This window comes from Acinetobacter sp. SM1B, assembly GCF_003289665.1.
In the GTDB taxonomy this organism is placed as follows: Bacteria; Pseudomonadota; Gammaproteobacteria; order Pseudomonadales; family Moraxellaceae; genus Acinetobacter; species Acinetobacter schindleri.
This window is the reverse complement of the sequence record NZ_QMBM01000001.1, coordinates 1,397,204-1,443,335: the sequence shown is the minus strand read 5'-3', so window position 1 is coordinate 1,443,335 and position 46,132 is coordinate 1,397,204. Positions and strand designations below refer to the sequence as shown.

46 protein-coding genes and 2 pseudogenes are annotated in these 46,132 nt (G+C 42.3%); 23 read left to right on the top strand and 25 right to left on the bottom strand.

What is annotated here, in order from left to right; all coding sequences use genetic code 11:
- Window positions 1-297: 297 nt before the first annotated feature.
- Complete coding sequence (locus C8322_RS06905) at window positions 298-528, bottom strand: hypothetical protein (protein WP_004809153.1); 231 nt, start codon at window positions 526-528, stop codon at window positions 298-300.
- 252 nt (window positions 529-780) lie between these two features.
- Here C8322_RS06905 and C8322_RS06900 point away from each other — a divergent pair, with 252 nt between their 5' ends.
- Both C8322_RS06900 and C8322_RS06895 read left to right on the top strand, forming a co-directional pair.
- The gene (locus C8322_RS06900; protein ID WP_005221849.1) at window positions 781-1,263 is read left to right on the top strand and encodes a CinA family protein; all 483 of its coding nucleotides are present in this window, start codon (window positions 781-783) and stop codon (window positions 1,261-1,263) included.
- A 39-nt stretch (window positions 1,264-1,302) separates the two neighbouring features.
- On the top strand, window positions 1,303-1,917 hold the full coding sequence (locus C8322_RS06895) for a hypothetical protein (protein ID WP_005221848.1): 615 nt from the start codon (window positions 1,303-1,305) through the stop codon (window positions 1,915-1,917).
- A gap of 80 nt (window positions 1,918-1,997) precedes the next feature.
- Here C8322_RS06895 and prpC read toward each other — a convergent pair whose 3' ends face one another.
- Both prpC and prpB read right to left on the bottom strand, forming a co-directional pair.
- On the bottom strand, window positions 1,998-3,140 hold the full coding sequence (prpC, locus tag C8322_RS06890; RefSeq protein WP_111810478.1) for a 2-methylcitrate synthase: 1,143 nt from the start codon (window positions 3,138-3,140) through the stop codon (window positions 1,998-2,000).
- Window positions 3,141-3,144: 4 nt separating this feature from the next.
- Window positions 3,145-4,029 (bottom strand): methylisocitrate lyase, encoded by an 885-nt coding sequence (gene prpB / locus C8322_RS06885; protein WP_004810717.1) that lies wholly within the window; start codon window positions 4,027-4,029, stop codon window positions 3,145-3,147.
- A gap of 232 nt (window positions 4,030-4,261) precedes the next feature.
- Here prpB and C8322_RS06880 point away from each other — a divergent pair.
- Together C8322_RS06880 and argF are read left to right on the top strand one after the other, a co-directional pair.
- Window positions 4,262-4,915: pseudogene (locus C8322_RS06880) on the top strand (TetR/AcrR family transcriptional regulator).
- Between the two features lie 110 nt (window positions 4,916-5,025).
- Window positions 5,026-5,946, top strand: a complete 921-nt coding sequence (argF, locus tag C8322_RS06875) for an ornithine carbamoyltransferase (protein WP_004812788.1) — start codon at window positions 5,026-5,028, stop codon at window positions 5,944-5,946.
- Window positions 5,947-5,999: 53 nt separating this feature from the next.
- On the opposite strand, the gene C8322_RS06870 is transcribed toward argF, so the two are convergent.
- Entirely contained in the window at window positions 6,000-7,292 is a 1,293-nt protein-coding gene (locus C8322_RS06870; protein ID WP_004812786.1) for an MFS transporter, read from the bottom strand.
- A 339-nt stretch (window positions 7,293-7,631) separates the two neighbouring features.
- Between C8322_RS06870 and C8322_RS06865 the strand changes: the two genes are divergently transcribed.
- Complete coding sequence (locus C8322_RS06865; RefSeq protein ID WP_005221845.1) at window positions 7,632-8,108, top strand: hypothetical protein; 477 nt, start codon at window positions 7,632-7,634, stop codon at window positions 8,106-8,108.
- A gap of 18 nt (window positions 8,109-8,126) precedes the next feature.
- Here C8322_RS06865 and C8322_RS06860 read toward each other — a convergent pair whose 3' ends face one another.
- The 6 genes from C8322_RS06860 to C8322_RS06835 form a co-directional block, all read right to left on the bottom strand.
- On the bottom strand, window positions 8,127-8,480 hold the full coding sequence (locus tag C8322_RS06860) for a YnfA family protein (RefSeq protein WP_111810477.1): 354 nt from the start codon (window positions 8,478-8,480) through the stop codon (window positions 8,127-8,129).
- A 102-nt stretch (window positions 8,481-8,582) separates the two neighbouring features.
- Complete coding sequence (clpA, locus tag C8322_RS06855) at window positions 8,583-10,859, bottom strand: ATP-dependent Clp protease ATP-binding subunit ClpA (RefSeq protein WP_111810476.1); 2,277 nt, start codon at window positions 10,857-10,859, stop codon at window positions 8,583-8,585.
- Between the two features lie 9 nt (window positions 10,860-10,868).
- Window positions 10,869-11,282 (bottom strand): ATP-dependent Clp protease adapter ClpS, encoded by a 414-nt coding sequence (clpS, locus tag C8322_RS06850; RefSeq protein ID WP_008304704.1) that lies wholly within the window; start codon window positions 11,280-11,282, stop codon window positions 10,869-10,871.
- Window positions 11,283-11,301: 19 nt separating this feature from the next.
- Entirely contained in the window at window positions 11,302-12,051 is a 750-nt protein-coding gene (locus C8322_RS06845) for a DUF6776 family protein (RefSeq protein WP_008304705.1), read from the bottom strand.
- Window positions 12,052-12,126: 75 nt separating this feature from the next.
- Window positions 12,127-13,182 carry an N-acetyl-gamma-glutamyl-phosphate reductase gene (gene argC / locus C8322_RS06840; RefSeq protein ID WP_171334356.1) on the bottom strand — a complete coding sequence of 352 codons (1,056 nt, stop codon included), beginning with the start codon at window positions 13,180-13,182 and terminating at the stop codon, window positions 12,127-12,129.
- A gap of 133 nt (window positions 13,183-13,315) precedes the next feature.
- Window positions 13,316-13,513: a hypothetical protein gene (locus C8322_RS06835; protein ID WP_227590964.1), complete on the bottom strand. Its 198-nt coding sequence runs from the start codon at window positions 13,511-13,513 to the stop codon at window positions 13,316-13,318.
- A gap of 284 nt (window positions 13,514-13,797) precedes the next feature.
- Between C8322_RS06835 and C8322_RS06830 the strand changes: the two genes are divergently transcribed.
- From C8322_RS06830 to C8322_RS14720, 3 genes are read left to right on the top strand one after another with little or no spacing between them, the layout of a single operon-like run.
- Window positions 13,798-14,112 carry a helix-turn-helix domain-containing protein gene (locus C8322_RS06830; RefSeq protein ID WP_171334346.1) on the top strand — a complete coding sequence of 105 codons (315 nt, stop codon included), beginning with the start codon at window positions 13,798-13,800 and terminating at the stop codon, window positions 14,110-14,112.
- Window positions 14,113-14,141: 29 nt separating this feature from the next.
- The gene (locus C8322_RS06825; RefSeq protein WP_111810473.1) at window positions 14,142-14,468 is read left to right on the top strand and encodes a transposase; all 327 of its coding nucleotides are present in this window, start codon (window positions 14,142-14,144) and stop codon (window positions 14,466-14,468) included.
- Window positions 14,461-14,613 (top strand): transposase, encoded by a 153-nt coding sequence (locus C8322_RS14720; protein ID WP_108619318.1) that lies wholly within the window; start codon window positions 14,461-14,463, stop codon window positions 14,611-14,613. The genes C8322_RS06825 and C8322_RS14720 overlap by 8 nt, the downstream gene beginning before the upstream one ends.
- Window positions 14,614-14,642: 29 nt before the next feature.
- On the opposite strand, the gene C8322_RS06815 is transcribed toward C8322_RS14720, so the two are convergent.
- Together C8322_RS06815 and rpiA are read right to left on the bottom strand one after the other, a co-directional pair.
- The gene (locus C8322_RS06815; protein WP_111810472.1) at window positions 14,643-15,329 is read right to left on the bottom strand and encodes a M48 family metallopeptidase; all 687 of its coding nucleotides are present in this window, start codon (window positions 15,327-15,329) and stop codon (window positions 14,643-14,645) included.
- Between the two features lie 140 nt (window positions 15,330-15,469).
- Window positions 15,470-16,141, bottom strand: a complete 672-nt coding sequence (gene rpiA / locus C8322_RS06810) for a ribose-5-phosphate isomerase RpiA (RefSeq protein ID WP_005221821.1) — start codon at window positions 16,139-16,141, stop codon at window positions 15,470-15,472.
- 104 nt (window positions 16,142-16,245) lie between these two features.
- Between rpiA and ilvA the strand changes: the two genes are divergently transcribed.
- The 3 genes from ilvA (at window position 16,246) to C8322_RS06795 (ending at window position 19,964) form a co-directional block, all read left to right on the top strand.
- Window positions 16,246-17,784 (top strand): threonine ammonia-lyase, biosynthetic, encoded by a 1,539-nt coding sequence (gene ilvA / locus C8322_RS06805; RefSeq protein ID WP_004812768.1) that lies wholly within the window; start codon window positions 16,246-16,248, stop codon window positions 17,782-17,784.
- Between the two features lie 189 nt (window positions 17,785-17,973).
- The gene (locus tag C8322_RS06800; RefSeq protein ID WP_004812766.1) at window positions 17,974-18,630 is read left to right on the top strand and encodes a potassium channel family protein; all 657 of its coding nucleotides are present in this window, start codon (window positions 17,974-17,976) and stop codon (window positions 18,628-18,630) included.
- Window positions 18,627-19,964, top strand: coding sequence for a TrkH family potassium uptake protein (locus tag C8322_RS06795; protein ID WP_076753471.1), 1,338 nt, complete (start codon window positions 18,627-18,629; stop codon window positions 19,962-19,964). The genes C8322_RS06800 and C8322_RS06795 overlap by 4 nt, the downstream gene beginning before the upstream one ends.
- Window positions 19,965-20,022: 58 nt before the next feature.
- Here the strand turns inward: C8322_RS06795 and C8322_RS06790 are convergent, their stop codons facing one another.
- The 3 genes from C8322_RS06790 to C8322_RS06780 all read right to left on the bottom strand — a co-directional run bounded on the left by C8322_RS06790 (window position 20,023) and on the right by C8322_RS06780 (window position 24,745).
- Window positions 20,023-21,171 (bottom strand): phospholipase A, encoded by a 1,149-nt coding sequence (locus C8322_RS06790; RefSeq protein ID WP_111810471.1) that lies wholly within the window; start codon window positions 21,169-21,171, stop codon window positions 20,023-20,025.
- A gap of 19 nt (window positions 21,172-21,190) precedes the next feature.
- Window positions 21,191-24,130: an insulinase family protein gene (locus C8322_RS06785; protein ID WP_111810470.1), complete on the bottom strand. Its 2,940-nt coding sequence runs from the start codon at window positions 24,128-24,130 to the stop codon at window positions 21,191-21,193.
- 165 nt (window positions 24,131-24,295) lie between these two features.
- Complete coding sequence (locus tag C8322_RS06780; protein ID WP_004812759.1) at window positions 24,296-24,745, bottom strand: GNAT family N-acetyltransferase; 450 nt, start codon at window positions 24,743-24,745, stop codon at window positions 24,296-24,298.
- Between the two features lie 275 nt (window positions 24,746-25,020).
- Between C8322_RS06780 and C8322_RS06775 the strand changes: the two genes are divergently transcribed.
- The 3 genes from C8322_RS06775 to C8322_RS06765 are packed head-to-tail and all read left to right on the top strand — an operon-like array spanning window position 25,021 to window position 26,989.
- The gene (locus C8322_RS06775) at window positions 25,021-26,025 is read left to right on the top strand and encodes an adenosine kinase (RefSeq protein WP_111810469.1); all 1,005 of its coding nucleotides are present in this window, start codon (window positions 25,021-25,023) and stop codon (window positions 26,023-26,025) included.
- A gap of 14 nt (window positions 26,026-26,039) precedes the next feature.
- Complete coding sequence (locus C8322_RS06770; RefSeq protein WP_008305220.1) at window positions 26,040-26,348, top strand: Rieske (2Fe-2S) protein; 309 nt, start codon at window positions 26,040-26,042, stop codon at window positions 26,346-26,348.
- Between the two features lie 20 nt (window positions 26,349-26,368).
- A complete protein-coding gene (locus tag C8322_RS06765; protein WP_008305221.1) occupies window positions 26,369-26,989 on the top strand; it encodes an OB-fold-containig protein in 621 nt (206 codons plus the stop codon).
- A gap of 60 nt (window positions 26,990-27,049) precedes the next feature.
- On the opposite strand, the gene C8322_RS06760 is transcribed toward C8322_RS06765, so the two are convergent.
- Together C8322_RS06760 and C8322_RS06755 are read right to left on the bottom strand one after the other, a co-directional pair.
- Window positions 27,050-27,742: a YidB family protein gene (locus C8322_RS06760; RefSeq protein WP_008305223.1), complete on the bottom strand. Its 693-nt coding sequence runs from the start codon at window positions 27,740-27,742 to the stop codon at window positions 27,050-27,052.
- A 102-nt stretch (window positions 27,743-27,844) separates the two neighbouring features.
- Window positions 27,845-28,315, bottom strand: coding sequence for a DUF6231 family protein (locus C8322_RS06755; protein ID WP_004894508.1), 471 nt, complete (start codon window positions 28,313-28,315; stop codon window positions 27,845-27,847).
- 34 nt (window positions 28,316-28,349) lie between these two features.
- On the opposite strand from C8322_RS06755, the gene C8322_RS06750 reads away from it, so the two are divergent.
- Window positions 28,350-29,222 carry a DUF2797 domain-containing protein gene (locus C8322_RS06750; RefSeq protein WP_004894506.1) on the top strand — a complete coding sequence of 291 codons (873 nt, stop codon included), beginning with the start codon at window positions 28,350-28,352 and terminating at the stop codon, window positions 29,220-29,222.
- Between the two features lie 199 nt (window positions 29,223-29,421).
- Here the strand turns inward: C8322_RS06750 and C8322_RS06745 are convergent, their stop codons facing one another.
- The 3 genes from C8322_RS06745 to C8322_RS06735 all read right to left on the bottom strand — a co-directional run bounded on the left by C8322_RS06745 (window position 29,422) and on the right by C8322_RS06735 (window position 32,329).
- Entirely contained in the window at window positions 29,422-31,287 is a 1,866-nt protein-coding gene (locus tag C8322_RS06745) for a SurA N-terminal domain-containing protein (protein ID WP_111810468.1), read from the bottom strand.
- Between the two features lie 132 nt (window positions 31,288-31,419).
- Window positions 31,420-31,692, bottom strand: a complete 273-nt coding sequence (locus tag C8322_RS06740; protein ID WP_004279807.1) for an HU family DNA-binding protein — start codon at window positions 31,690-31,692, stop codon at window positions 31,420-31,422.
- 157 nt (window positions 31,693-31,849) lie between these two features.
- Entirely contained in the window at window positions 31,850-32,329 is a 480-nt protein-coding gene (locus tag C8322_RS06735) for a phasin family protein (protein ID WP_004812748.1), read from the bottom strand.
- A 203-nt stretch (window positions 32,330-32,532) separates the two neighbouring features.
- On the opposite strand from C8322_RS06735, the gene C8322_RS06730 reads away from it, so the two are divergent.
- The 8 genes from C8322_RS06730 (at window position 32,533) to fdx (ending at window position 38,742) form a co-directional block, all read left to right on the top strand.
- Entirely contained in the window at window positions 32,533-33,177 is a 645-nt protein-coding gene (locus tag C8322_RS06730) for a hypothetical protein (RefSeq protein ID WP_111810467.1), read from the top strand.
- Between the two features lie 115 nt (window positions 33,178-33,292).
- On the top strand, window positions 33,293-33,766 hold the full coding sequence (locus tag C8322_RS06725) for an Rrf2 family transcriptional regulator (RefSeq protein WP_004812744.1): 474 nt from the start codon (window positions 33,293-33,295) through the stop codon (window positions 33,764-33,766).
- Window position 33,767: 1 nt separating this feature from the next.
- Window positions 33,768-34,985 (top strand): IscS subfamily cysteine desulfurase, encoded by a 1,218-nt coding sequence (locus C8322_RS06720; protein ID WP_004812743.1) that lies wholly within the window; start codon window positions 33,768-33,770, stop codon window positions 34,983-34,985.
- 103 nt (window positions 34,986-35,088) lie between these two features.
- Window positions 35,089-35,475: a Fe-S cluster assembly scaffold IscU gene (iscU, locus tag C8322_RS06715; protein ID WP_004812740.1), complete on the top strand. Its 387-nt coding sequence runs from the start codon at window positions 35,089-35,091 to the stop codon at window positions 35,473-35,475.
- A gap of 41 nt (window positions 35,476-35,516) precedes the next feature.
- Window positions 35,517-35,837, top strand: a complete 321-nt coding sequence (gene iscA, locus C8322_RS06710) for an iron-sulfur cluster assembly protein IscA (protein WP_004812739.1) — start codon at window positions 35,517-35,519, stop codon at window positions 35,835-35,837.
- Between the two features lie 135 nt (window positions 35,838-35,972).
- Window positions 35,973-36,488 (top strand): Fe-S protein assembly co-chaperone HscB, encoded by a 516-nt coding sequence (gene hscB, locus C8322_RS06705; RefSeq protein WP_004812736.1) that lies wholly within the window; start codon window positions 35,973-35,975, stop codon window positions 36,486-36,488.
- Between the two features lie 40 nt (window positions 36,489-36,528).
- Complete coding sequence (gene hscA, locus C8322_RS06700; RefSeq protein WP_111810466.1) at window positions 36,529-38,388, top strand: Fe-S protein assembly chaperone HscA; 1,860 nt, start codon at window positions 36,529-36,531, stop codon at window positions 38,386-38,388.
- A 15-nt stretch (window positions 38,389-38,403) separates the two neighbouring features.
- Window positions 38,404-38,742, top strand: coding sequence for an ISC system 2Fe-2S type ferredoxin (fdx, locus tag C8322_RS06695; protein ID WP_004812732.1), 339 nt, complete (start codon window positions 38,404-38,406; stop codon window positions 38,740-38,742).
- 73 nt (window positions 38,743-38,815) lie between these two features.
- Here the strand turns inward: fdx and C8322_RS06690 are convergent, their stop codons facing one another.
- The 5 genes and pseudogenes from C8322_RS06690 to C8322_RS06670 form a co-directional block, all read right to left on the bottom strand.
- Window positions 38,816-40,363 carry an adenylate/guanylate cyclase domain-containing protein gene (locus C8322_RS06690; protein ID WP_008305239.1) on the bottom strand — a complete coding sequence of 516 codons (1,548 nt, stop codon included), beginning with the start codon at window positions 40,361-40,363 and terminating at the stop codon, window positions 38,816-38,818.
- Window positions 40,364-40,421: 58 nt separating this feature from the next.
- Window positions 40,422-40,856, bottom strand: coding sequence for an HIT domain-containing protein (locus C8322_RS06685; RefSeq protein WP_004894486.1), 435 nt, complete (start codon window positions 40,854-40,856; stop codon window positions 40,422-40,424).
- A gap of 243 nt (window positions 40,857-41,099) precedes the next feature.
- Entirely contained in the window at window positions 41,100-44,558 is a 3,459-nt protein-coding gene (gene mfd, locus C8322_RS06680) for a transcription-repair coupling factor (protein WP_111810465.1), read from the bottom strand.
- 122 nt (window positions 44,559-44,680) lie between these two features.
- Window positions 44,681-45,040: a hypothetical protein gene (locus C8322_RS06675; RefSeq protein ID WP_071320532.1), complete on the bottom strand. Its 360-nt coding sequence runs from the start codon at window positions 45,038-45,040 to the stop codon at window positions 44,681-44,683.
- A 130-nt stretch (window positions 45,041-45,170) separates the two neighbouring features.
- Window positions 45,171-46,088: pseudogene (locus tag C8322_RS06670) on the bottom strand (lyase family protein); the annotation flags it as partial.
- Between the last annotated feature and the right edge of the window lie 44 nt (window positions 46,089-46,132).

Here is a 46,132-nt window from a genome sequence, read left to right as displayed (position 1 = left end):
TAAATTAATTAGGTGGTTTATGTCGCACTTCAAGTTTTACTCTGCCAAGTTTTTCATGATATTCCCCTAAAAATGAAGGGAAATTTTATTTTTAATTATTAATATATGATTAAAACGAGAAACAAAAACAAAAAAAGTAACCCTTTTAAGATATTAATTACTGCATTATAAACACTTTAATTAAACATAATAATAAATAAAAATAAGTAAGCAAACATTTTATAATATATTGTTATCTAATAGTTTATTAAAAAACCTCTAAAAAAGAGGTTTTTTCAATCTTATTCAAATTATTAATTAAATCGCGACCATTTTTACAATAATCGTTTGAGTATCTTCTTTTTCATCGGGTAATTGCAAACGTTTTAACTCCTTGCTTTTCACCTTTAGTTTTAAATTCTGGTAGGTAATAATCGCAGGAATCTGATCAAAATACTGTGCATCCGCATCAATTTCTTCCTGAAATAAAGGGGTACCCAACTGATAGTCCAGACTTTTCAGGACTACATATTTAACTGTAGTTTTCATTGTAACAACCTACTTTCATCAAGCACTTTATTTTTATTTTTACCACTGTTTAAGCTTAGATGATACCGTTAAATGCAAATTTTGCTTAACTCTTGGTCAAACACACTCATTCGCTGAATTTTGAACATGTGTATCTCATATTTAGCTTTTAACAGCATGTTTTGTATAAATGTATACAATCGTAAGGGTGATTGAAGAATCCGCATTTCGTCTATACATTGAATACATCACCCTCAAATAAAAATGATAGCCATGTTAAAAGAATGTTGTGATTTACTCGAACAAAAAAAACTGAAAGTTGCTTTTGTAGAAAGTGCAAGCTCAGGCTATTTAAGCAGCCAGTTTTCGCTTTATAAAGAATGTGGTGCACAAATTTTACTCGTTGGACTGGTTTGTTATGATGCCAATCTGAAAATGTCAATCTTAGGGGTACCTCAGGATTTAATTGATAAATATTCACCTGAATCCCCGGAAGTGACGAATGCGCTTGCGATTACCGGCCAGAAGCTGTTTCAAGAAGCCGATTTGATCGTAGCGTGTACCGGCTTGCTCAAACCTGGTGGTAGTGAATGTAAAGAAAAGCCGGTAGGAACGTTTTTTGTTTCGGTTTTCTATGAAGGTCAAACTTATGATTATCGCTATCTGATTGATGGTACACCTGAGGAACGCCTGGATATATTGACGGAACAGATTGCTGATCAAATGATGGATTTAATTGATAGCAAAACTGCTTAATTTCGCGTCTTTATAAAAAATTAGTGGATGAGGATAATGATGAAAGTCAATATTAGTTTGTTTTTACTTGGTATTTGTCTTAGTCCATTGAGCCTTGCGACGGTGGGTGGCCCACAAAACCTTGAAGTTTTGGGTTATGAAGCCAAGGACCAAAAACTATATCTGTTGCGCCATTATCTGGATGGGCGTGGACGTCTGCCTCAACTGTATTATTATAATTTTAAATCCAAGATGCCAAACCAGCTGATTCAGGTCAATTCCCTATATATCAATCCTAAAACCAAGAAAATTGACTATGATCAGAATAGCAAGAAGTTTGATCAGGAAATTGCCAAAATCAAGAAACGTTTGACTCCGGTAGTTCCTCTTCCGAAGCAGAATATTCAGCTCAAGTTACTAAAGACCAGAAAAGGCACTGCACCTGCATGGCATGATCCGAAACAAAGCGTACCTAAATGGACCTATCAATATCGGATTGAATCAGGTCACTATAAGAGTCCAATACAACAGGCTATCAGCTATAAACCCGATTTAAGGTTAAATCAGATCTATAAAATTCCGAAACAGGATAAATTACTGGTCACTGTAAAATATTTAGGCATTCAATTTGAAACTGGGTATCACATTGAAGATCCCGCCCTGCTCAGCCATTAAATGAAGATTAAATAAATATAACCTATAAAAAAATAAGGTCTGACGAGAGACCTTATTTTTTTATTTACAATAGCTGTAACTTAAACTGCTACAGCGCCGCGCTCAGCAATTGGAATCACTTTACGTAGTTCCGGACCCGTATAGTCTGCGCTTGGACGGATAATACGGTTATCTGCACGCTGTTCCATCACATGCGCTGCCCAACCGGTAACGCGTGACATCACAAAGATCGGTGTAAACAGTTTGGTTGGAATACCCATGAAGTGATAAGCAGATGCATGGAAGAAATCAGCATTACAGAATAATTTCTTCTCACGCCACATGACTTCTTCACAACGGACTGAGACTGGATAAAGTACGGTGTCGCCTACATCTTTCGCCAGCTTCTCTGACCACTGCTTGATAATACCGTTACGCGGATCATTGTCTTTGTAGATTGCATGACCGAAGCCCATGATCTTTTCTTTACGTTCCAGCATACCCAGCATTTCACGCTCAGCTTCTTCTGGCGACGTCCAGTTTTCAATCATATCCATCGCGGCTTCATTGGCACCACCATGCAGGGGACCACGTAGTGAGCCAATCGCACCGGTAATACAAGAATGCAAATCAGACAATGTCGATGCACATACGCGTGCGGTGAAAGTTGAAGCATTGAATTCATGCTCTGCATATAGAATCAGTGATACATTCATCACCTGCTCATGCAGCGCATTTGGCTTTTCACCACGCAGTAAGTGCAGGAATTGAGCACCGATTGAATCATCATCGGTATTTTCATCAATACGGATGCCTTCATGGCTATAGCGATACCAGTAACAGATAATCGCGGGTAGCGTTGCCAGAATACGATCCGCTACATCCTGCTGTTCAGCAAAAGACTTTTCTGTTTCCAGATTACCCAGCATGGAGACGCCGGTACGCATCACATCCATTGGATGCGAGTCCGCCGGAATGCGTTCCAGCACTTCTTTCAGTGCTTGCGGAAGGCGACGTAATGACTTAAGTTTTGCCTTATAAGCTGCAAGCTGCTCGGCAGTTGGCAATTCACCAAAGAAAATCAGATAGGCTACTTCTTCAAACTGGCAGTGTTCTGCCAGATCCTGCACATCGTAACCACGATATGTCAGTCCTGCACCGCTTTTGCCTACTGTTGAAAGTGCCGTTTTCCCTGCGACTTGTCCACGCAATCCTGCGCCAGTGAGTACTTTTCCTTCAGCCATTGTTTTAATTCTCCTGCTTAAACAGTTTATCTAATGTGTCTTCGAAGCTGTGATAATCTAAAAATTCGTAGAGTTCTTTTCGTTGTTGCATTTTGTCCAGTACATTTACCTGAGTACCGTTTTGACGGATCGACTGCATCACTTCTAAAGCCGCCTTTTGCATTGCACGGGTAGCTGACAGTGGATATAGCACCATACGAATGCCCTGCTCAGCCAGTTCTTCGGTGGTGTAATACGGTGTATCACCAAATTCAGTGATATTTGCCAAAACAGGTACACCCACCGCATCGCAGACTGTTCTATACATGGTGATGTCCGTCATTGCCTCAGCAAAGATCGCATCCGCACCCGCTTCTACACAGGCGCAAGCACGATCAATCACAGCCTGTAAGCCTTCTTTTTGCAAGGCATCGGTACGTGCCATGACCACAAAGTTAGAATCCGTTTTGGCATCCACTGCCGCCTTGATCCGGTCTACCATTTCCTGTTGCGATACGATTTCTTTATTTGGACGGTGGCCGCAACGCTTTTGTGCTACCTGGTCTTCAATATGTACTGCTGCTGCGCCAGCTGCAATCATCTGCTTAATGCTACGAGCAATATTAAATGCACCACCCCAGCCTGTATCAATATCTACCAGTAATGGCGTATCCACACGTTCAGTAATACGGCGTACATCTTCAAGGACATTATCAAGACTGGTCATACCCAGGTCAGGCAATCCATAAGAATAATTGGCCACACCGGCACCAGAGACATAAAGGGCTTTATAACCGACCTGTTTCGCCATCATGGCTGCATAGGCATTTACGGTTCCAATGATTTGTAGTGGTTTCTCAGTTTCTAATGCTTCTCTAAACTTTAAACCTGCAGACATTTGTTGTGTCATCTTCCCTTTCCACAGTGTTGGCTATAATTATTGAAGTTCGAGTATACCTATTCAAAACGCTCAATCCATGGCCTGATAGAATAAAAACTCTAAAACTTTAGTCAAATAATGCGGATAGATTTAGCATAAATCTTAGTCGAGATAATAGATACAGCAGTCTCCATGAAATGTGCGCACAACTTTGTTATGATGGCAACTGAAATAATCGAAAAGTGCTGATTTAGTCGTCAATATGCAGGATCTCGTTCAACTGGAACCCTTAGCCAAAGATGTGCCACAGACCAAGCGTGGTCATGAGCGCTGTCTCGCCCTTTTGATCAGTGCAACAGAGCTGTTCCTGGAACATGGTTATGATGCTGTATCACTGGATGATATTGTCAATCATGCCGGTGGCTCCAAGGCATCTATTTATAAATACTTTGGCAATAAAGAAGGCCTGTTTAAGTCGATTTGTGATTATCGCCGTACCCAGTTCTTTAAAGATATTTGTCTCCCCTTTTCTTTAAACAGTTCTAAAGACTTTAGAAGCTATTTGATTCAGACCTTGCTGAACTTCTACCAACATATCAAACAGCCGGAAAATGCCGCATTTATGCGGCTGGTGCTGGAACAAAGTGGACGCAATCTGGATATTGCTCGACATATTCATGAACAGGGGCCAAAACATATCCAGCACTCTATTGCTGAAGTTTTGTCACAGGCACATGCCAAAGGTCTGCTCAGCTGTCCAAATCCATTATTTTCTGCACAATTATATTTCGGTATTTTAAGAAATATGTAATGGCGCATTTTAATGGGTTTGCCAAGCGATGAAACTGATCAGGAAACTGTCGAATATGTGAATTATTGTGTCGATCGTTTCCTGGACGGTCATCAAAAAGTCTAGTTTTTTTGCAATTTCCTATTCATATAGTATATTAGCCGATTCCGTATTTTTTTAACTAACCAACAACTAATTGTTGAACCAGTTTTTCAGCAATTATTGTGGAGTAACGAATGGCTCTCCGTCACTTTCTGACTTTACGCGATCTATCGACTTTAGAACTTAACCAGATACTGCAACGCGCCATCGAGCTCAAGCGCAAACAGCATAACAATGAAGTTTTCCAACCGTTTGTTGGTAAAGTTATGGGAATGATTTTTGAGAAATCCAGTACCCGCACGCGTGTTTCGTTTGAAGCTGGCATGACCCAATTCGGCGGCAGCGCAATTTTCCTGTCTTCACGTGATACTCAATTGGGCCGTGGCGAACCTATCGAAGATTCTGCACGTGTTATTTCAAGCATGCTTGATGTAGTGATGATCCGTACTTTTGGTCATGACATCGTTGAACGTTTTGCTTCTTATTCAAAAGTACCCGTGATTAACGCTCTGACTGATGACCACCATCCTTGCCAGCTGCTTGCTGACATGCAGACTTACCTGGAACATCGTGGTCCAATCGAAGGTAAAACTGTGGCGTGGATCGGTGATGGCAACAATATGTGTAATTCATATATTGAAGCTGCGCATATGTGGGGCTTTAAGCTGAAAATTGCTGCGCCTAAAGGTTATGAGCCACAAGAAAAATTCCTGTCTGAATTTGCACACTGTGTAGAGCTGGTTGACTCAGCTGAAGATGCAGCAGTCAATGCTGACCTGATCGTGACTGACGTTTGGGCAAGTATGGGACAGGAAGAAGAACAGAAAATCCGTGAAAAAGCATTTGCTGATTATCAGGTCAATGAGCGCTTGATGGATCTGGCTCACCCCGACTGCCTGTTTATGCACTGTTTGCCAGCACACCGTGGCGAAGAAATTTCAGAAAATATGCTGGATCACAAAAATGCCGTGGTTTGGGATGAAGCTGAAAACCGTCTACATGCTCAGAAAGCATTGGTTGAATTTCTGATTAATGAAAATCTGAAAAAAGACTAAATTTTCTTTCAATAAAAAAGCACCGAATTTGGTGCTTTTTTATTGCTCAAAGATTAATGATCATCTTTTAAATATTTTGGTTCTTTCGGTAATTGCCAGCTACAGAAGAAACATATAATCAGCATTACAATGACATACACGAAGAAGGTATTTTCAATACCTGCTGATTTAAACTGTAATGCGACCGAAGGTGCTGAACCACCAAAGACGGCATTACCCACTGCATAAGAGAAACCTACTCCTAAAGCTCGTACATGTGGCGGGAACATTTCTGCTTTTACGATACCGCCAATCGAGGTATAGAGGCTCAGTAACATCATCAGGAAAATCAGCAATAATGCAACGATCACTGGGGTATCACTGAAGACCCGCATACCGACCGCCATGACCGGATAAATCGCAATCGCCATCAACCCACTAAACAGCAGCATACAGGTACGACGACCAATTCGATCCGATAAAGCACCAAAAAATGGCTGTGCAATCATCAATATAAAGATACAGGCCGTCATAATAAATCCGACAGTCTTTGGATCAATACCGATATTGGTTAAATAGGTTTTTGAATAAACCGTAATCACATAGAAGCTTAGTGAACCCGCTGAAGTATAGCCAACCACCAGCAAGAATGTTTTCCAATGGTTCTTGAACAATTCTTTAAGTGTACCTGAATCTTCCTTATCGCTATCTTCCGTAGATAGCGTTTCTTCAAGACGGCTACGTGCCAATAAAGAAACAATTGCCGCAATACCACCAATCACAAACGGGATACGCCAGCCACCATCAAGTAACTGTTGTTCGCTCATAAAGCCCAGGAAAATAACCCCGAGTAAACTTGCCAGCAACTGACCACCGGTCAAGGTCACATATTGGAAAGATGAGAAAAATCCACGCTGACCTTTTAAACCCAGCTCACTCATATAGGTCGCAACAGCGCCATATTCACCACCGACTGATAAGCCCTGTAACAGACGCACCAGCAGCAGCAAGAATGGTGCTGCCATACCCACCTGCTCATAAGTTGGTAAAGCTGCGAATAGGAATGAACTGATGGCCATTAAACAGATCGAAATGACCATGGATTTTTTACGGCCATGTTTATCGGCAATACGGCCAAATAGCCAGCTACCTATCGGACGCATAAAGAAGCTGGCAGCAAATACACCCCAGACATAAATTGCCTGAGTTGAACTGTCCATATTTGGTGCAGTGAGTGCCTTGGTAAAATAAACCGCAAATACAGCATAGATATAAAAATCGAACCATTCGACCAGGTTACCGGAGGCTGCCCCGACGATTCCTTTAATACGACTGTTTTTTTCCTGCTTGGAATAAGCTTGACTCAAAATATGACATCCTTATTTTTAAATCATTGAAGTTTCTTGTTTATAGGTCAATATTTTATGCCTTTAAACTTAGATATTTTTTTGCATGCACCCTACGTACTTACCGGTATGCTGCGTGGGGAGGTGTAAGACTATAAACCTAGATGAAATCCAACACAAAAAATAAAGTGTAATTATTAATAGATTTTTCACATAAAAAGTCTTTTAAACTTCAATGTTTAAGAATAAGTAAAAAGAAGGAATCTGAGGAAACAGATAAATTAACCATGGTGGAGTTGCGTACAGATCTTATTCATGCTCTTATAATCCGCAAAACACAGTAATAATTTGTGGCCTTACATGAAATATAAAATAAATCTATTCACTGCTTTAACCCTTGGCATTAGTTTTCTTAGTAGTCAGGTTTATGCTTCCGAATTTGATCAATACCTGCAACAGCAACAGATCATTGATTCAAAATTTAAAATCAAGAAAATAGCAGAACTGAATGAAATGCTGGCTGTATTAAGTGCGGAAGATTCTAAAACTTTGCCCCTGCAAATTGATCACAACACGATTATTGAACAACTGAAACTCACTGCTAATAAAACCGAATTAAAAGGTTTAATTATTACTCCAGACTTTGCCCAGTTTGAAAAAGATCTAGGTCCTAAGGAAGTGACTCAGCTTATCCGCAAAAACTTATTACAGAACTGCGGTATTTTCTTTGAGCACCGTTATCAGTTAGAAAATCCCTATAAAGTGATGCTAGAACTGAGTTCCACTACTCGATCTTATGACGTTGAAATATCGCAGAAGGACTGTAAAGGGAACTAAGTTTCTACAGGAAGTAAATCAACGGATTAAACCTTGGGGTTGCATGATAATAATCAGCGCCCCAAATATCACCACTGCACCACCAAGCAAATCCCATCGAGACAGGCTGATCTGATCCACAAAACGCAACCACATCAAAGCAGTAAAGATATAGATACCACCATAAGCTGCATAGATCCGGCCTGAAGCAGCGGGATGTAAAGTTAATACCCAGACAAAAGCTGCCAAAGCCAGAGCTGTCGGAATCCATAACCAGTGACTACTTCCCTGATTCAAAATCAGATAGGGAAAATAACAGCCTAGAATTTCCATCACCGCCGTGACCAGGAACAGACAAAAAGTCGTAATAAGTTTAGTGAACTGAAATTCCATATCTTGTTAAATCTTTGCCAAACAATAAATCTTGATCAGATCATAGCAATAAAGAAATAAAATAACCCGTGCAAGCACGGGTTATTTTACGATGAGTAGAATTTAGGCTGGTTCAGCAGTCTGATCTTCAAACACTTCAAGTTTCAAGCCTACAGCTTTGCCATTTTTTTTCTTCACAGATACAGCAACATTACCGCCATTATCTGCCAGCTCACCAAACAGAATCATTTCTGCCAATGGTTTTTTCAGATGCTCCTGAATCAGACGCTGCATTGGACGAGCACCCATTAAACGGTCATAACCATTTTCAGCCATCCATTCACGTGCACTCTGATCCACTTCCAGAATAACTTTCTTCTCATCTAGCTGTGCCTGCAATTCGGTTAAGAACTTGTCGACTACATTTTCAATGATCGTACTTGGCAAGGCCTTGAACTGGATCACACCATCGAGACGGTTACGGAATTCAGGTGAGAATGCTTTTTTCATCGCTTCTTGGTTATCATTGCTGTTGTCTTGTTCCATGAAACCGATACTGACACGTGAAATGCTTTCGGCGCCAATATTGGTGGTCAGTACAAGCACCACATTACGGAAGTCTGACTTGCGACCGTTGTTATCGGTCAAGGAGCCATGATCCATAATTTGCAGCAACAGGTTAAATACATCCGGATGTGCCTTTTCGATTTCATCGAGTAGTAATACACAATGCGGATTCTTATGAATCGCATCGGTCAACAAACCACCTTGGTCAAAACCAACATAGCCTGGAGGTGCACCAATCAGACGGGATACCGCATGACGTTCCATATATTCAGACATATCGAAACGAACCAGCTCCACGCCCATCAGTTTTGCTAATTGCTTGGTGACTTCAGTTTTACCGACACCCGTTGGACCAGCAAAGACAAAACTACCGACTGGCTTGTCAGGAGATTTCAGACCTGCCCGAGACAGCTTGATTGCGGAACCGAGTGCTTCAATGGCTTCATCCTGACCGAAGACCACACGTTTCAAATCACGCTCAAGATTTTCTAATACAGTCTTGTCATCTTTAGAAACTGTTTTTGGTGGAATACGGGCAATTTTCGACACGATGTCTTCGATATTTTCTACCGTAATCAGGCTATCGTCTTGCTCGGCTTTTAAACGACGTTGCGCACCCGCTTCATCGATCACATCAATGGCTTTATCTGGCAAGAAACGGTCATTAATAAACTTCGCTGACAGTTCTACCGCTGATACCAAAGCCTGATCTTCATATTGAACATGGTGGAAATCTTCAAACTTAGATTTCAGACCACGTAAAATATCAATAGTTTCAGAGATGGAAGGCTCATTCACATCAATTTTCTGGAAACGACGCGATAAAGCATGATCTTTTTCAAAGACCTGACGGTATTCCTGGAATGTGGTCGAACCTATGCAACGCAATGAACCATTTGCCAGTGCTGGCTTAATCAGGTTCGAAGCATCCATGGTGCTGCCCATACTAGAACCTGCACCGATGATCATATGAATCTCATCAATGAACAGCACTACATCCGGTTTTTTCTTCAAGGCATTGAGAAGTTGTTTCAGACGTTTTTCGAAGTCACCACGGTATTTGGTTCCTGCCACCAGTGCACCGATATCCAGACTATAGATTTCAGCGTTTTCTAATGGTTTAGGTGCTTTACCATTGACAATCAGCCAAGCCAGACCTTCAGCAATCGATGTTTTACCCACACCCGGATCACCGACCAGCAACGGATTATTTTTACGACGGCGACAAAGAATTTGTGCAGCACGCTCAATTTCTTTTTCACGACCAATTAATGGATCAGTTTTACCTTTTTGCGCTTCGTGATTCAGGTTAGTGGTATAAAGATCCAGTGGACCTGAAGCATTCGATGATCCAGTTTCGCCATCCAGTTCCTCAATTTCTTCTTCGTTCTGCACTTCTTCCTTGCGGGTTCCATGCGACAGATATTGAGTCAAGGTTAAACGGTTAATCTGATGACGTTTCAGCAGATACACTGCAAACGAATCACGTTCTGAGTACATCGCAACTAGAATGTCCGCACCTTCTACCGTACGGTCTCCACCACTTGACTGTACATGGAAAATGGCACGTTGCAGGATCCGGTCAAAACTTTCAGTCGGATGAGGTGCCTGATCGTTATTTTCGCCGAGTTTTGGAGTGTGTTGTTCTACGTATTCTTCAAGTTCTTTACGCAGTACAATAATGTCTGCACCGCATGCTTTAAGGGCATTCACGGCAGAATCGTTGTCGAGTAAAGCCAATAATAAATGTTCTACTGTCAGAAACTCATGTCTCTTTTGACGAGCCATGCTAACAGCCAAACGTAGTGATACTTCTAATTGACGACTGAGCATGCAACCCCCTTAATCTTTAGGCTCTATCTGGCAAAGTAAAGGATGACCTTGTGATCGAGCGTAATTATTGACCTGGTTCGCTTTCGTTTCCGCAATGTCTCTTGGATAGACGCCAGCAACACCTTTTCCTTCATAATGTACAGTTAGCATTACTTGCGTAGCTTGGTCAAGATTCATTGCAAAGTATTGTTGTAAAATTTCAATTACAAACTCCATGGGGGTGTAATCGTCATTCATCAATACCACTGCATACATCGGTGGACGCTTCAACTCTGGCGGTGCTGTTTGTACTGCAATATCAGCATCTTCATCATGAAAAGGGTCATTTGCCAAGCGTGGGCTTATGTGCCAGTCAACCACACCGGACTGATTAAAAGAGTTCTTGATTTCACTTAAACAAATATGACGCTTGTTGCTAGGCATAAGATTTACATTTCACACTTTAGTTTGCATTGGCTTCTGTCTGAGGAATCTCTGACAGGAATGCAGATTGATTTTCAATTGCCTCGCCCTTACTCCAGCTAAAACGGCGGGTAACAGGCTTGCTTGTACCAGTCAGGCGAACTTCTATAAATTCTGGTACAAAACCTTTCGGCATCGTCCAACGACCAGTCAGACGTTCATAATTTTCGAAATTGAAGTTTTTATCTGCCAAAGGCACAACTAAAATTTCAGTTCCCCGAATCAGGCGCAATTCAACCGAACCGGAAACACGCCCTTTGCTTGGACTTACCTGAATCAGATCAAGCTGATATTCAAAGGCATTTTCAGGTAGAGGCTTTACTGCCAGATGCTGAACAGATAAAGGCATACCACCACGCTGACGCAGTACTTCACGATATAAGGTCGCCAGGCTTTCTGCCTGCGTATATTCATCACGGGTTTTATTCATCGCAAGATACAGGTCATTGGCATTACTTACTGCCAGATCACGTTCCTGCGTTGCTGTATTCAGGGTTTTATTCAGTGTTTCCAGACTGGCTTTCTGCTTTTGTACGACTTCAACCAGCTGTTCAGCATCCGCCTCAAAACCTACAACAGTCAGACCTTGACGATGACCTATCGAATAGCCAAGTAAACCACTACTCAGTACCAGAATTGCAGCACCTATCGCAAGTGGCGTGTTCCCTTTCAGAAATGGCATTTTCTTCTTATCATCTGTGGTCAGATCGTGAGGTTCATTATTCGGCATTGTCATCTCTTATATCTTTTTCAAGACACACATTTAAATCGAAATTCAAATGTGTGTGAAGTTGTAATACGTTTTTTATGGTAATAAAGCAATGTTTTGCAAGCCAGCATTTTCAGCAAAGCCAAACATCAGATTCATATTCTGTACCGCCTGACCTGCTGCACCTTTCACCAGGTTATCTTGTGCTACCAGAATAACCAGTTTCGTTGGTTGAGGCTTGTACAGTGCAATACGGAGTTCATTGGCACCACGTACTGAACGGGTTTCTGGTGAACTGCCTGATGGCATGACATCAACGAACTGTTCATTGGCATAGAACTGTTCATAGAGTGCCTGCAAATCTGCTGTCTGGCCTGCTTCAGTCAAGTCAATGTAAATGGTTGACAGCATACCGCGAATCATTGGCACCAGATGCGGTACAAATAAAATATGGTCAAATACACCTTTTTGACCTGAGATATTTTCTAACGCTTCTACAATCTCAGGATGATGACGGTGACCTGCTACGCCATAAGCTTTAAAGTTATCTGCATTTTCAGAATAGATCATGCCTAGGCTGGCTTTACGACCTGCACCTGAAACTCCTGATTTAGCATCAATAATAATACTTTCAGGTTTCACTAAGGCTTCCGCAGATTTTAATACTGGTGCAAGGCCCAGCTGCACGGTTGTTGGATAACAACCCGGGTTACCCATCACACTCGCCTGTTTGATCTTGTCACGATTCAGTTCAGACAGACCATATACAGAATCTTGTAATACAGATGGACAAGCATGTTCCATGCCATACCATTTTTCAAACTGTGCCAAATTCTGTAAACGGAAATCTGCGGCAAGGTCAATTACCTTGGTATTTGCAGCTAGCAGTTCTTCTGCATGTTTCATAGCAACGCCATGTGGTGTCGCAAAAAATACGACATCACAAGATTTTAATAAATCAAGGCTGAGATCAGAAAATTCAAGATCAGTATGACCACGCAGGCTTGGGAACATATCGTCTACACGGCGGCCTGCTTCGGTACGTGATGTCAGTGCTTTGACGCTAACGTTTGGATGTCGCAGTAATAGACGTAAAAGTTCAACGCCTGTATAACCTGTGCCACCCACAATACCCACTGAAATCACGATAATTACCTCTAACTAGATGTTTCCTTTATGCCAGGTAGTATGACAGGAAGTTCACGTTTTCTAAACTCTTTCACTGAGGAATGCTGATTTTTTATCTATTTTGAAATGCATGTTTAAAGATAAGATTGAAACACCTTTATGTGTGTTTGGTCGTTACTGGAGTAGACCAACTATAATGACAAAGATAAATTACAAATAAGAAAGCAGGTAATGCCAAAAAGATAATGGCGTCTAGTCGAATCATAAATGGAATTAACCCTAAAATGGCCAATAGTGTTGCACTGGCTGAAAATTTTTTAGGTATTTGACGATGTTTAATCCATAAAATAGCCATATAAAATAGCATTCCCCACGCGAGCACTCCTGTCAGCATAAAAAATTTGACGGTTAAAGGATAATCCATGGGTAAACTTGGGAAAAAAATACTGTATAAAAATAGTCCGTAAAAAAACAGCGCAGGAAGCGAGACTATAAAAATTAAAATTATGAGGATTAACCGCATCATGAGGAGTTCTAATTTATCGTTATCATTAGATGTCTTTCATAAATCAAAAAATGATCTACTTTTTGCTGCTTATTTGTACCGAAGAATTTTCAATATTCATGCATAATCTGCGGATGAAATACATCGATTCAAAGAAGCTTTCTGAAACACAGTTTAAGCGATACACCTGCATCTCATGGTCAACCTTTGATTTAATGGTTGAACAACTGAAAATGCATGTCCCTGCTAAAGGTAGACCATCTAAGTTAAGTGTAGAAGATCAGGTTTTACTCTGTCTGAGCTATTGGCGTGAATACCGGACATTATTTCACGTTGCTACGAGTTATGGGGTTTCAGAACCGACTGCCTCAAGAATCGTCCGTCATGTTGAAGACTGCCTGATTCAGTCTAAACTATTTAATTTACCGAAAAAACTTGCCCGAAGGTGAAGGCATCGACTGGAATGTAGTGATCGTAGATGCCACAGAAATTCCAATACAAAGGCCTAAAAAAACAGAAAAAAAGCTATAGTGGCAAAAAGAAAACACATACCTTCAAAGTTCAAGCCATCATTCATTATAGAACTCAGAAAATTCTGAGTTTACGCACCAGTCGTGGTGCTGTACATGATTTCGAGCTTTTCAAACGCAACTTGAATCAGATTCCTGCAGGCGCCTTTATCCTTGCAGATAAGGGTTATCAAGGGATCTATACAGTGTATCCAAATAGCTTATTGCCATTAAAAACAAAAAAAACGCTGCAAACTAGATCCCGAGCTAAAACCTTACAATCAGGAAATCAATAAAAGAAGAATTGGGATTGAGCATGTATTTGGCAGTTTGAAAACCTTCAAAATCCTTGCCGAGCGATATCGTAACAGAGGCAAAAGACTAGGATTAAGATTTAGTTTAATCGCGGGAATCTATAATTTGGAGCTGAGTAAAAAATGACTTATGAAAGAAGTCTAATGATTCTTGCATTAATTCTGACTGACCCACCACCATGGCATTGCAGTGTTTTTCAATATTTTTCGATGGATTAGATAGTCTGAATCATGCCGGGCCACTTCAGTCCAAAAATGCGGGCTATGATCAAAATGCCGGGTATGTGCCAGTTCATGCACGCAGAGATAACGAACGATATTTTCAGGAAACAGAATAATACCGCTATTCAGCATAATGTCATGTCTGGCAGAACAGCTGCCCCAACGGGTTTTCGGCTGGCGGATATTACAGACATTGAAAGATAATCCTGTTTCCCGACTAACCTGTTCGAGATAAACCGGTAACTGTTTTTTGGCATAGGCAATTACAAAAGCTTTTAAGTAGCTTTCAGGATTTCGATCACTGATATAGAGCGTATAGTTTCCATGATCCAGAATAAAATTATGCTTCTGGGCCTGGTATTGAACTGATATTGGCTGATTCAGATTAAATAGCTGCAAGCTAGCAGGTAAACTACGATCAACACTTTGTATTTTTTCCTGTTGGGATTGCCAGGTTTTGAGTAACCAGCTTTCGGCATCATTAATAAAATTCTGGATTTGTTTTTTTGTGCAAAATACGGGTGCAGTCAGGCGAATTTGAGTACCATCCACACGAAGCTTTAAACGTGTTGAGCGAATATTTCGGACAATTTGAATTTCAGGTAAGTCGGATAAAGTCATTTTTATTCTTTTTTTAATTTCCCCAAACCCCTCTTTCTCAAAGAGGGGCTTTCAAAAGTCTCCCTTCTTGCGCTTGTTTTAAAGCAGTGCTTTAAAACTTCACTCAGGGAGATTTAGGGGGATTTTTTTAGAAAGTTTAATTAAACCGCAGTACGCTCTTCAATACCGTTATCAGTAGCAACCACAGCAATATCAGCTTTATTTAAGGCAAAGATACCGTTACAAACAACACCTGGAATGTCATTCAAAGTTTTTTCTAACTCTAATGCATTCAAAATGTTTAAGTTATAAACATCCAAAATTACATTACCGTTATCAGTGATTACGCCTTCACGGTATGCAGGGTCCCCCCCTAAAGCAACAATTTTACGTGCGACTGCAGAACGTGCCATTGGAATCACTTCTACAGGAAGCGGGAATTCACGACCTAACTGTTCCACCCACTTAGAATCATCGACGATACAAACGAATTTTTTCGCAATAGATGCAACAATTTTTTCACGTGTCAGCGCAGCACCGCCACCTTTGATCATGTGCATATGGCGGTCGATTTCATCCGCACCATCGACATAGGCATCCAGACCGCCTACGCTATTCATATCAACAACCTCAATGCCTAATTTTTTAAGGCGTTGTGCAGTGGCTTCAGAACTTGCAACTGCTGCTTCCAATTGAAGTTCAGGCAAAAGTTCGATTAAGAAGTTGACAGTACTCCCAGTACCGACGCCTAAAATGCCCCCTTTTGGTAAGTGCTTTAACGCTGCTTTGGCTGCAGCTTGCTTTTTCTCATCTTGGGTTGCATATAGACTCATGACATCACTCAACTAATTTGGACTTTTGCAGTAATTTTAAACCGCAAAGCCGCGTGGTTTGTTACAATAAGTGCTTATTTTAAACTGTTAGATGGAAAATTAACATGCTGTCTCGTTTGGTTCGACAAATTTTACAAGCAACTGTATACGATGTTGCAATCGAAACCCCACTCGAAGCAGCGCCACGAATTAGCGAGCGCTTAAATAATAACATTCGCTTTAAACGTGAAGATTTACAACCGGTTTTTTCATTCAAGCTACGCGGTGCTTATAACCGTATTAGTCAATTACCGAAATCACAACTCGAACGTGGCGTTATCACAGCTTCAGCAGGCAACCATGCCCAAGGTGTGGCGCTGTCAGGGAAAAAGCTGGGGATTCGCGCGATTATCGTGATGCCAAAAACTACGCCTGATATCAAGGTTCAGGCGGTAAAACGCTTAGGTGGCGAAGTCGTATTGCACGGTGATTCATTCGACGTTGCCAATAAATATGCGATTCAACGTGCCGAAGAAGATGGCATGACCTTTATTCCACCTTATGACGATGAACTGGTGATGGCCGGTCAAGGCACCATTGCCAATGAAATTTTGCGTCAATGGCGTGATGTAGAATATGTCTTCGTTGCTGTTGGTGGTGGTGGTCTGATTGCCGGTGTTGCAGCGTACTTGGGAGATGTTGCTCCGCATGTCAAAGTTATTCCTGTGGAATATGATGAATCCGCGTGCTTAAAAGCGGCCTTAGAAGCCAATGAACGTGTGATTCTTCCATCTGTCGGTTTATTTGCCGATGGTACTGCAGTGGCACAAATTGGTGAAAAACCTTTTGAGGTCATCCGCCTGCAAAAATCAGATAATTCTGGTCCAATTGTTGAACCTGATGTGGTACTGGTCAATACTGATGAAGTCTGTGCAGCAATTAAAGATACCTATGACGAATGCCGTAGTATTGTAGAACCATCTGGTGCAATGGCGTTGGCAGGGATTAAAAAATACGTGGCTGAACACGGCATTCAAGGTAAAAATATCGTGTCCATTGTTTGTGGTGCCAACATGAACTTTGACCGTTTACGCTATATCGCGGAACGTACTGAACTCGGTGAGCGTAAAGAAGCAATCTTTGCCGTGACTATTCCTGAACAGAAAGGCGCTTTCTTGAGTTTCTGTCGTGCCCTGCAAGGCCGCAACATCACCGAGTTTAACTACCGTGCCAGCGATGCAACTGCAGCTCAGGTCTTCGTGGGTATTAGCCTGAAAAATGGCGAAAAAGAACGTCAGGAAATTTATGAAAACCTGAAATTCCAGTATGACGTTGATGATCTGTCTGACGACGAAGTAGCAAAACTGCACATCCGTTATTTAATTGGTGGTCATGCAGACATTGAAAATGAACGTCTGTTCCGTGTCGAATTCCCGGAGCGCCCAGGTGCATTATTGACTTTCCTTGAACGTCTAGGCCCAACTCATAACATCACCCTGTTCCACTACCGCAACCACGGTGCGGCTGAAGGTCGCGTACTGGTCGGCTTGGAAGCGGAAGATGCAAAACAGAATCCAGACGGTTTGATAGAAACTCTGGAGAGTATCACCTATCCATATGACGAGATTACCAATAACCTGGGTTATCAACGCTTCCTGAAATAATTTCTGATTCTGATATCCAAACAATCAAAACCGTCTTTCGAGGCGGTTTTTTGATATAAGCAAATAAGAACGCAGGTCTTTGATAATATTTATGTAAAGCAAATAGCTGAAAAATTAATTAAGCACTAAGATAAGCACGTAAATTAATAGAAAGCGCATGTATAAGCGCAGCAACTTTAGGAAAAATACATGGCACTGTTTGCTGTGATCGGTTTAGGAAGTTTCGGTGCCACTGTTGCCACACAACTGATGTCACTCAAACATGAAGTAATTGGCATCGACCTGAATAAAAAATATGTCGAAAGCATTTCAGATGAACTCACCCATGCCGTGATTGCAGATGCCACGGATGAACATGTGCTGGACGAACTAAATGTTCAAAACTGTGAAGCGGTGGTGGTGGCGATTGGTGAAGATATTGAAGCCAGTATTCTCTGCGTCCTACACCTCAAAAATATGGGAGTTAAAAAAATCTGGGCCAAATCCAAGTCCAAAGCCCATCATATGATCCTGACTCATCTTGGGGTGGATAAGATTATTCATCCCGAGGAAGATATGGGCGTTCGGATCGCGCAATCCTTAAGTTATCCGATGGTCAGCCGCTATATGGCGCTTGAGGATAATCGTTATCTGGTAAAAATTGAGATTCATACCGAACAAAGTGGTATCAAACTCAATCAGCTGATGGATCATGCATCAGAAATTAAAACCATTCTGCACAAGCGTGGCCCCGTGGTTCAATATATCCTCGACCCGCATCTTATTCTTAAAGAAGGTGATATTCTGCTTGTTGAGGGCTTGCTGGAACCTTTACGTCGCCTGTCCAAACATTTTAAAAATCTATGAAAATAACTGCTCATAAAAACCGGACTATTAACCTCAGTCCACCCAGCATTATCGCATTGGGATTTCTGGCATTGATTCTGGTTGGTTCAATCTTGTTAATACTGCCAGTTTCTCATCATGGTGATGTCACTTGGTTTCAGGCTGTTTTTACTGCAACTTCTGCGGTGACCATTACTGGTTTGTCTGTGGTCAATGTCGGAGAAGCTTATACGGTCTTCGGCAAGATCGTAATCATGATTCTCCTGCAATGTGGCGGACTCGGCTTTATGACCTTTGCCATTCTGGCTGCCATGAGTCTGGCGCCTAAAATGGGACTAAGGCAACAGGTCATGGCTCAGGAGTCCATCGGTCAGACCAGCCTGAAAAAGATCAGTACTACCATTAAAGGTGTGTTTCTATATTCGCTGTTCTTTGAAGCAATTGGCACAGTAATTCTGACTATTGCCTGGCTACAGGACTATAACTTTGCCCAGGCTTTTTTCTACGCTTCCTTTTATAGTATTTCTGCCTTTAACAATGGTGGCTTTTCCCTGTTCCCGAATAGTCTAATGAGCTTTGCCGATCAGTATTTTATTACCTTCACCATTAGCATGCTGTATATCATTGGCGGCATTGGCTTTCTGGTGTTGATGGATGTACGACAGCATAAACGCTGGCGCAAACTGAGTACCAACAGTAAGCTGATTTTGAGTACCATTGCTGCACTGAATCTTTCTGCCTTTATCCTGATCTGGATTCTGGAAGCTTCTAATCCTCAAACACTGGCATTGATGAGTATGGGCGATCAGGCGGTCAATGCCTGGTTCCATGCCACAGTACCGCGTTCTTCAGGTTTTAACAGCCTGCCGATGGATCAGCTGACCAATGCATCCACCTTAGTTACCATGTTCCTGATGTTTATTGGTGGTGGTTCTTTAAGTACCGCAGGTGGCATTAAGGTCGGAACTTTTATCATTGTAGTGATTAGTGTAATTAGCTTCCTACGGCGTGAAGATGAAATTCGTTTATTCAAGCATTCGATTCCAGAGAAAACCACCTTTAAAGCATTGGCAGTGGTCTGTATTACTGCTCTCCTGATTGCAACCGGATTTATGAGTCTGCTTATTCTGGAGCCAGATCAGGACTTTCTGGATCTGCTGTTTGAAACGGTTTCTGCCGCATGTACAGTTGGGTTGTCTCGTGGCATCACTTCTGAATTACAGCCAGCCAGTCTGTTGATTCTGATGCTGTTAATGTTTGCAGGTCGTTTAGGCCCTTTGACCTTGGCCTATTTTATTGCCACACCGAAAAAGAGCCGCCTTAAACATCCACCTTCAGAAATTCAGGTTGGGTAATTTCGATATAAAACAAAAAATCCATGTCAGCACGTGGATTTTTTGATGATAATGCTTGTTAGAACCAGTTCATCAACGAAACACCCAAGCCGACATACGTCGCCTTATGGTTATAGTCGATCAGGCTTTCACCGTAGCCATCAAACAGCTGAAAATGTCCACGCAGACGACCACTGATCGGGAATGACCAGTCAAATTGCGCTGCACCACGACTGTCATCACCGCCTTTTAAGGTATGTCGCAACATAAGTGAAAAGTCATGATCTTTCCAGCGATAAAATGCAGTCAAATCGCCACGACCGACATAGTCGACGATATCCGGATTATTATCATCTGGCAAGTCTTCTTCAAAACGATACCAAGGACGTAGCATCAGGGCAAAGTTATTACGCTCAAAGCCCAGATTCAGCATCACCCGGTTCCAGCTACGTGATAGTGGATCGGAACGGCCATTGGACTGATGATTAATGGTCAGACCTAGCATACGCCAGTCCAGACCAAATAAATCGTAATTGGTTCGGAATACAATACTGGCTTCTGGTTCATAATTGGTTTCACGGAATGGACGTGATTCTTCAGAGTTATATACTTGCCAGCGTGAAGACTGGGTATACGCCAGCCAGATATCACCATTATTACCAAAAATATTTTCTACTGCTTTGGTTTTTAGTGAAAGCTGAAACTTGGCTTCCATGGATTTCAGGTTCTGATCTTCTGTTACCGTATTACGTTCATTCGGACTTTCAGGAAACTCATTTTTCTCAGAGGTCCAAAATCCTGGTAATACATACACCGGCTGATAAGAACGGATATTCCAAGTACCCAGTTTACTTTCCGGTGAAAGTTCCCAACGGCTGTCCAATAAAGACAGGTTTGGTTTCAGTGGCGAGCCTTCACTGATCGTTACCGTAGAAACAGTTTTATCAATTCTAGCTTTCAGGTTATCGGGTTCAGGCGCAAGTTCAGCAGCTGCGCGACGTTCAGATACCAGTACCACTCTTTCAGCTTCTGGTACTTTGAACAAAGCATCATAACACGCTAGACGTTCTGCACTGGTTTCTACCGCGGCACAGGCCTCAGCCGTTGCTGGCATCGGACTGCTGGGAATAGTTGTTTGATTTTCTTCTGCATACCCCTGCGCCCCACCCATACAGCCCAGCAAAATGCTCAGCTGCAAAGTTGGGCGCTTAAACGAATTAAGCGCCATTCAATTTTCCTTTTTTCTTTTATTGAACTTGTTGGATCACAAATCCGAGCTGTTCCAGTGCTTCACGTTTTGCTACTGGTGCAACCACAGCACGCGACGGCTGTTGTTCTACCAGATATTGCTGAGCCACACGTTTCAGGTCGTCCAGCGTCACATTGAGCAGACGTTCACGTAACTGCTTACGGAATGCTGGAGTACGCTGATGCAGGTAAGCATAACAAGCTGTAATTGCCTCACCTGCTGGTGAACCCGGCTTATCCATGCTGGCAATCAGACCCAGAATCGCTTCTTCCAGTTGATGTGGCTGTTGTTCCGCATTTAATAGCCACTGAACACTTGCATCAAAGTCCTTGAAAGTCTCTGCTAAACGTGGATCACGGTAGCTGTAGAAACGGAATGAACAGGCATTACCGTCATAGCTGGCACCGCCACCATAAGCACCGCCTTTTTCACGGATCGCACTATGCAGGTATCCATTACGCAAATAGCCTGCCAAGACCATCAATGGTGCTGCATCAGGATGAGATACTTCCACTGCCGGATAAGCTGCTGCACAGAACTGAACATTGGCCTGAATCAGCCATGCCTCATCTGCTTCATTCAATACTTTTTCAGTTTGAGCAAGTTGTACCGGATTACGGTCCACAGCAACTTTATCCCAAACATTCTGAACTTCTTCTACCAGATGGTCCGCTTGCGGTTCTTCACAAACCAGTAAGAACTGTTTTGGAGCTTGCAGTAAAATACGATGAATGCGTTTCAGCTCTTCAATCATGGCATCGTAAGCAGCTTCATCTTTCTCAATCTGAGCAACCAGATTCATCAGCCAGTTCAATGCACCAAGACCAGTGTTATGATAATCACGGGTCGCTAAAGCACTGTGCTGACGTGAAGCTACCTGCATCGCATAGCTATGTCCTGAACCCGAAATACGTGAATGCCAACGTGTTTTACGCTGTTGCAGTAATTCGATAATACGGCCTTTTTCATCAAAACGAAGCTGCTCAAAACCGGTTTTCAGCAACTGAATCGCTTGCAGGTTATTTACCAGAGATTTAGTTGTGAGCGTTAACCAGGCAGAAATCTTATTCTTGTCATCTACTTTTGAACGTAATGAAGCTCCCATACCCAATCCGCCGCTAACAGCAGTCTGGATTTGCTGGAATTCAAGATAATCATATTCGCCCGCACCCACTTCACCAACCAGAATCGACAGCAGGTTAAAATATGGCGATTGCACCACTTCATCAGGAATCTGTACCAAGACTTGTTGGTAATAAATACCATTGGTACCAGCATAATAAAGGTTTAATGGCGTATCGATGCCATTGGAAATCACTTCACGCAACTGACCTTGTACGATCTGCATTTCAGCAGGCACATCTTCCAGGCCAACCTTAGGTAACAGGTTCAGGTCATCCGGTGTATCTTGACGAACTTTTAAAGCTTCAGTCTGCGCAACGATTTCAGCTTTTTGTTCTTCAGTCAGTGTCTTGCCAATTTCTGCCAGTCGTGCTTTTTCCGCTTCGGCCTCTTTGACAGATTTGGTCGCATCTGGAACCAGTGTCAGTTGCACACGGTGCGGGTTATCAATCAGATGTTCTTTGATCAGATTAGACAGCCACATCGGGTCTTTCAGTTCTTCTTTAACTGCGGCAATTGCAGAATCCACATCCCAGACTTCAACCGGATCACGGTGATGAATTGCGCTACCTAAACCGTTCAGGATCAGGCTTAAGCCATATGGCGTACCATCACCATTGATTTCACGCTGATGCAATTCAATCTGATGCAGAATCGCATCTACTGCTTGTTGATCTACCGGTTTCGTAGCAACATCTTCCAGAATCTTGAATACGCCATTTTTAAATTCTTCAGCATGTTCTGGATTTGAGCCTTGAACTGCGCAATAGAAAGTCATTTCAAAGTTAGAGTCATCCACCCCCATAAATGGGCCTGTTGCATCTGCATAACCACAGGTTTCCAGATAATGACGTAGTGGAGATGCCGAATCTTCTAACAGGATACCTTCTACCAAACGCATACCCAGACGAAGTTTGATTTCGCTTGCTTCCGGTAGTAACCAGGAAATAACGTGATAGGTTTTATCACGTAAATCCTCTGCATCAACTGCATAAGTATCAGTCACTGATACCGGTGCAGACAAACGGGTTTCAGGTGTGGAGTATAAAGTCTCACCCTGTTCAAATTTAGACAGTGCCAAGTTTTCAAACTGTTCTTGCAGTTCATAAGCTGACTTCTTGCCAAAGGTCATGAATACCGCATTACTTGGGTGGTAATGTGACTTATAGAAATCAACTAATTCCTGGTAAGTCAGATCTGGAATATCTTTAGGATCACCACCTGAGTTGTAGTGATAGGTGGTATCCGGGAACAGGTAATGCGCCAGCGTATGATAGAGCTGATCTGAAGGTGAACTCATTGCACCTTTCATTTCATTAAACACAACACCTTTGTAAACCGGTTCACCATTTTCCAGCTCAATACGGATCCCTTCCTGGGCAAAATCCAGCGGATTCAGGTTCGCTGCAAAAGCAGCATCCATATATACTTCTAACAGGTTCTGGAAGTCTTTATCATTCTGGGTGGCAAACGGATAAGCTGTCCAGTCCGCCGCAGTAAAGGCATTCATGAACGTGTTCAGGGAACGTCGAATCATGAGGAAGAATGGATCACGTACCGGAAATTTTTCTGAACCGCAAAGCGCGGTATGTTCAAGAATATGCGCTTCGCCTTTAGAGTCCATTGGCTGCGTACGGAAAGCCACTAAAAAGACATTTTCATCGTGATTGGTCGCCAGGTGATAATGAATGGCGCCGGTCACATTATGTTTATATTCAGACACTAAAATGTCTAAAGCTTCAACATGGTGTTGACGTACCAACTGAAACGCAGGATGTACAGTTTGTGAAATGGTTTCAGTGACATCTACAGTCATGCGATCTCCTAATTTTTAGATAAAAAACAACTGATCGCATTATAGCTGTAGTTTTTGTTATTATTCACGCTGAAAACCGATCATTTTGATCGAATTAAGTAAACTTGGTCATTCAGAAATTGAATCACCAAGTTTATGAACCGTATTTGTAAAATTGAAAATCGGCTAGATCAGATATTTAAAGTAATTGTAATTCGGATGGTTTTCGACAAACACATAATTTTGCTTCTGGTAAAAGCTCGCCGCCAGTTTGGTTTCAGTATGCAGGCAAAGTGCAGAATAATGCGGACGTGCTAACTGTTCCAGATAAGCCAGTAATTGCTTGCCTACTCCATGCTGGCGATATTTCGGATGTACATAGAAACGACGTACACGGCCAATACGCTCTTCCACACCATCTGGTCCCCATTGCTGGTTCAAACCGCCACAAGCAATCAGCTTGTTTCCATCATAAGCCACAGCAAGATATTCATTATCTTTACTGAAGGAGTTTTTTCCTGTGCGATATTCTTCAACTAATTTCTCAATTAAATCATAGCCTTCCTTTTTTGCCAGAGCAGCAAAAGTTTCGATTTGATCTGGTAATTGCTCGGCTTTTACGATTTTAATATCCATATATACACACTGTCAGAAATTGTAGTCTCGGCTCAACCTGCATTTGCATGAATATGCAGTTACAGGTGATATAACACTTATAAATAAAATCCGCTATTTAAATCAATGGCACGACCGCAGGATTACGAAATTTATCTGCTTTAATTCGACCAAAGTGCGAAATGAATGCCTTACAGCATACCCTAAAACTTTTTGAAAATGATTTAACACCCTATAGCAAACCTGAGCATTCGTGTAAACTTATGACTTTCGTTTTTTGAATGTGACTCTCTGACATGGCAAATGTTGATCTTTTTGCAATTGGTAATGCGCTAATTGACCAGGAATTTAAAGTATCTGACGACTTTTTAACTGCACACAACCTGCAAAAAGGCACCATGCAACTGACTGATGGTGAAACACAAGCTGCGCTGTATGAGAACCTGAAAGCCACGCAAAACTATAAAGGCCAGGCATCTGGTGGTTCAGCTGCAAACACGACTGTGGCTTTTGCTGCGCTCGGTGGTTCAGCTTTCTATGCCTGCCGTGTCGGGAATGATGATCTGGGTCAAATCTACCTGGATGGTTTAAATGAAGCCGGCATACAAACCACAACCCGTTCAATCAGTGAAGGTGTTACTGGTACCTGTATGGTACTGGTAAGTCCAGATTCAGAACGTACCATGCATACTTATTTGGGTATCACTGCGGAACTGACTGACGTTCAAATTGATTTCACACCTCTCAAAACTGCAAAATGGCTATATCTTGAAGGTTATCTGTCGACTTCAGAAACTGCCCGTCATGCTGTAGAACAGGCACGTACCATTGCCCGTGCCAGTGATGCGAAAATTGCTTTAACCTTGTCTGATCCAGCCATGGTGCAATATGCACGTGCCGGCCTGGACGAAATGATTGCAGATGGCGTAGATCTATTGTTCTGCAATGAACAGGAAGCTTTGATGTACACTGAGACTGAAACGATTGAAGCCGCTTTAGTTAAATTGCAAGAAATCAGCCAACACATTGTCATTACATTGTCAGCCACAGGCGCGTTGATCTGCAATGAAGGTCAAAGCTTTACTGTACCGGGTCGTGCTGTAACTGCAGTTGATACCAATGGTGCTGGTGATGCCTTTGCCGGTGCTTTCCTGTATGCACTGAATGCAGGCCTAGGCTGGAAAGTTGCAGCTGAATTGGCAATTCTGATTTCAAGTCAGGTGGTTTCACAATTTGGCCCACGTCTGGCCATTGCTGACTATGCTGCGTTATTGGAAAACTTCCAAAAGGAATGCGCTTAATGTTTAAAATTTGCATGACCGAAGACATCCCGGAACGTGAAGCACGTTCTTTTGAAACGCCAAATGGCGACACCATTTTCATTACTCAACGCGATGGTATGTTCTATGCTTACCAGAACCTGTGTCCACACTTGCAGGTTGAACTGGAGTTTCTGGAAAACCAGTTTCTAGATCGTGATCAGGAATTTATTGAGTGTTCAACCCATGGTGCTTTATTCCTGGTTGAAACCGGAGAATGTATTTCTGGTCCATGTCAAGGTCAAGCACTTGAAAAAGTAGAGATTAACGTGCATTCTGATGGTGGGATTTACCTCACAGAATAACTCTGAAATTGGACGCTACCATGCCGGCATTTTTCCTAGACTATAACTTGATGCCTTTTCATTTAAGTTTATTCGCTGTGATTTTGCTGGGCGTGGTAGAAACCTTAGGTTATTTATTCAAAATTCGCCCGACGAAATTTTTGAAACAGATTTCCCCTTTCTACTTCCGCAATCTCGACCTGCTTAATGTTAAATTTTCGAAAATCTTAATTGTATTTTTCCTGCTGATGAATTTCAGTGTTGCCGGTTATGTGCTGCAACTGCTGATCTATTCTCAGGAACAGGAATTTCTACCGGCGTATTACCTGATTATTCCTGCGTTGATTATTGCAATTTTTTTTACAGTATTTATGATTCACTGTCTGGATCAGGTGATTCCACCTAAATACAAAAAGCACCATGTCAATCTGATTGGTCGTCTGGCAACCATTTCCAGTGGCAATGCTCGTCCCGGATTTTCAGCTCAAGCCCGTGTAAGGGATGAATTTGGTCAGCTACATTATGTGCAGGTGGAGCCGGAATTTGGTGAGCTAGAATTCCAATCTCAGATTATTTTAATACGTCTGCGCAAATCACATTATGTTGCCAAAAAAATCAGCAAATCTAATCGTCTGTTTAGCTTGGATTTGGAACACTCATAATTTATAAAAATACAAAAAAACCCGGCATTTATAGCCGGGCTTTTTTTAAAGAAATTTCAGTTAACGCTTTAAGAAACCTGACACCATATTCAGGACATTCTGAATATCATTATTGGCTTCCTGCTTGCTGGTTTGCTCACCCTGCGGAGTTAATGAATCAATTATCTGCGGTAAGACTTTGGAAATGGCGCTATATACATCCTGCTTTGGGGCATGCACCTGCTCCGCCACCTGTTCCACCTCCTGATCATCAAATAACAGCTGTAACTGCTGGTTATCCACGGGCGCATTCTCACCAGGACCTGTAGACACCCAGTCATCAACCTGACTGTTTAAGCCTTGACCTTTCAGCTTATCCAATGCTCCCTGTAAACCACCCTGCTTTTGAATCCAAGCAAGTACCAATGGCAATACGGCAATAAGCAAGGTCTTGGTTCCACCTGCACCCAATCCTGATGATCGAGGTTGCTGATGCGTCTGCTGATTTGGCTGCTGCTGTGACTGACCAGCACCACCCAGTTGACTCAATACAGAACCTAAAATCCCGCCCAAGCCGCCTTGCTGGGATTGACCAGTTTGATGCGTATTACCCGGATTTAACTGTCCAAGTACGGCACCAAGAATTCCACCCAACCCACCTTGTGACTGTTGCGACTGGTTTTGGGATTGATGCTGATTGGTATTCTGCTGTTGCTGACTACCGCCCAAGGCCTGCTTGGCCAGCATCTCTACAATATTACTGAGGTTTGTCATACTGCTTATCCTGTCAATCTTTCTTACAGCATACGTGCTGAACAGAAGGTTGAAATGGATGAATATGTTAATATTTGCAATGAAATTTAGTAGATTTTTTCCTTACCAGCGGAACTTATTCCAATTTTCCGGATTGGCCCAGAATTTGGAATTAAACCAGTCTGGTACATGCTTATAAGTCAGAATATTAAATTGCCATAGAGCAAAGTCGGCCTTATGTGTTGTTTTATCAATAAGTTGGGTTAGTCCTAAAGAACGGAGTAGTTTCTCATCCTGCAAACGGCTTACTACGACCAGACGTTTTGCAAATAAGTCACGCAGCTTGACTAATATCTGACTGATCAATTGATCTGATAACTCACTCGTTTCAGGTGTATCTAGCATCACTACTCCCAGATCATAACGTTGCTGAAAAGGCAGACTTAAAAAGTCAGATACGCTAAAATAATGCCATTGAATGGACTGATTAAACTTGATCTGGGTCAAATCCTGACCAATACAAATCGCAGTTTTTATGGGCTGTTCCTGCGCAAAATCGTCTAGCATCGAAGTGATGACATTCTGTTCAGCCATAACAGCATCCTTATGATTTAAGTGAGTAATTTATATGGAACTTCAAGGCATTTGCCATAAAATGCATGCCGGTCTCAAGAACCTTAGTGTAACTGATCAAGATATACACAGGGCAAATGTTGAATATAAATTCATATTAGATCGTTCAGAAATTGATCTTCCATTTAGTCTGGGTCAAGAAATCGAGATCGACTGGACCGGTAATATCTACTGCGTGTCTTGTGGTACCAAAACATCAAAATCATTTTCTCAAGGTCACTGCTTCAAATGCTTTAAAACCAAAGCGTCTTGTGACATGTGTATTATGAAGCCCGAGAGCTGCCACTATCATTTAGGTACCTGCCGTGAAGACACCTTTGCGCATGAAGTATGTTTCCAGCCTCATATTGTATATTTAGCTAACTCTAGTGGACTTAAAGTCGGAATTACCCGTGTCAACCATATGCCAGGACGCTGGCTGGATCAGGGTGCAACGCAAGCCTTACCCATCATGAAAGTAGGTTCTCGTCGTCTTTCAGGTCAAATGGAAGTCATGTTCGGCACCCAGGTTGCCGATAAAACCGATTGGCGCAAACTGCTCAAAGGTGAGGCTGAGCCCCTTAACCTGATTGATATCCGTGACCAGCTGCTGGATGAATTCGAACCACAAATTACCAGTATTCGTGATGAATTCAGCATGAGTCTGGACTTTAATGAAAATGTCGAGATTCTGGAACAAGAACGCCCACGCGAGTTTATTTATCCGGTAGAAAGCTATCCTGAAAAGATCAAATCACATAATCTGGATAAAACCCCAGTGATCCGTGGCAAATTACAAGGTATCAAAGGCCAGTACCTGATCCTGGATACCGGTGTTATTAATATCCGTAAATATACCGGCTATGAAATTAAGGTTCGTGCTGAGTAAATCGAACTATTTAAAAAAGCGGGATAAAATGTCCCTCTTTTTTTATTTACTCATCAGGGAATTTACTACCAAAATTTAGAACACATTTCAGTATTTCAATGCCTCCTTGACTCTAAAGATGGCGCTCTTATAGAGCAAAAACTTTCCCAGAAAATAAAAAAACCGGCTCGAAAGCCGGTTTTTTTTAAAGGAAAATCTGTTATTTGATTTTCGCTTGCGATTTCAGATAACGAGTATAATCATCAAATTCTTGCTGACCACGTAACTGGGCATAAAGTTTTGCCAGTTCAGTACGCTGTTCTTCACTTAAGACATCAATCGGATTCTTCTTCACTTCAGATACAGCAACTACTACCAGCTCATTAGGCAAGCTTGCAGTCGTCACAGACCAGAATCCAGCTTTAGGTGCTTTCAGGCTAAATGCTGCACGCTGTACATCACGCTTTAGCAAGCCTTCAGCACGGGTATAGATACCCGCATCTTCAAACACCAGATTACCTTTTGCTACAGAAGCAGCAGGTTTGGTCTTAAACTCATCCAATGATTTCTGAATCTGGGCTTTTGCAAGAGCTCGCGCTTTTTCTTCAATCAGTTCTGCTTTAACACGTGGTTTCGCTTCCGCCAGTGATTGCTCACCTGCTGTATGGTAATCACGCACTTTCACCCAGGCCACATCACCGTTTGCCAACTGTATGCTAGATGATACATTACGGTCACCATTCTTCACATCGTCATTGAACAGCTTCACTTTCACATTGGCATCACTGAGTAATGGATCCCGTGTAGACAATGTCACGCCTTTGGCTGATTGTACGCGAACACCTTTAACTTCTTGTGTTACCACATCCAGTGAGTCACTGCTGACCACCATATCATTCAGGCTATTCACAGTATCAGAGAATGCATTTGATTTTTTAGAAGCCAGCACCTCTTCAGTCAGACGTGCTTTTTGTGATTCAAATGATGGCACAGCTACATCAGGTGCCTGTACAGCAATGATGTGATAACCATAATCTGTTTTCACGGGTGCAGAAACCTGACCAGATTGTAATGAAGCAACAGCTTTATCAAAAGCATCACCGAACACACCCGCTTCATAAACTGCGATTGCACCGCCTTTGGCCTTAGATTCAGGATCTTCTGAATACTGAGCTGCAGCCTGAGCAAATGTTGTACCCGCTTTGATCTTAGCTGCTACATCTGTTGCGAGTTTTTGCGCTTCAGCTTCAGAACGGTTATCCGCAGTGATCAGGATATGTTTCACTTCTGGCTTGGCAGTCGATTTTTGTGCCGCAACAAAACTGTTATAGGCATCTTGTAGTTCGGCATCGGTTACCGTAACAGCAGCGGTATTAATATCACCCGCTTTTAAAACTACGTAATCTACATCCACACTCGTTGGCTGCTTGAATACAGTCTTATGCTTTTCATAATAAGCTGCAATTTCTGCATCAGTCACCTTAACGTTTTTCTTGTAGTTCTCAAGATTGACACTGGCAATATGCACATGACGCTGTTCAGTCTGCAAGTCAGCAATCTGCTGAATTTCCAGTTTACTAACCAATGGATAGTCAATAAATGTAGATGACAACATTTTAAGAGCATGGTCAGTGCGCAGGCTTGCAATCAGCTGCTGGCTGTTCATGCCTACAGAGCGCAAATAGTTTTCATAGAGCGCATTTGAAAATTGACCATTTTGCTGGAAACTCGGTTGCTGAGCAATCATTTGCTCAATTTGCTGATCACTGAGGCTGATGCCCAGGTTTTCAGCTTGTTGCAGCAAAACTGTACGTGCAACCAGCGTATCCATTGCTTTTTGATCAATGAATGCCTGATTTAATAATGTTTCATCGCCATTGGCATAACTGAGATATTGTTCTTTGAATGATTTTGTCAGAGATTCCAGTTCTTTTTTAGAGATATCTGTGCCATTTACCGTCTTGGCTGTATCTTTGTTCCCACCACTAAAATATCCTTCAATACCTACAAGCGCTAAAGGGGTTAAAAACAGAACGAGCAAGACCTTGCCCAGCCAACCCTTAATAACTTTACGAAAAGATTCCATAAGTATTCCAATATTTTATTTGCATGGGATTTTACCCGAAAAAACCCACTGAATGAATGTGTTAATCCTGACTATTTAATTAATCAATAAAAAAAACGCGCCTAGTGAGGCGCGTTTGGTTGCTGTTGGCGATTAAGCTACAGCGTCTTTCAAGCCTTTACCAGCTTTGAAGCTAGGTACTTTGCTTGCTTTGATTTCTAGCGTAGCACCAGTTTGTGGGTTACGGCCAGTACGTGCAGCACGTTCTTTAACGCCGAAAGTACCAAAACCAACGAGAGTAACTGTATCACCTGATTTAAGCGCTTCAGTAACAGAAGCAATTGTAGCATCTAAAGCCTTACCAGCGTCAGCCTTAGATAATCCCCCTTTCTCTGCAATTGCATCAATTAATTCTGATTTATTCATGAAAATTACGTCCTCTTAATATCGTTTATTTAAGGTCCAAGAATTTGTTTAAATTGCCATAGCGACTTTATAACAATGGTTTAGGGCTAAACGCAATACTCTTCGACCTCTTTTTTTTTAAAAAATAAGCGAAAAAAACATTGAATAATGAATAAAGTCACTTTCGTTGTGATTTTTTAGACAATTCATCCTGTATTTTCCCCTGTTCTTCCATCAACTGATCGACTTTAGCATGCAGCTGCAGGATCAGTTTTTCTAGATGCTGTACGTCCTTCAGCGTCACTAATCCTATACGATTCAAGGAATGATGAACAGAGTGATCAATTAATTTTTCAACTTTATCTTTGGTATCTGTGACAGACTCTTTGGCCTTTTCTGAGACTTTTTCGACAGTTTGGTCGGCAATGTCAGTCGTTTTGGATTCTAACTCTTCTCCCACCTTGACCAAAGAGTCGAATAATTTATTGCCTTCTTCTTCGGCACGAGAGAATGCACCCAGTCCAGCCAGCCAGATTTGTTTGGTATATTTTCGAAAGTCGAGGACCGACTTACGCTCTGATCCTAATCTCGACTTAGCTTTTGATGTTTTTCGTTCTGTTTCCGGAATTGCATCCAGTGCCGCTTCAGATTTGTCCATGTGCACGCCTCCTGATTATTTTCTATGCAAATTTTATATAGAAATCTACAAAATTACAGCATATTAGCAAATTTAATACTTGCCAGTTTTGCTAAACTGTTCTACAAAGCAATTTATTTCATGTTTTAAGTTTAATCCCTGAAATATCAATTAGGCAGGATGTTTTATATTTCAAATTTTTCAGGAAAGGATTGGTTGTATCTATGAGCGAATCGCAGCAAAGTCAAAAGCAGCCGCACTTATTGCTGACAATGACTTTAATTGTTTTAGAAACGATTTTCACTTTTATTCTAAAACATGATCGCGTTGTTGCATTACAAGCTAAAAAGTTTATTGATGAAAATATCGCTATTAAGATTAATAGTTATATTCCTTATTTCGACTTTTATGTGCAGTTTACCGATAAGGGTCTGCTATTTGACCATAAAGCGCCAAATAAGATCATTGATCTTGATGTGCGTATTAATCTGTCCGATCTGATCAAAATCTTTATTTTTGGCAATCGTCGCAGTATTAAGGCTATGCGTATTGATGGCAATCAGATCCTGAAAGATGAATTCCGAGATCTGCTGACCCTGTTTGCCCTGCCGAAACTGCTTGCTGACTGGAAACAGTGGCTGTATGAACCAAGAGACGAGTCTGAAGTCGTTACTTCACGTAATCGTCTGGCCCCACTTCTAGATAAAATTGACCAGCAACGTTCTAAAATTAATACCCTGCAAGTGGAAGTTAAGCAGTATGAAAACCGGATTCGACGCATGCAACGTCGTCAGAAGCAAATTAATATAATCTTTGGTCTTATTACCGTAGGTTTAATTACGTTATTAGTATATAATTGGCTTGCTTAATAAAGCCTTCTTTTTGGTACGATTTAACGTTTCACTTTGCATAATAAAAAAACTTGACTATTTTAGTCAGGATTCTTAAAATCGACACATCTAGTCTAACCATGTGTATCGAATCATGCGCTTAACCACTCGCGGTCGCTACGCAGTGACTGCTCTTCTTGATCTAGCTTTGCAGCCAACTGAACAAACGATCACGCTTGCTGAAATTGCAGCTCGTCAAACTATTTCCGTTGCCTATCTTGAGCAGTTATTTGCGAAACTAAAACGTCATGGCTTAGTTTCAAGTGTTCGTGGTGCCAATGGTGGTTATCATCTGGCGCGTAATGCTCAGGACATCACTGTGTTAGAAATCATTGAAGCTGTAAACGAAACTGTTGATGCTACTCGCTGCGACCATAAAGGCAACTGCCAGAATGGTGCGATGTGCTTGACTCACGATTTATGGCAGGAACTCTCCCACCACATTGCCGATTATCTCGCAAAAATCTCGCTTGCTGACCTCGTAGCACGTGACAACGTTCAAACCGTTTCACTTCGCCAAAATTCAGCATCTTTTGATTCAGCTCTTTTATCGGTTACAGGTATTTGACATGAAACGTCCGATTTATCTTGACTATGCAGCAACCACTCCTGTAGACCCTCAAGTTGCAGAACGCATGATGGAATGCTTAACTTTCGAAGGTACCTTCGGTAATGCTGCATCTCGTTCACATGCATACGGCTGGCAAGCGGAAGAAAAAGTTGAATACGCACGTGAACAGGTCGCTAACCTTATCAAAGCTGACCCACGTGAAATCGTATGGACTTCTGGTGCGACTGAATCTGACAACCTTGCCCTAAAAGGTGTAGCTCAGTTCTATGCATCTAAAGGTAAGCACATCATTACGTCTAAAATTGAACATAAAGCAATTTTGGATACATGCCGTGAGCTGGAGTCTGAAGGCTTTGAAATTACTTACCTGGAACCACAACCAAAAACTGGTTTAATTACACCAGACATGGTTGAAGCTGCAATTCGTCCAGATACCATTCTTGTTTCCCTGATGATGGTAAACAACGAAATTGGTACCGTAACGGATGTTGCTGCAATTGGTGAAATCACTCGTGCCAAGAAAATTTTCTTCCACGTAGATGCTGCACAGGCTGCAGGTAAAGTTGAAATTGACCTTTCTCAACTGAAAGTCGACCTGATGAGCTTCTCTGCACACAAAATCTATGGTCCTAAAGGCATCGGTGCTCTGTTCGTACGTCGTAGCCCACGTGTACGCCTGAAAGCACAAATGCATGGTGGCGGTCACGAACGTGGCATGCGTTCTGGTACGCTTGCGACTCACCAGATCGTAGGTATGGGTGAAGCATTCGAACTTGCAGGTAAAAACTTGCATTCTGAACAAGCGCGTTTACGTGTACTTCGTGACAAACTTTGGAATGGTTTACGTGACCTTGAACAGGTATTCCTGAATGGCCACGAAACTTATAACGTTGCGAACTACCTGAACGTGAGCTTCAACTTTGTTGAAGGTGAATCACTAATGATGGCTCTAAAAGATGCAGCAGTATCTTCAGGTTCAGCATGTACCTCTGCAACACTAGAACCGTCTTATGTTCTACGTGCATTGGGCCTATCAGACGAACTTGCACACAGCTCAATCCGCTTTAGCTTTGGTAAATACACCACTGAAGAAGATATTGATCATGTACTTGAAGTCACTAAAGCTGCTGTTGAGAAGTTACGTGAACTTTCTCCGCTTTGGGATATGTACAAAGAAGGTATCGACCTTTCTACAGTTGAATGGGCTGAACACTAATCTTGCATCAAAGATAACAGCATTTATGTTGTTATCTCATTGATAAAAGTTTTTTAATCCCCATATTTAATATTAGGCTGACCCCGAGGTTTGGAGAAGCAACATGGCTTATAGCGAAAAAGTAATCGACCATTACGAAAACCCACGTAACGTTGGTGTTTTAGACAAAAATGCAGAAAACGTAGGTACAGGCATGGTGGGTGCACCAGCATGTGGCGACGTGATGCGTCTTCAGATTCAAGTGAATGATGAAGGTGTAATCGAAGAAGCACGTTTTAAAACTTACGGCTGTGGTTCAGCAATTGCATCTAGCTCACTGGTAACCGAGTGGCTAAAAGGCAAAACTCTGGACGAAGCTCAAGCGATCAAGAATATTGATATTGCAACTGAACTTGCTCTTCCTCCAGTAAAAGTACACTGTTCTGTACTTGCTGAAGATGCCATTAAAGCTGCTGTAGAAGATTATCGTAGCAAAAAAGTGAAAGCTTAATTGCTGACGTGTATTTTTGAAGAAAGATTAACGGAGTTTTCATGATCCATTTAACTGAAAATGCTGCAACTCATATCAGCAATTACCTGAAAAATCGTGGTAAGGGTGAAGGCATTCGCGTTGGTGTGAAAACTTCAGGCTGTTCTGGTCTGGCTTATGTGCTTGAATTCGTCGATGACGCTGATACACATGATGAAGTATTTGAACAGTTTGGTGTTAAAGTTTTCGTTGACCCGAAAAGCCTGGTTTATCTCGAAGGTATGGAGATGGACTACGTAAAAAATGGTCTGAATGAAGGCTTCGAATTTAACAACCCGAACAAAAAAGGTGAATGTGGCTGCGGTGAATCCTTCACTGTATAAGGCTTAATCATTAGCGTACATTTATCCTTGCAGCATTAAAACAGTGTCATCTACACTGTTTTAATTGCATTTAGGCAGTAGTTTTTAGCTGTACATTGCAGTTAATTTGCATATTAATCGTGGATCCAATCTCCCATGAATCATTTTGAGTTGTTCAACCTCCCTGTCGCACTTGATATTGATTCAGCTGCTTTAAAAGCTGAATTTTTAAAGTTACAGCAACAATATCATCCAGATAAAGCTGCAGACAAAGACCAGGCCCTGATCAAATCAAGTGAAATCAATCAGGCATATAAGGTGTTGTCGGCCGTGGATAGTCGCGCTGCTTACTTACTTTCATTGAAAAAACAGGATTATCATCTGGATCAGTCCATCAGTGATTTTGAGTTTCTGCAAGATGCGCTTGAAATTCGTGAGCAGCTTGATGATGCAGCTTCGGCAGAAGACTTATCTTCCCTAAAAGTTGAAGTTCAACAGTGGATTGATGGTCTGGTGCGTGAATTCAAAATAGATTATGAAGAGGAAGACTGGGCTGAGGCTCGCGATACTGTGCGTAAACTGCGCTTCTTTGTCAAAGTCATGGCCGATATCGATAAAGCGGAAGACCGTTTCCTCGATGACGATAGCTTTGACCTCGATGACGATTTTTAATTTTTCTCTTTAATATTTAACGTGCAAAGGATGTAACACTATGGCTCTCTTGCAGATTGCAGAACCAGGTCAATCAAGTGCACCGCATGAACACCGCATTGCGATTGGTATCGATTTAGGCACCACCCATTCTTTGGTCGCCACGGTTCTTTCAGGTAAAGCCAAAGTACTTAATGATGAACAAGGACGTGTGTTACTTCCTTCTATCGTTCATTATGCAGAGCAAAGCACTCAGTACGGCTATGAAGCTGCACCATTCATAATGACCGACCCAAAGAATACCATCATTTCTGTAAAACGTTTTATGGGTCGTTCTCAAGCAGATATTAAATTCCAGCACCCGTATACCTTAGTGGGTGAAGCGAATGAAATGCCAGCATTTGAAACTGCTCAAGGTCGTAAAACACCCGTCGAAATTTCAGCACAAATCTTAAAACAGCTGAAAGACCGTGCAGAAGCAAGCTTGAAAAATGAGATTAATGGCGCTGTCATCACAGTTCCTGCATATTTTGATGAAGCACAACGTCAGGCAACTCGTGATGCGGCACAACTGGCCGGTTTAAATGTACTTCGTTTACTGAATGAACCTACTGCTGCTGCTGTAGCTTATGGTCTGGATCAGGAAACCAACCTCAGTACAGATCGCAACTATGTGATCTATGACCTAGGTGGTGGTACTTTTGACGTATCTATCCTGCGTTTCTCGCAAGGCGTATTCGAAGTATTAGCGACTGGTGGCCATACTGCTCTGGGTGGTGATGACCTGGATCGTCTAATTCTAAAATGGGCCAAGAAACAGCTGAATATTGAAACCCTCAATGATGCTGAATATGCACATTTCATTACAGCTGCACGCAAGGCCAAAGAAGCACTCTCTGATGCTGAATCTGTAGAAGTAAAACTGCTGGACCATGTCTTAACATTAGATCGTCCAACGTTTGAAGAAATCATTAAAGTTGCACTGGATAAAACGATTAGCGTTTGTAAACGTGTAATGCGTGATGCCAAACTGGAACTGGATGATATTCAAAACGTAGTTCTGGTAGGTGGTTCTACCCGCTCCTATGCCGTTCAGAAAGCAGTGCGTGAAGTGTTCAATCAAGAACCTCTATGTACCATCAATCCGGATGAAGTAGTTGCAATTGGTGCCTCGATTACTGCGAATCAATTGATTGGTAATTCAACCGACGGTTCATTGTTATTAGACGTAACACCATTGTCTCTGGGTCTTGAAACCATGGGTGGTCTGGTAGAGCGTCTGATTTCACGTAATACCGCGATTCCTGTGGCACGCCGTCAAGAATTCACCACCTATCAAGATGGTCAGACCGCGATGTTGATCCATGTAGTTCAGGGTGAACGTGATCTGGTGGAGCATTGCCGTAGCTTGGGTCGCTTCGTGCTCCACGGTATTCCCCCAATGACTGCAGGTCAGGCACGTATTGAAGTGACTTTCCAGGTGGATGCTGATGGTCTATTAACCGTAGCTGCGCAAGAAACCACATCTGGTGTTAAAGCACAGATTGATATCAAGCCATCTTATGGTTTATCGAGCGAAGATACAGAGCGTTTACTGCTTGAAGGTTATAAATTTGCTGAAGAAGACAAGAACCTGCGTCATCTTCAGGAAACCAAAGTTGAAGCACAACGTGAACTTGAAGCACTTACTCAGGCCCTGAAAATGGATGCGGCGTTGTTAAGTGAACAGCAGCTTACTGATCTGCAAGCTGCTCAAGCCAAGCTTGAACAGGAGCTGCAAGGTACAGATATCAAAGCGATTGAATCTGCCGTAGAACAGCTTAAAATACATAGTGATGCATTTGCAGCTGCTCGTATGAACCAGCATATCGATGCAGCACTGAAAGGTACTAAACTCGACGACTGGTCAAACTCAAACTAATTTAAGGTAAAGACTATGCCACGTATTAAAGTTCTTCCACATGCGCAAATTTGCCCTGAAGGTGCTGAGTTTGAAGTTGAACAAGATGCCAATTTATGTGAAAGCCTGCTAAATAACGGGATCAAGATTGAACATGCTTGCGATATGTCATGTGCATGTACCACATGTCACGTGATTGTGCGTCGTGGCTTTGACAGCCTGGAAGAAATGAATGATGTTGAAGCAGATCTGTTAGATCGTGCATGGGGCCTTGAGCCTGATTCACGTTTGTCTTGTCAGGTCAAAGTGGTGGACGAAGATCTGGAAGTTGAAATTCCGAAATACACCATCAACCATGCTTCAGAAAATCACTAAGCGATTTTCATAAAAAACCACGCTTGAGCGTGGTTTTTTTTACATCTCGTCTTTATGGCGATTGATTTTTGTCTTAACTCGCGCGACTGGTCTTTTTTTCTGATTGATCTGACCTGATTTCATGTTCCTGCTTCTCAGCCTCTTTTTCTAATACCACAGGTTCTGCTGTACTCGCTGGTAGATGTTCAATGACTTCATCTTCAAGTTTTAACTTTACAATACCTTGTGAATTGGTCATCTTCTGCTGGGTCTGAATCCGCTTGATCATATTTTCAAGCACATTGACCAGTTTAGGATATTCGTAGTTCTGTACTTCATCCAGATTAAGTAACAGATGGAAACCTTTATATTCGTAATCAAACCAGCGTTGATAATCAATTTTCTCTGAAGTAAATCGCTCCATTACCTGCCAAGTACGTACTGGCTCTTTAATCCCCTTCAGGAATACTGGTTTTTTTCCTGCACAAAGATAGTCATTCTTGATAAGTGTATGGGTATCTTCAGAAATCAGGATTTCATCTACTTCAGCAGCACATTGTAATCGTGCTGCCAGGTTGGCATCCCGTCCCACAATCGTATAAGCCATACGGTGATTAGCGCCATAATTGCCAACGTGGCAATACCCCGTCGAAATACCCATACGGATATGTAGCGGTGGATAGCCCATTTTCACCCAGCGTTCACGCAGGATTTTCATCTGCTGACGCATGGCAATCGCCATATCCAGACAGTTTTTGGCATCCTGCTCAACACCATCAGAATGCGGATCACCGAAAAAGATCAGGATCGCATCACCCATGAATTTATCTACCGTGCCTTCATAATGCTTGGCAATTTCTGTCATGTGACTGAGATAGTCATTCAGCAGGAAGGCCAAGTCATCTGGAATGAGCGTTTCAGAGAGTTCCGTAAAACCCTGAATATCGGAAAAAAATACGGTAAGTTTCTTACGTTTATATTCAATCTTGGCTTCAGACTCACCTTTCATAATTGATTGCCATAGCTGCAAGGGTGCATAACGGCTCAGCTGGTTGGCAAATTCCATATAGCGGTTCATCTGATCATAATAATGATTCTTTTTCTGCGCCATATAACGTGCACGCGTGGTTTGATAGTAATTCCCTACACCAAAATAGGTCACCAGACAAAGGAAGCCCAGAACCGTCAACTCATTGCTGGTTGGCTGAAAATATTCACCAAAACCAAAGATAAAAATATTGCAGAAATAAAAAATGGCAATACCGATCAGGCTTGCCAATGAAAACGTCAAAAATGAAATTTTGTTACTGATTGCGGTATACAGCAATGCGACCAGTCCCAATAAAGATAGTACCAGACTCATATGCATTGCAGAAAGAATGACTGCAATTACAGCAATGTCGAGCACAAAGAAGACATTACGCTTGATACTAGTATTGTAGCGATAGATGAGCCAGCGCGACAGCTTCGGCAGAGCCAGTATAATCGCAAGAAAGAAAAACGGGATAAAAATCTGGTACTGCGTATCAGGCTCTGTATAGTGAAAAACGACGATGACCAGCGACAGCATGATATATCCCATCAGTCGATGGAAATATTCAAACTGTTTCGGCTCTTTATGTACCCAATCGTCTATTTGCACTCAGTTGCTCCTTGCAGCACTGTATAATTTACAGGCCTGATTGCAGCATGGGATCAGATTAATCCATACGCCAGTCGAATGGCATATCTCCCTGACCACGTAGAGCCAGCATTAACGTCTGACGCATATGAGCAAGAACTTCACTGCTATAAGGAACCGCAGGAGTTCCCCACACTGGTTTTGGCCAAGCCACATCATTCTGGTAACGAACCACATGATGAAAATGCAGCTGTGGAACCATATTACCTAATGCAGCCACATTCATTTTGTCTGCACGGAATACACGCGCAAGCTGACTAGACAACCAGCTTGATTCACGCAGGAACTGTTCCTGGTCGGCCTGGCTAAGTTCATATAATTCTGTAATGCCCGGCACACGTGGAATCAGGATTAACCACGGAAATTGCATATCATTCATCAAACGACATGTTGATAAAGGAAAGTCGCCTACAAAAAACGTATCTTGAGCAAGTTGAGGATGCAAACTAAACATATCTTTATAAATGATGCAAAATTAGAATGATGGCTAATACTAACATATCCAGTGCTAGCTGAATATTGTGAGCAATGTGTTTAAATACAAATTTGGAGGATTTGTCATGAACTCGGTCACAACTCAGACTTTACCGAATCACACAAATTAATCAAGACTTTCTTTCCATTGAGGGGTGACTTCGCCATCGATTTAAACGAATGGTCAGAATTCCTTTTCTGAACCATTTTTTTTAAAAACTTTTTAATGCAGCTCTTTCAGCAGGCTATCCAGCAAATCGTTTAAAAACTGAATACGTTTCTGATAGTCTTCGAGCATGACCATGACTTTCAGACGTTGCCCGCCATTCATCCGGAAATAGGTCGGATGTTTCTGCATCATCTGGATAATACTCATGGCCTGCACTGGCGTATCCGGAGCAAATTCGATATGCCCGCCCTGACCGCCAATGTCGATTTTGGTAATGCCCAGCTGTTCTGCTTTTAGACGAAGCTGATGTACTGCAAATAGCTGCTTCACTGGTTGTGGTGGAATACCAAAACGGTCAATCAGCTCCATACGGATATTGTCGAGTTTGTCTTGGGTATTGGTATTACTGATACGTTTATAGAACAGCAGACGCTGATGTACATCCCCCAGATAGTCATCCGGAATCAAGGCTGGCATATGCAGATTAATTTCTGCCGTTAAAGATAATGGTGCATCAAAGTTCGGTGTCTTGCCCTTTTGAATGGCTTTGGTGGCTTTTTCCAGCATTTCCATATATAGGCTATAACCTATCGCCTGCATCGAACCACTTTGCTGTTCACCCAAGAGTTCACCTGCACCCCGGATTTCCAGATCTTCGGTTGCCAGCATAAAACCCGCGCCCAGATTTGAAGCCCGTTGAATCGCATCCAGGCGTTTTTCAGCATCGCCTTTTAAACCTTTTATCGATGGAACCAAGAGATAAGCATACGCCTGGTGATGGGAACGACCAACACGCCCCCGCAACTGGTGCAACTGGGCCAGACCGAGCTTATCCGCACGTTCAATAATGATGGTATTGGCACTCGGCACATCGATTCCGGTTTCAATAATAGTCGAGCACACCAGAACATTGTATTCCTTGTGATAGAACTGCTGCATGACCTGCTCCAGCTCACGTTCACGCATCTGCCCATGGGCAACAATGACACGCGCTTCTGGTACCAGTTCACGTAGGCTTTCTGCAGCACGGTCAATGGTATCCACTTCGTTATGCAGGAAATAAACTTGACCGCCACGCAGCAATTCACGCAAAATCGCCTCTTTAATGGTGTCATTGGTCTGTTCCTGAACGAAGGTTTTTACTGCCAAACGACGTGCTGGTGGTGTCGCGATGATTGAAAGATCACGCATACCACTAAAAGCCATATTTAGGGTACGGGGAATTGGTGTTGCGGTCAGGGTCAACATATCCACATCAGCACGTAAAGCCTTAATACGCTCTTTGTCCCGCACCCCGAAACGGTGTTCTTCATCGACAATCATCAGACCGAGATTCTTGAACTGCACATTTTCCTGCAAAATTTTATGCGTACCAATCACAATATCCACTTTGCCTTCTGCCAGGTCGTCAATCGTTTTAGTATGTGCCTTAGAAGAACCGAAACGTGACAACACTTCAATGCGTACTGGCCAGTCCGCAAAGCGGTCTTTAAAGGATTCATAGTGCTGTTGTGCTAACAAAGTGGTTGGGACCAGAACTGCGACTTGACGGTTATTCTGCACCGCCACAAAAGCAGCGCGCATTGCGACCTCAGTTTTCCCAAAGCCCACATCACCACAAACCAGACGATCCATTGGTTTGGTCTGCTGCATGTCATATAAAGTCGCTTCAATGGCATTGGCTTGATCTAACGTTTCTTCATAGGCAAAGCCACTGGCAAACTGCATATACAGGCTTTGATCCAGTTCAAAACTAATCCCGGGCTTGGATGAACGTCGTGCCTGTATATCCAGTAATTCGGCTGCGACATCGTGAATCTGTTCCAGTGCCTTACGTTTTGCTTTGCTCCAGGCATCTGTTCCGAGCTTATGTAGTGGTGCCAGATCAGGATCACCACCACTATAACGGCTGATCAGATGCAGATTGGTGACTGGTACATAAACCTTGGCATCAACGGCATAATCCAGTTGCAGGAATTCATGGTCCTGATCGTCAATGCTCAAAGTAATCAGGCCGGCATAACGCCCTACACCATAATCAATATGTACAACTGGGGCACCAATGGTCAGCTCGGTCAGACTGCGAATCAGGAATTCTTCGGATACTTCCTGTTGACGCTTGCGACGGCGCTGTACCACCCGATGTTCATAGAGCTGGTTTTCCGAAATCACAGTGATACGATCAGTCAAAACCAGACCACGTTCTAAGGGTGCACTAGTAATGGCAATCGCATGTAATGATGCGACAAAGGCATCAAAGTTCTCGACAGTCGGGATATCACCCAGACTTGGACGCAGTGCATCTTTTAGAGTTTCTCGGCGACCTGCACTTTCAGCCACGAGTAGAACAGGATGATTAGCTGCATCGATATATTTTTTAACTTCGATGAATGGCTTTTCCCGTTTCGGATCGACCGGCAGTCGTGGCGGTGTCTGAGTATCCAGATTTATCACGCCAGCTTTTTCATCAAAAACATCTTGAGAGGCAATAATGCGACCAAACTGGTTCAATTGTTCCAGCACAAGATTAGTCTGGGTAAACAGCATTTCCGGAGGTAGAATTGGCTGATCCACATTATGACGGCGATCCTCATAACGACGTACCACCTCAGCCCAAAACTGGTTTAATGACTCTTCCAGACTGCGATCTGTAATGACAATGCCATTCTTTGGTAAGTATGAAGCCAAGGTGCTGTGAGCTTGCATCGCTTCTGCACTAAAGAAAAGCGGCATGTAAAACTCAATACCCGGCGAAGCAATACCATCCATGACATCTTGATACATCGGGTTTTTCTTGGGGTTTGCTGTCGGGAACAGCTCACCATAACGGTCCCGGAAAGTGGCGCGCCCTTTTTTCAGTGGAAATTCTTGTGCCGGTAATACGGTAAATTGTTCTAAAGTTTGCGTAGTGCGCTGGGTTTCCGGATCAAAAAATTTCAGCGTTTCAATTTCATCATCGAACAGGTCAATCCGGATCGGTGCATCCTGACCAGAGGCATAAATGTCCATGATGCTGCCGCGGACTGCAAATTCACCATGGTCATATACCGTATCAACCAGATGGTAACCCGCCTGAATCAGTTTTTTCTTTTGCTGTTCCAGATCAAGCTTTTGCCCGACACGAATATCAAAGTGTTCACCCAATACCCATGAGCTTGGTGCTACACGCTGTGCCAGCGTAGAAGCAGATAACAGCAACACCCCGGTTTGCGGCATATTGGAAAGAATTGCCAGACGTTCAGAGACAATGTCCTGATGCGGAGACAGACGGTCATAAGGCAAAATTTCCCAGTCTGGAAATATAGTCGGCTTGATGCCATAAAATTCCAGTTCACTTTCCAGCTGACCAAGGTGCTGATTATTGCGGGCCACAATCACAAATAACTGTTTATGCTGCTTGGCAATTTCCTTCAGCAATAATGCTGTGGATGATCCCTGCAGGTTGCCTAACCAGCGTCGTTCACCAGCCTTGAGTTGTTTTAAATTGAGTTGGGAAATTTCTTGTTGGAACATGTATATAGCTTTAAAGTCTAAACAACATATCTCTTATACTATCACGATGGTATCTGCGCATTTCGTTATTTTTATGCAGTCTTTGCTATCAGGAAAATAATGGTTTCTTTCCACTTCAAATGCTATTTTTTCTCACGCAGAAAATTTCGGTAGTAATCATTCAACTTTTTTACGATTACTTTAAATTGCAGCAAGTTTTCTTCAGTATTGCCCAATCTTGAATTAAAACGTTGATTGGCAATTTCCAGATCAATTTTTTCATTAATGATCATGGCTGTAGAATATAATTCTTTCAGATCATCAAATGTTTTCATGCGTCGGTTAGACAGATATTCCAGTCTTTCACCTAACTCTTGATTCAGGTTAATCCCATCTACGATATAGCCAGTTTCTTCGGTATATTGAATATTATTTTCTTCTAGATAAAGCAGTGCAGGAGAAGGTTTATTTGATTTGAATAAAGCGCTGATTTTATCAAACATGCTATGTTCCGAATTCATCGTGGGATTTATCTAGTCTAGATGAAAATACCCCAAATCCACAGACTGGATCTGGGGCAAATGGTTAAAATCAGCACGATCCTATAAATCGTGATTCAAAACCTTAAGAACTTCAGGATACTTGTTCCAGCTGATTGATCTCGCTAGGTACTTCCGAGACCAGATTTTCAAAGGCAAAGATTTGATCTAACTGAGCCTGACTGAGCAGACCCAGCTCCAGTACGACTTGAGGCACAGTTTTATTTTCACGAATACACTGTTTTCCGATTTCATCACACATGGCATGCCCTAGCAGTGGTTCCAGTAAAGTGATAATGCCGATGCTGCGCATTACAGCATTTAAACAGTTCTGCTCATTAGCCTGAATGCCGGCAATACATTTTTGCTGTAGCGTCTGCATACCGTGGGTCAGCAATTGAATCGATTCATTTAAAGATACCGCGATGACAGGTTCCATGACATTGAGCTGTAATTGTCCAGCTTCCGCTGCCATGGTCACGGTCAGGTCATTGCCAATTACCCGAAATGCAATCTGATTCACCACTTCCGGAATCACTGGATTCACTTTGGCTGGCATGATCGAAGAACCTGCTTGTAATTCTGGCAAGCGGATTTCTGCCAAACCGGTACGTGGTCCAGAACTTAAAAGACGTAAGTCATTACAGATTTTGGACAACTTGACTGCCAGACGTTTCAGGCTGCTAGACAGAATAATGAATACGCCACAATCACTGGTCGCTTCTACATAATCTTCCGCGCCTTTTAAAGGCAGACCAGTAATGTGTGCCAAAGTTTCTACAACACGCTTGGCATAACCCGTTGGTGTATTTACACCAGTTCCAATTGCTGTTGCACCCAGATTAACTTCCAGCAATAACTGACGCATCTGCTCAATCAGCTTAAAATCTTCTTTTAATAAAGTCGCAAAAGCGCGGAATTCCTGCTCCATAGTCATAGGAACGGCATCTTGCAATTGAGTACGGCCCATCTTGATCACATACTGAAATTCTGTAGCCTTACTATATAAAGTAGGACTTACGCACTGTTATTTATAGACTCTCTGTGGTAGCAGAT

Bases quoted from the DNA above. Each gene is read 5' to 3' on its own strand.
- hscB (WP_004812736.1), top strand. From the start codon at position 35,973: ATGAATCATTTTGAGTTGTTCAACCTCCCTGTCGCACTTGATATTGAT.
- argF (WP_004812788.1), top strand. From the start codon at position 5,026: ATGGCTCTCCGTCACTTTCTGACTTTACGCGATCTATCGACTTTAGAA.
- C8322_RS06825 (WP_111810473.1), top strand. From the start codon at position 14,142: ATGCCACAGAAATTCCAATACAAAGGCCTAAAAAAACAGAAAAAAAGC.
- C8322_RS06735 (WP_004812748.1), bottom strand. From the start codon at position 32,329: ATGGACAAATCTGAAGCGGCACTGGATGCAATTCCGGAAACAGAACGA.
- clpS (WP_008304704.1), bottom strand. From the start codon at position 11,282: ATGCCTAGCAACAAGCGTCATATTTGTTTAAGTGAAATCAAGAACTCT.
- C8322_RS06750 (WP_004894506.1), top strand. From the start codon at position 28,350: ATGGAACTTCAAGGCATTTGCCATAAAATGCATGCCGGTCTCAAGAAC.
- C8322_RS06720 (WP_004812743.1), top strand. From the start codon at position 33,768: ATGAAACGTCCGATTTATCTTGACTATGCAGCAACCACTCCTGTAGAC.
- C8322_RS06755 (WP_004894508.1), bottom strand. From the start codon at position 28,315: ATGGCTGAACAGAATGTCATCACTTCGATGCTAGACGATTTTGCGCAG.
- C8322_RS06900 (WP_005221849.1), top strand. From the start codon at position 781: ATGTTAAAAGAATGTTGTGATTTACTCGAACAAAAAAAACTGAAAGTT.
- hscA (WP_111810466.1), top strand. From the start codon at position 36,529: ATGGCTCTCTTGCAGATTGCAGAACCAGGTCAATCAAGTGCACCGCAT.
- C8322_RS06740 (WP_004279807.1), bottom strand. From the start codon at position 31,692: ATGAATAAATCAGAATTAATTGATGCAATTGCAGAGAAAGGGGGATTA.
- iscU (WP_004812740.1), top strand. From the start codon at position 35,089: ATGGCTTATAGCGAAAAAGTAATCGACCATTACGAAAACCCACGTAAC.
- C8322_RS06830 (WP_171334346.1), top strand. From the start codon at position 13,798: ATGAAATACATCGATTCAAAGAAGCTTTCTGAAACACAGTTTAAGCGA.
- ilvA (WP_004812768.1), top strand. From the start codon at position 16,246: ATGCTGTCTCGTTTGGTTCGACAAATTTTACAAGCAACTGTATACGAT.
- C8322_RS06765 (WP_008305221.1), top strand. From the start codon at position 26,369: ATGCCGGCATTTTTCCTAGACTATAACTTGATGCCTTTTCATTTAAGT.
- rpiA (WP_005221821.1), bottom strand. From the start codon at position 16,141: ATGAGTCTATATGCAACCCAAGATGAGAAAAAGCAAGCTGCAGCCAAA.
- C8322_RS06760 (WP_008305223.1), bottom strand. From the start codon at position 27,742: ATGACAAACCTCAGTAATATTGTAGAGATGCTGGCCAAGCAGGCCTTG.
- clpA (WP_111810476.1), bottom strand. From the start codon at position 10,859: ATGCTCAGTCGTCAATTAGAAGTATCACTACGTTTGGCTGTTAGCATG.
- prpB (WP_004810717.1), bottom strand. From the start codon at position 4,029: ATGACACAACAAATGTCTGCAGGTTTAAAGTTTAGAGAAGCATTAGAA.
- iscA (WP_004812739.1), top strand. From the start codon at position 35,517: ATGATCCATTTAACTGAAAATGCTGCAACTCATATCAGCAATTACCTG.
- C8322_RS06795 (WP_076753471.1), top strand. From the start codon at position 18,627: ATGAAAATAACTGCTCATAAAAACCGGACTATTAACCTCAGTCCACCC.
- C8322_RS06895 (WP_005221848.1), top strand. From the start codon at position 1,303: ATGAAAGTCAATATTAGTTTGTTTTTACTTGGTATTTGTCTTAGTCCA.
- C8322_RS06675 (WP_071320532.1), bottom strand. From the start codon at position 45,040: ATGTTTGATAAAATCAGCGCTTTATTCAAATCAAATAAACCTTCTCCT.
- C8322_RS06725 (WP_004812744.1), top strand. From the start codon at position 33,293: ATGCGCTTAACCACTCGCGGTCGCTACGCAGTGACTGCTCTTCTTGAT.
- C8322_RS06745 (WP_111810468.1), bottom strand. From the start codon at position 31,287: ATGGAATCTTTTCGTAAAGTTATTAAGGGTTGGCTGGGCAAGGTCTTG.
- C8322_RS06790 (WP_111810471.1), bottom strand. From the start codon at position 21,171: ATGGCGCTTAATTCGTTTAAGCGCCCAACTTTGCAGCTGAGCATTTTG.
- C8322_RS06815 (WP_111810472.1), bottom strand. From the start codon at position 15,329: ATGACTTTATCCGACTTACCTGAAATTCAAATTGTCCGAAATATTCGC.
- C8322_RS06685 (WP_004894486.1), bottom strand. From the start codon at position 40,856: ATGTTTAGTTTGCATCCTCAACTTGCTCAAGATACGTTTTTTGTAGGC.
- C8322_RS06835 (WP_227590964.1), bottom strand. From the start codon at position 13,513: ATGGCTATTTTATGGATTAAACATCGTCAAATACCTAAAAAATTTTCA.
- C8322_RS06775 (WP_111810469.1), top strand. From the start codon at position 25,021: ATGGCAAATGTTGATCTTTTTGCAATTGGTAATGCGCTAATTGACCAG.
- C8322_RS06730 (WP_111810467.1), top strand. From the start codon at position 32,533: ATGAGCGAATCGCAGCAAAGTCAAAAGCAGCCGCACTTATTGCTGACA.
- C8322_RS06770 (WP_008305220.1), top strand. From the start codon at position 26,040: ATGACCGAAGACATCCCGGAACGTGAAGCACGTTCTTTTGAAACGCCA.
- C8322_RS06780 (WP_004812759.1), bottom strand. From the start codon at position 24,745: ATGGATATTAAAATCGTAAAAGCCGAGCAATTACCAGATCAAATCGAA.
- C8322_RS06905 (WP_004809153.1), bottom strand. From the start codon at position 528: ATGAAAACTACAGTTAAATATGTAGTCCTGAAAAGTCTGGACTATCAG.
- C8322_RS06845 (WP_008304705.1), bottom strand. From the start codon at position 12,051: ATGCCGAATAATGAACCTCACGATCTGACCACAGATGATAAGAAGAAA.
- mfd (WP_111810465.1), bottom strand. From the start codon at position 44,558: ATGTTCCAACAAGAAATTTCCCAACTCAATTTAAAACAACTCAAGGCT.
- C8322_RS06860 (WP_111810477.1), bottom strand. From the start codon at position 8,480: ATGGAATTTCAGTTCACTAAACTTATTACGACTTTTTGTCTGTTCCTG.
- prpC (WP_111810478.1), bottom strand. From the start codon at position 3,140: ATGGCTGAAGGAAAAGTACTCACTGGCGCAGGATTGCGTGGACAAGTC.
- C8322_RS06800 (WP_004812766.1), top strand. From the start codon at position 17,974: ATGGCACTGTTTGCTGTGATCGGTTTAGGAAGTTTCGGTGCCACTGTT.
- fdx (WP_004812732.1), top strand. From the start codon at position 38,404: ATGCCACGTATTAAAGTTCTTCCACATGCGCAAATTTGCCCTGAAGGT.
- C8322_RS06865 (WP_005221845.1), top strand. From the start codon at position 7,632: ATGAAATATAAAATAAATCTATTCACTGCTTTAACCCTTGGCATTAGT.
- C8322_RS06785 (WP_111810470.1), bottom strand. From the start codon at position 24,130: ATGACTGTAGATGTCACTGAAACCATTTCACAAACTGTACATCCTGCG.